The following is a 57,671-nucleotide window of genomic DNA, read 5'->3' as shown; positions in this document are numbered from 1 at the left end:
AATCCGTCTAATGTCGTTGTTAACCCCTTAACCGGACAAGTTAAGCTGATTGATTTCAGTATTTCTAGTATCTTGACGCGAGAAACTCCCACTTTAACCAATCCTTCGGTTTTAGAAGGGACGCTGGCGTATATGTCTCCCGAACAAACGGGAAGAATGAATCGAACCCTAGACTATCGCACGGATTTTTATTCGCTAGGGGTGACGTTTTATGAAATCTTAACCCACCAACTCCCGTTTACGGCAACCGATCCAATGGAATTAGTCCATTGTCATATTGCCAAACAGCCGGTTCCCCCGCATTTAGTCAACCCAGACGTTCCTAAAGTTATCTCTGAAATTGTGATGAAGCTGTTGGCAAAAGCAGCCGAAGACCGATATCAAAGTGCCTATGGATTGAAAGCCGATTTAGAAAATTGTCTCAATCAACTGCAAGTTACAGGTTATATTGCGGATTTTGCGTTAGGCAGCCAAGATATTGCCGATAAATTTCAAATTCCCCAAAAACTTTACGGGCGCGAACGCGAAGTTGAAACCCTGTTAGAAGCCTTTGAACGCGTCAGCCAAGGGACAACCGAAATTATGCTGGTGGCGGGTTATTCTGGGGTTGGGAAATCGGCGTTAGTGCAAGAAATTTATAAGCCCATTACTCGCAAATACGGTTATTTTGTCAGCGGGAAGTTCGATCAACTGCAACGCAGCATTCCGTATTCAGCAATTGTCAGCGCCTTCTCAGAATTGGTGCGCCTGTTGCTGACTGAAACCGAAGCACAACTAGAGGCTTGGCGGCAAAAACTGACTCACGCCCTCGGTCCGAATGGACAAATTATTATTGATGTTATTCCCGAAGTGGAGTGGATTATTGGTCCTCAGTCGCCCGTGGCAGAACTGGGACCTACAGAAACGCAAAATCGCTTTAATCAAGTTTTTCAAAATTTTATTCGCGTTTTTTGTCAACCGGAACATCCCCTGGCGATCTTTTTAGACGATCTCCAGTGGGCGGACTCTGCAACGTTGAAGTTAATTGATTTAATTGTCACCGATCCCCAGATTAAGCATCTGTTTTTAATTGGGGCTTATCGCGATAATGAGGTGAGTTCAACCCATCCTTTAACGATCGTGATTGATTCGTTAGTGCAGGAGAATGTTACGGTTAATCAGATTAATTTAGTGCCGTTAAAGCTAGAAAAAGTGACGCAATTGATCGCAGATACCCTCCATAGCGATCGCGAAGGCATTAAACCCCTAGCTGAGTTAACCCTTCGCAAGACAGAGGGAAACCCGTTTTTTGTCAATGAGTTCTTAAAAACACTTTACCAAGAGAACCTGTTAACCTTTACAACCCCCCAGTCAGGGGGAATTGGGCGATGGCAGTGGGATATTGCTCAAATTGAGGCGATCGCCATTACCGATAATGTGGTTGACTTAATGATCCGCAAACTCCGCAAACTCCCGGAAGCAACGCAACAAGTGCTGCGGTTAGTGGCCTGTTTGGGGAATCAATTTGACTTAAACACGCTTTCTTTGATCTACGAAAAAGAATCCTTTGAAACCTTTCAAGACCTGTTACCCGCAATTCAAATTGGCTTAATTCAAGCCACTTCAGAATTAGAAGCAACGGAAGCCGAAGCCATTAATTCGCCTTTATTAATTCTCAATTATAAGTTTTTGCACGACCGCGTTCAGCAGGCCGCCTACACCTTAATTGATGACGATCGCAAAAAAGTTGTCCACCTGAGAATTGGACGCTTGTTGCTAGCAAGTACCCCAGTTGAATACCGTTCAGAACGGATTTTTGAATTAATCGATCACCTGAATATTGGGCGCAGCTTAATTCAAGATAAAGGGGAATTATTAGAACTCGCAACGCTGAACTTAGAAGCCGCTAAAAAAGCCAAAGATGCCACAGCTTATGTCGCGGCGCGCGAATACCTAACGGCCGCAATGGAAGGCTTGGGGCCAGAGATTTGGCAAGAGTCCTATGACTTAGCCTTAGCCTTGCATAAGGAACGAGCAGAAATCGAGCATCTCAATAGTAACTTTGAAGAATCCGAACAATTTATTCAAATCACCTTAGAGCAAGTTCACTCTCTTTTAGAGAAAACAGAAATCTATAACCTGCTTCTTATTCAGTATACATTACAAGGGAAAAGCGAAGAAGCGATCGCCGCCGCCAAAACCGCCTTATCTTTACTCGGTTTAGAGATACCCGAAACCGATATCGGAGCCGCCATTGGCACTGAATTGGCTGAGGCAAAAAGCAACCTGGGAGACTTGCCCATTTCTGAACTTTATCACAAGCCTGAAATGGCAAGTCCAGAAAACAAAATTGCGCTGAAACTGCTCAACAACCTCCTCCCCTCAGCTTATTTTAGAAGCGCGGAACTGTGGACATTAGTAGCACTGAAAGCCGTAAATCTTTCCCTCAAGTATGGAGATGCACCCGAATCAGCACCTTGCTATGGAACCTACGGTATTCTCCTCACCTCCATCTTTGGCGATTATAAATCGGCTTACGAATTTGGTGTCGTCTCGCTAAAATTGAGCGAAAAATGGCGTAGGCTAGATTTAAAATGTAAAGTCTGTAGTACCCTAGCTAATGCCCTCAACTTCTGGTTCAAACCCCTCAAAGAATCCAACTATCTGAACAATGAAGGCTACCAAGCGGGGTTAGATTCTGGCGACTTGCAATTCGCTGGATACATCCTTAATTACAAAGCCACTAACTTCTTCTTTCAAGGAAGAAACCTATCTCAAATCCTTTCAGAGTTACCAGGGTATCTGCAATTCACCCAGAAGTCAAAAAATCAAATGGCAACAGATACCATTCAAGGATTAGAGTTCATTTTACTCAATCTTCGCAAACTGACCGAGCATAAACTCGCCTTCTCTACAGAAACCTTGGATGATGCAGTCTTTCAAAGCAACTGCGAACAAAATCAAAACTTTTATTCCCTCTGTATTTACCAGATTCTTAAACTGCAAATTCTCTATCTTTATGGCGAATTCCAAGAGGCGCTAAAGTTGGTTGAAACCATCGAAAAGAACCTGCAATTCGTTACGGGAATCTTTGTATCCACTGAATTTAATTTTTATAACTCTCTGCTACTAGCAGCCCTCTATCCAACAGCTACCGCCGAGGAACAACAGCGCTATCTCGAAAAAATTGAAAGCAATCAAAAATCGCTGAAAATCTGGGCTGAAAACAGTGCAGAGAATTTTCTGCATAAGTTGCTTTTTGTAGAAGCAGAAGTGGCGCGTGCTTTAGGTCAATTTGAAACCGCTCTTGACCTTTATGAGCAAGCAATTTCCACCGCTAGAGAAAATGACTTTATTCAACATGAATCTCTGATTAATGAAAGAGTAGCTTTATTTTGGGTAGAGCGAAACAAACCCAAATATGTTAAAGTCCATATTCGCGATGCTTATTTTGGCTATCAACGTTGGGGAGCAATTCGCAAAACAGAAGAGTTAGAAACGCAGTATCCTCAGTTTTGTAGTCCGTCGCGTTCTCCCATTCGCTTACCCGGTCAAGATATCGTCTCAGTCATCCATACTTCTACCGGAAGTCGCTCTGAGGTGCTAGATTTAGGGACGGTCATGAAAGCCTCTCAAGCGATATCCAGCGAAATTGTTCTCGATAAGTTGCTCTCATCTTTGATGAGAATCTTGATTGAAAATGCGGGAGCGCAAAAGGGATTTTTGTTATTACCTAAAGAGGAAGGATTGCAGATTGCGGCTCAAGCTTCTGTTACTCAAGAGCAAGTGGTTATTCGGGATTCTGCTTTAAAAGAAGCAGGGGAAGATTTGCCCATTGCCATTATTCATTATGTTGAAAGAACCCTGACCGATGTTGTATTGGGTCATGCGGCTAATGATGGGCGTTTTAGTAGCGATTCCTATGTGGTCAATCAGCAACTTAAGTCGATTTTATGTACGCCAATTGTTAACCACGGTCAACTGATTGGAATACTTTATTTAGAAAATAATTTAATTGTAGGAGCGTTTACGCCAGAGCGCTTAGAAGTCTTGCGCCTGCTTTCTTCCCAAACCGCAATCTCTCTAGAAAATGCCCTGCTATACGCTTCAATGGAGCAGAAAGTGCAGCAAAGAACGCAGGAGTTAAATGATAAAAACGAACGCTTATCAAAAGCATTGCAGGAATTAAGAAAGACACAAGCTCAACTGATTCAGACTGAGAAAATGTCCGGTTTAGGACAAATGGTTGCGGGTATTGCTCACGAAATTAATAACCCCATCAGCTTTATCTATGGCAATATTGAACACGCGAATAATTATATTCAAGATATCTTCAATTTGCTGCGCGCTTATCAGCAAGAAGTTCCTCAACCTTCTGCTCAAATTCAAACGATTATCGATCGAATTGATTTAGATTTCCTGATTGAAGACTTGCAAAATCTCTTAGAATCAATGCAAGTTGGAGCAGAACGCATTCGCAATATTATTTTATCTTTGCGAAACTTCTCTCGCTTGGATGAAGCTTCTATGAAGCCTGTTGATATTCATTCGGGAATTGATAGCACTGTGATGCTGTTACAGCCTCGTCTGAGAGCAGAAGGCGATCGCACTGAGATTGAAATCCGTAGAGAGTACAGCGAATTACCAAAAATTACCTGTTATGCCTCTCAACTCAATCAGGTTTTTATGAATATTCTAACGAATGCCATTGATGCAATTGATGAGGTTAGAAAACAAGCGAGCGATCGCTCTTTCGATCCCATCATCACAATTCGTACAGAAGCGCTTGACGATCGCCATATAAAGATTCAAATTATTGATAATGGCCCAGGGATGCCTGAAGACGTTCAGAAACGAATTTTCGATCCTTTCTTTACTACAAAACCTGTGGGTTCGGGAACCGGCTTAGGTCTATCGATTAGCTATTCAATTATTGTAGATTCTCATGGAGGTCAACTGAGCTGCGTCTCATTACCCGGACAAGGCTCAGAATTTATTATTCAAATTCCCAAACAACCTCAACTTTTAAATGGCGTGCAAACTAAAAATTCTCATTAATTATTAATAAATTTTATTCAGACTGATAGTTGAGTTGACCATAGATTCAACTCAAGTCTGTGTTAAACTTATTGTCTCAATAGACAGGTACTACAGATAGCGTTTCTTCTTGATTTTGAGAAGATTTCGCGCTATATGTAGTAAATTTTCCTGGATTCCCAACACTACAGATCGCTGACAAACTTTCACTATGGTTCGAGAACTCGAAAAAGCCATTTCTACAGGTGAATTTCCTGAAGCCGCACCTGTTGCTAATCCCGTGTTTTACCGCACGTACAGCCGCCGCATTGGAGACAAGCGCGAAACCTGGCAAGAAGTGTGCGATCGCACTGTCTCCGGTTTAACCAAACTCGGCAAACTCACCCCCCCAGAATCCGCCCTCCTCTACCGGATGCAAAGCCAGCTTAAAGCCCTCTCCTCTGGGCGCTGGCTGTGGGTTGGCGGCACCGAATGGGTAGAACAGCAACAGAACTTCTCTGGGGCTTACAACTGCTCCTCCACCAATATTAGCGACTGGCGAGCCTTTGGCTTACTGATGGATTTAGCGATGATGGGATGCGGCACAGGTGCAGTTCTCGAACCGCGTTATATTAATCAGCTTCCTGCTATTCGCAACCGCCTAAACCTCAGCGTACAAGATACCGTTGGCGTTACCCCCGCCCTGCAACGCCGCGAAGAAACGGAAGTAAAAGTTACAGGCAATACGGTCATTATTCATGTCGGCGACTCCCGTAAAGGTTGGGTAAATTCCTATCAAACTTTACTGGAACTTTCCAGCGACGAACGCTTTAACGGCGAAGTTAACGTTAAAGTCGATCTCAGCGATATTCGACCCGCAGGCGAACCCTTAAAAGGCTTTGGCGGCGTTGCCAACCCTGTTAAATTGCCCGAACTCTATCAGCGGTGTACGGCACTTTTAAATAAAGCCGTTGGTCGTCAATTAACCTCTGTTGAATGCTGTTTATTAATTGATGAAGCAGCTGTCACGATTGTAGCCGGTAATATTAGAAGATCGGCCGGGATGCGTCAATTTAACTCCCATGATGAATTAGGGGCAACTGCAAAAGATAATTTATGGCAGCAGGATGAGAACGGCAACTGGCGAATTGACCCAGAACGCGATTCTCTGCGGATGGCAAATCATACCCGTGTTTTCCATCAAAAACCAACCCTAGAAGAATCGATTAATGCTGTGAGAAAGCAGTATTATTCGGGAGAAGGGGCGATTCAATGGGCAGGGGAAGCGGTTGCTCGTTCTAATGTCGATTTATTCACAACTCCTCAACAGGAAAAAGAGTTTTTGCAAGCCTATTCTAAAGGAGAGGCAAAGCAGTGGATTCAACAGCATTATCCTGACATTGATGAAAAAGAGTTAGACCATCGTTTAAGCCGTTTGGGTCTAAATCCTTGCGTCACAGCCGATACTTGGGTTCATACAGAATTTGGCCCGCGCCAAGTTCAAGAACTGATTGGCATTCAGCATGGAACCTATGTCAATGGCGAACTTTTTTCCACAACATCTGACGGGTTCTTTTTGACAGGAATGAAGCCGATTGTCAAACTAACCACTAAAGAAGGATATTCGCTGCGTCTGACAGATAATCATCAGGTCTTGCGCGTGACGGCGCAAACCCAAAAGAAACAGTATAGTGAGTGGGTTGAAGTCAAAGACCTAAAAGCAGGCGATCGCATCCTCATTCACAACCATCGAGGGTTACAGCCGTGGTCAGGTTGCGGCAGTGTTGAAGAAGGATGGCTACTCGGTAGCTTAGTGGGGGATGGATCTTTTGCCCAAACTCAATACCATCCCCAAGCAATCCTTCGTTTTTGGGGTGACTCACAGAGCGAAATGCTAGAGTATGCTGTAGCAACGCTGCAAAAAACTGTTGCTCATGGTACCAACTTGGCAGGGCATTACCACACACTTCATAATCTTAGCCAAGTAGCATCTTCTGGTTTGGCAACCTTAGCTGAAAAATATGGATTAAAGCGAGGTTGTAAAGAAATTACTCCCCAAATTGAACAAGCCAGCTATGCGTTTTATCAAGGCTTTTTAAGGGGCTTGTTTGATGCAGATGGTAGCGTCCAAGGCAATCAGCAAAAAGGTATTAGTGTCCGTTTATCCCAGAGTAACTTAACATTACTCAAAGCTGCTCAACGGATGTTACTACGCTTAGGAATTGCCGCAAAGATTTACGAAGAACGACGAACGGAAGGTAATCGTTTTCTGCCGAATAGCGAACGTCAACCCACTGAATATTTTTGCAAAGCTCAACATGAGTTGGTCATTGCCAATGACAATCTCTACTACTTTGAAAAAGTCATTGGTTTCTTGCAGCCAGACAAGCAGAAAAAACTGCAAGTTGCATTGAATGGATATCAACGCTGTTTGAATCGCGAACGATTCACCGCCGAGGTTAAATTCATTGAATCTGATGGGTTTGAAGCTGTATATGATTGTACTGTCCCCGGCCCTTCCCGTTTTGATGCTAATGGTCTTGTGGCTCACAACTGCGGAGAAATTTTAGGCGCAGATTTTCACTGTGTTGACGGCAATACTCTGCTCATTACCCGCGATGGACTGCACCCCATTCGGGATGTAGTCGGGCAAACGGTAGAAGTTTGGAATGGTAAACGCTGGAGTCAAGTTGTTCCAATTCTAACAGGGCAAAATCGTCAACTGTACCGTGTTTCTTTTGGCGATGGTACTTACTTAGATGTTACGGAAAAACACCGTTTCTTTGTCAAAGATCGTTTTGGCAAAGATTATGAGGAATTGACCACAGCAGAATTAAGCGAACGGCTGAAAGCGAGCAAATATAAACTGCATACAGAACCGTTCCAAATTGTTTACACTGATGGCAAATTTGTCGAACCCACTTGGGCTTATACTTTAGGGCAACTGGTGGGAGATGGTTCTCTCTGTAAATCGCATGGTAAGCCCCAGTTACAACTGAGGTTGTATGGGGTAAAACGTCACCAAGAATTAACGATTGCAGGGCGTACTTCTGGTGAAAAGCGCTATTACACTGAGTCCAAGGAAGTTCCCTGTTTGCTCTATACCGGATTTCAAACCCATTTCGATCCAGAGCAAGTCCGTTTACTCAAAAATACGGCTCCTGCCTTTAGTGAAATTGCCACTTGGGATCGGGAATCTATTTTGCATTTTGTAGCTGGGTTGGCTGATGCAGATGGTTCGAGAGTTGAAAGTGGTGGGATTCGGATTTATCTGTCCGATTACGAGCGCGCCTATCGAGTCTATTTGTTGTTGGCTAAATGTGGGATTCGTTCTTCTATTAATTTGCAAGCCAAGGCTGGACAGATTACAAATCTAGGAATGCGTAACCGGGATTTGTGGTATTTACAAATTACTGATTGTGCGGCTATTCCTTGTCAACGGCTGGATACTTCCGGAGGACATTTACCCCAGGCGAAAGGAAAGTATCAAATTGTGCAATCTGTGGAAGCTCTACCGGGTAGGCATGAAACCTTCTGCTTTAATGAGCCGGAGTTCCATAAAGGGGTGTTTGGTGGAACCTTAACAGGTCAATGTAATTTGGCTGAGATTCACCTCAATCAAATCGATCCGAAAAACTTGCAAGAACAGGAAGATGCGTTTACAGCCGGGGCGCTTTCGGTTGCCATTTTACTCAATCATCAATTTACCGAACCGCGCTATCAATATAGCCGTTCCATCGATCCGATTGTGGGGGTTTCCTTTACCGGGTTGTTTGACTTCTTTGTACAGGCGTTTGGGGTGGAATGGTTGCGTTGGTGGGAAGAAGGCCGCCCGGAAACCGAGCAAGGTTTAGCCTTTAAACAGCAGGAAGCGGACTATTTGAACCGCTGGCGCGAGATTGTGCATCGGGTGGTGTGGGATTATTGCGACAACCATCAGCTAAAACGCCCCAACCGCTGCACGACGGTACAGCCTAGCGGTACCAAGTCGCTGTTAACGGGTGCTTCCCCAGGATGGCATCCCCCCAAAGCCCAACGCTTTATCCGCCGCGTCACCTTCCGTAAAAACGATCCGGTAGCTCTCGCCTGTATCGATTACGGTTACAATGTGGTTCCCTCGCAATCGGATAAGGACGAAAATGGCAACTTGCTAAACGATCCCTTCGATCCCAGATGTTCGGAATGGTTGGTAGAGATTCCAGTATCGGTACTTTGGGCAGACTTACCAGGGGCGGATGAAATTGACATTAGCAAGTTCTCAGCTTTAGCCCAAATGGACTTTTATATGCAAGTCCAAAAACACTATACGCGCCACAACACTAGCGCCACCATTGAGTTACGGGAAAATGAGGTGGAAGGTTTAGGCCAGCGCATCTATCAGGCCATTGAAGAGGATGAAGGCTACATTTCTGCGGCCTTACTCGCCCGGTTTGATGACTTGCAAACCTTCCCCCGTCTGCCGTTTGAACCGATTAGCAAACAGCAGTACGAACAACTGTTAGAAGAGGTTCAGCAGCGGCGAACAACGATGAATTTCCATACAGCGTTAAGTCGCTATGACTTGGGCGAAATGGTGGAAGCAGGACCTGCTGGATGCGATTCTGATAAGTGTATGTTGCCCGAACAACAGCCTAATTAATCGATTGTGTTGAATTAACATCCTCCCCAGATTGGGGAGGATTTTTGTAGAGAGGTTGAATGCTATAGCGTTTTTTGATTGGATGAGATACGGCACGATCCCCCTAAATCCCCCTTAGTAAGGGAGACTTTGAAGAAAGTGTACTTCACGAACCTGAAAAATGCTGTATGTCTGTAAGCGATCGCACTTTATGCCAAATTCTGCTGGATACGCAAACCATTGCAGTAGTGGGACATTCGGATAAACCCACCAGGGTTAGCTACCAAATTGCCCAGTTTTTGCGCCAAGCGGGTTATCGGGTGATTCCAGTCAATCCCCAAATTCGCGAGATTGAGGGAGCAACCTGTTATGCGTCTTTGCGGGAGATTCCAGAGAGGGTAGATTTAGTCAATGTGTTTCGCCGCAGCGAATTTTTAGCGGAGATTATAGAAGAGGCGATCGCAATTAACGCCGCTACCGTTTGGGCGCAGTTAGGCATCCAAGACGAAGCCGCCGCCCAAACCGCCCGCAAAGCCGGAGTCAACGCCATTATGAACGCTTGCATTAAAATCGAGTATCAGCGCCTAGGGGTGCAGAAACGTTAGAATCCCAAACAGAGAGCGTAAGGAAATTAACCGCGTGTTTTTAGACGAACTCAGCCCAATTTTTCGAGAACTCACCAAAGAACCCGTCGCCTTTTTCGGGGGATTTTTCTCTGGCGTCCTGCGCCTGAACCTGTACGAAGATCCCGTCAAAAGTTGGTTAGACCAACAGGTGGAATCTGCAACCACCGTGCCGTTCCCAAGCGATTACACCAACGGGAATGGGCCGCAGTCGATTTCTATCGAATAGGGATCGAGGCAAAAGGCACGATGAGTGTGTACTTTTGCCCAATATTCTCAATTTACGGATAGAAACTCAGTTGCGGTAAACCGAGGGTTTCCTCCCAACCCATCATCAGGTTTAAGCATTGAATGGCTTGTCCGGCTTGACCTTTCACGAGGTTATCAATCGCTGACATCACAATCACGCGATCCGTACGCGGATCGACCTCAATCCCGATATAGCAGAGATTGGTTCCACAGGCCCATTTGGTTTGGGGATAGGTGCTACCGGGGAGAATTCTCACCCAAGGGGACGTGCGATAGAAGGCGGTATAGATGGTAATCAGATCCTCGCGCACTAGCCCTGGATCGCGCAAGTTGGCGTAGACGGTGGCGAGAATTCCCCGTACCATCGGAACCAGGTGGGGGGTGAACTGAACCATCACCTCATGTCCGGCAAGGTCGCTACAGACCTGTTCAATTTCGGGCGTATGGCGGTGACGGGCGACCCCGTAGGCGGCGAAAGAGTTATCGGCCTCGGCGAGAAGCAAATGGGTTTTGGCGGCGCGTCCGCCTCCAGAGGTGCCGGATTTGGCATCGACAATGGCGGTTTCTGGAACGATTAACCCCTGCTTGAGTAGCGGGGAAAGGGCCAGAAGACTGGCGGTCGGGTAGCAACCCGGACAGCCGACGAGGTTGGCTGTGGCAATGCGATCGCGATACAGTTCGGGCAAGCCATAAACGGCAGTATCCGCCACATCTCGATCGTTGCGATCGCCCCCATACCACGCCTTATAAGTCTCTAAGTTACTAAAGCGGTAATCGGCGGATAAGTCTAGAACCTTGCAACCCTTTTCTAGAAGTTTGGGGGCCATATTATAGGCTAACCCGTTGGGGAGAGAGAGAAACACCACCTGACAGCGAGAGGCGATCGCATCGAGATCGATGGGTTCAATGGTTAAATTGACGCGATGACCCAAATGCGGATACAGATCGCTAAAAGATTTTCCGGCACTACTATCCCCTCCCAGATAGGCAATTTCAATCTGAGGATGATCCATCAGGAGTCGGACGAGTTGTACGCCGCCATAACCTGATGCGCCAATAATCCCAACTGGAACTCGTCCTTGTGTGTCGCCCATCTTGCTTGACCTTTAAAACAAATCTCTGAAGAAATATGGTTAACGTTTGCTGCATTTTAGTACCAAAATTGGGAATGGGGAATTGAAATGCCATAATCGAAAATTCAAAACGAGTGCTAACTGAACTGCTTCTCGATTGGCACCGATCCATTTCAGCCTTTAGCGGCTTTCCCACTGGGTACGACTCACACAAGATACACGATAGACCATGACGACCGATGGATTGTTTAATTCAATTGATGAAGCCCTGGCTGATTTAAAAGCCGGACGGGTGATTGTGGTGGTCGATGATGAGAACCGCGAAAATGAAGGGGATCTCATCTGCGCCGCCCAGTTTGCAACGCCCGATACGATTAACTTTATGGCGGTGGAAGCGCGGGGTTTAATTTGTTTGGCCTTAACAGGCGATCGCCTCGATGAATTAGACTTACCGTTGATGGTCAGCAATAACACCGATAGCAACCAAACCGCGTTTACGGTGAGTATTGACGCTTCGCCGCAATTGGGCGTCAGTACCGGGATTTCGGCTGAGGATCGGGCAAAAACGATTCAGGTGGCGATTAACCCGGCGACGCGACCCACCGATTTACGGCGTCCTGGGCATATTTTCCCGTTGCGATCGCGCGCAGGGGGCGTCCTCAAGCGGGCCGGCCATACGGAAGCGGCCGTAGACCTCGCCTGTTTAGCGGGATTGTACCCCGGTGGGGTGATTTGCGAGATTCAAAACCCCGATGGGTCGATGGCGCGTTTACCGCAATTGTTGGAATACGCCAAACATCACAATCTGAAGATTATTAGTATTGCCGATTTAATTAGCTACCGCCTGCAACACGAACGGTTTGTGCGTCGGGAGACGGTTGCTAATTTGCCCTCCCAGTTCGGTCATTTTCAGATTTACGCCTACCGGAATCTGTTGGATAACTCGGATCACATTGCCATTGTCAAGGGCGATCCAGCCGCATTTAAAGACCAGGTGGTGATGGTGCGCGTCCATTCGGAATGCTTGACGGGGGATGCATTGGGTTCTTTGCGCTGCGACTGTCGGATGCAACTTCAGGCGGCGATGAAGATGATCGAACACGCGGGCCACGGGGTAGTGGTCTATCTGCGTCAAGAAGGACGGGGTATCGGTTTAATTAATAAGCTGAAAGCCTATTCTTTGCAAGATATGGGCTTGGATACGGTGGAAGCCAATGAAAAGTTAGGGTTTCCTGCCGATTTACGCAACTATGGGGTAGGGGCGCAAATTCTCAATGATTTAGGCGTCAAAAAGATTTGTCTGATTACCAATAATCCGCGTAAAATTGCGGGTTTGAAGGGTTACGGCTTGGAAATGGTCGATCGGGTACCGCTGTTAATTGAGGCGACGGATTACAATGCGGTGTATTTGGCGACGAAAGCCGAAAAACTCGGTCATCTCCTCTTGCAAACCTATCTACTGACGGTGGCGATTCGCTGGCAAGATGAGAATTTGGGGGTGACGGAGCGTTACAATCGCTTGGAGAAGTTGCGCCATCTGGTGCGGATGCAGGATTTGGTGTTACAAGAGGAAGCCAGACCTGTGGCGATCGCGCTGTTTAGTCGTCCTGCGATTATCATCCATTTAGGCTTAGACCAACCCCAGGCGGCGGCGACGGACTGGTATCAACATCCGGAACATCCTTACCTGAGTGCGATCGCTTCTATCCTAGATGAACTCGCTTCTTGGCCCCAAGTTCAACGCCTAGAATTTCTCGTTTCTTCTGGCCTCGATCCGCTAACGGGTTTACAGGTACAACTCGATCGTCAAACCTTCCCTCTCTCTCAGCAACCCTCTTCTATTGTCGGTACCCTAGAAACTCAAACGATCTACAGTTTTAACCGCGACTAACACAAGGGACTCAAGTCCCTTGCTGATAGCTCAAGTCCTCTAAAGAGGACTAGAATTTTATAGGCTCATGCAATATTTTCTAGGCGAGAAATCTTGCTACTTTATAACTCGTTTTCGGATTAGTCAGTTTTAACTGACTTTAGCTATTAGACAGGGGTTTTAACCCCTGGCTTGCTCGATGCGATCGCACCAAGCCGCAGCCAGAAACCCGGTTTCTTTAAAAGATTATCGTTTCGTTTTTCACCCCCTCGCAGCCAGAAACCCGGTTTCTTTGCAAGCGCTATACAATAACGCAATAATTTCCTGCTATCCACATCTACTCATGCGTTGTCCCATCCGGCATAATAGCCCCAGTCAAGTTTGCACCCTCTAAAATAGCGCCCTCTAATCTTGCTCCTTTTAAGTTAGCTTTTTCTAAATTAGCTTTCGACAAATTTGCACCCCGCAAATCTGTTGAAGTTAAGTTAGCACTATTTAAGTTAGTTTCATATAAATTTGCTCCACAAAGGTTTGCATAACTTAGGTTTGCACCACTAAAGTTCAATTTGTGGAGGTTGACACCTACAAAATTAACATTATTCAGAATTGCTCCTTTAAAGCTTGCGCCTTCTAATTTTGCATTTGTTAAGTTTGCATATTCCAAATTCGCTGCGGCAAAATTCGCATACTCTAAGCTAGCTTGCATAAAGTTTACTGAAGTAAGATTTGCTGCCGTCAAGTTAGCTTTAAGTAAACTGCTTTCGCTTAAGTTGGCCGATCTTAAGTTGGCTTGTAATAATTTTGCATAATTAAGATTTACTTTACTTAAATTAGCTCCTTGTAGTTCTGCTTGAGTCAAATCAGAACTTTCCAAGTTTGCCTTGATTAAGTTGGCATTCTTTAATATTGCGCCAGTTAGTTTAATTCCATAAAGACTCCATCCTGATAAGTTGATATTACTCAATTGGGCATTGGGAGAAAGCACAAAATAACGATTGCTAATAAAAGTTGCAGGAAATTTAGTCTTTGTATTGCAAATTGCGCCGTCTATTTTCACATCTTTCAAATCAGCATTTTCTAGATTTGCGTCTAGTAATCTGGCATCACTTAAATTAGCCTTATTCAATTTAACTTGAGATAGTGTAGTTCCAGTTAAGCAAGCTTTAGTCAGATTAGCTTCACTCATATCTGATTTATCTAGCTTAACTTCTTGATTAAAATAAGATTCAGTTAAATTTGCTTGTCTGAAGTTAGCGCGAGTTAAATTAGTACCTTCAAATCTTGCCCTATTCAGATCTGCGCTTGTTAAGTTAGCTCCACTCAAATTACTATAATAAAATTGATTTTGACAAAAAATTGCACGACCAAAATTTGCTTCAGTTAAATTACAGCGTGAAAAGTTAACTTTATTTAAGGTTGCTCCTTCTAGATTGGCATGACTGAGGTTACAATTAGACAAGTCACAATCTGATAATATAATTTCTCTCAAATTCAGACCACTAAAATCTCTTTCTCCTGCTTTGTAGCGTTCTAATAACTCTTCAGCAGTGATAGCGAGAGGTTGAGAGGCTTCGGGTTCTAAGTTATCGCTGTTTGAAGATAAATTATCCGCTTGGGGAGTATCTTGGGAGGAATTTTCAACCCGTTCGATGAATTGTTGAATGACTTGGGCGTCTTCGGTTAAAGTGGGTTGAGAATTGGGTAAAGTTGAGGATTCGGGATAGTATCGATCTACAAAGGCTTGCAAACCCGAACTGTAACCTTGTCCGACAGCTTGAAAGCGCCATTCTCCGTTTTTGAGATAGAGACGACCGAATTCTAAAGCGGTTTCTTGGGTTAAAGGCTCCTGAAGATTGTAACGTGCCAGTTCGCTGCCCGTATCGACATCTTCTAGGCGAATAAACGCAGTTTTGATATCGCCGAAACTTTGCTTTCTTTCCTCAGCGTCGTGGATGGTGACAATAAAGACAATTTCTTGAATAGCTGGATCGAGTTTGGCGAAATTGAGATAGAGTGTTTCATCATCGCCGAGAATTTTTCCGGTGCTGGTTCCATTGGCGTGTCGGAGAGAACCATCGGGCGATCGCACATTATTATAAAACACAAAATACTGCTCGTTTGGGAGTTTTCCATCTTCCCCCAACATAAACGCCGAGACATCCATCTCGTACTGGCTCGGCACATTCCAACCTAGCGCGATCGCAATTTTCTGTAAACCCGGAGACGCTTGAATGAGATTAAACCGTTCGCCTGCTACCAGTTGCACTCCCATGCATCTCTACCCCCCTGGAACCGTAACTGCTAGGGTACCAGAATTGCCCGATCGCGAATACGGGAACATTTCGGAAAAAGATTCGACTTTAAAGGGTTAAGACTGCGCTCAACTTTTCCGTTAGTCCATATAACAGCGAGCGTTTACGATGAAAAGAAGAGTCAAAACAGTTTATCAGGCGATCGCAGCTACCATTGGGATTAGTCTTCTGTGGCTGGGCGCGCCAGTCAAGGCTTACCCTGAATTGCAATACGAACACCTACAACTCAATACCAGCTTAGAACGCTGCGCCAGCTACGCCCAGACCGTCTTAGAAAGAAAAGGGTTTAGAACCTTACCTCCGCAGTTTAGCTCGGCGACAGGCTATCTACCGGGTATTAAAGCCGTCATCGATTGTACCCCTCTCGATCCCAAATTCACCCAAGCGACTATTATTGTGGCAGGCGAGAGCGATCGCACCTCCGAAGAAATTCTCAGCACCGTCAACCTCCTCTACAAAGCCATGAACGGAGAGGAGACAGTCGCCCTCAACTTTCGTAGATTTCGCGAAACTGTCCCTCGCCGCTTATTCTAGAATTTAGGTTTGCTGACCGTTCGCGATCGCAAAATTGGCAAAAATCAACTGATTAATCTGATCCCAACCGTACACCTGTTGGCGAAACGCCTTCCACTGTTCGTACACCTCCCGGAAGGTACCATCCTTAGCCGCACTCTCCTCGTATAATTCAAACGTGGCTTTTTGCGCGGCTTGCATAATTTCCGGCGAATAAGCTGCTAACTGGGTGCCACTATCCACCAACCGCTTCAAGGCTTCCCCATTCTTAGCATCATACTGGGCCAGCATACTCATATTCGCCTCATAGGTAGCCGTCTTAAACACCTGTTGGTATTCCTTGGGGAGTTTATCCCAAGCGCTGCGGTTGACTTGCACTTCTAGGGTCGCTCCGGGTTCCCACCAGCCGGGATAATAGTAGTATTGCGCCGCCTTATTTAAACCCAGCTTTTCATCATCATACGGCCCCACCCATTCTGCCGCATCAATCGCCCCCCGTTCCAAAGCTAAGAAGATTTCGCCACCGGGAAGCACTTGGACGTTCACCCCTAAGCGACTCATCACTTGTCCGCCTAAGCCAGGAATTCGCATCTTTAAGCCGTTTAAGTCAGAAACCGATTGAATTCTGCGTTTAAACCAGCCTCCCATCTGCGTTCCGGTATTTCCCGCCGGAAGACTCACCACATTAAAATCAGCATAAAGTTTATTGAGGGCGTCTAAGCCATTGCCATGATACAGCCAGGAGTTTTGCTGTTGAGCGGTTAAACCAAAGGGAACCGTCGTCCCAAACCCCAAAGCGGGATTTTTCCCGACAAAATAGTAACTAGCTGTATGGCTGCATTCAACCGTACCCTGCTGGACAGCATCGAGGACTTCTAACCCCGGTACAATTTCACCGGCTGCAAAGGGGGTGATGGTAAACCGTCCGTAAGTCATCTCGCTGACGCGCTGACAAATGGTTTCGGCCCCACCAAAAATGGTATCGAGAGACTTTGGCCAACTCGTCGCCATCCGCCAGCGGACTGTGGGTTGTTCGAGGTTTTGTCCGCTTTGGGTTGACTGTGCAGTACACGCACCTAGCGTAGCAGCACTTCCCGCCGCGATCGCACTATACGTTAGAAGTTTGCGACGTTTCATCTTTTTTTGCCTTCCTTCCAGACACTGCTCATTCTATGAGCTACAGTGGTTTGTTATCTTCAATACTTGTAGCCGAAAAATGCAGCTATCCCGGAATTGGCAACGGTTCTTTAGAAATAGCGATCGCACCTGTTGCTCTAGCAACCTAACCCATGAGTTAGGCGTCGGAGATGTCGAGTTTGATGTGCCGACCGAGGGCGATCGCATCGGCTGATAATTATACTGAGGTACATTTGTGCTAGTGATACATAAGTTGACTGTCCGATTTCATCGGGTCTGGGTTATCCCTGCCTTATTGGCAACGGTATTGTTCAATGCGGCGACTGCGGTTGCTCAACCGCGAATTTATAACCCCAAACCCTTACCCCCCAACAACGAGATTACCGATACCCTCTCGCGCGATGATATCCCCACCGGACAAGGAGGGTTTGCCAGAGACTATATCGTGGAACTCAACGAAGGCGATCAAGTTGTTTTCGATCTGACCTCCGAGCAATTTGATACCATCCTCACTCTGTTGGCGGCGGATGGCTCTACCATTGCAGAAAATGATGATGGCCCGGATGGGACAACCAATTCTCTCCTATTCGCTCGCATTACCCAGACTGGCACGTATATCGTCCGGGTTCGAGCTTTTGGAGAAACGCGCGGGGGCACCTTTAACTTAAAAATGACGCGCCTGCGCCCCGTCGATTAGCCTGAAATTAGGGTAAAAGGAAGGGCGTCTTCTGTCTTTTTACCCTTTTTTGAAAAAAGACTTGTCAAAACCTAGTAGAAGTGTTAGCTTAGTTAAGCGCTAAAAAACGCGCCTGCCGGGATAGCTCAGTCGGTAGAGCAGAGGACTGAAAATCCTCGTGTCGCCGGTTCAAGTCCGGCTCCTGGCACTCAGACCCTTGAAACCTCGTTCAGGGTTTTGCTTGATTACTCAGGAGCCAAAGGGAGCTTAACAGTAACGGTGGTTTGCTCTGCGGGCACGCTCTCAATCGATAGACTGCCACCGTGGAGTTCGGCGAGGCGCTTGGCAATGGCTAACCCCAATCCCGATCCTTGCTGTTCGTAGAGTTTGCGATCGAACTGCATGTGAGCGCCAATTTGCATCAGTTGTTCGGGTTTCATGCCGCGTCCTTTGTCGCTGACTGACAAGGTGAATATCCCCTGGCTGACTTGACACGCGACTTTCACAGGCGTTCCGGGAACTGAGAATTTAAAGGCATTATCCACTAACTCATCGACGATTTTCATCAAGCGGGTGGGAGAAATCTGAAGATAGGCGTCTTCGAGTTCTAACTCTAAGTCGGGTTGGCGGTGTACCTGTTGGGCTTGGTAAACGGCTTTCTCGGTGACGAGAGCCTCAGCACAAGGGGTAGAATGAGCCTGTAGCGCCTTGATTTGTTCGGGAGAGGCTGCAATCAGTTCTAATTCGGCATAGAGCAGAAAGTTCTGAATCAGCCGATAGAGGCGCTTTCCAGAGATGTTGATCAGTTCGATCATTTCGCGAGTATCTGCATCTTCTGGCTGGTCAAAGTGCATTAACAGCAGCTCTGAAGAGGCTAAGATGCCATTGAGGGGCGTTCTTAACTCGTGGGGAAGAGAGAGAATGATGCTTTGTCGCAGTTCTTCGAGTTTTTCCGATTGCTGGCGATCGCGGGTAGCTTGTTTTGCGAGACGAGTGGCGATCGCACTCAGCAGTTCCCCTGGCGTGCAAGGCTTGGTTAAATAATCGTCTGCACCCAGTTCCATCCCCTTACGGGTGTTACTTTTCTCGACAAAAGCCGTTAGGAAAATAAAGGGAATGCTCGCCGTTATGGGTTCGTGTCGCAAGGCTTCTAAAACGCGATAGCCATCTAACTCTGGCATGGAAATATCGCAAATAATTAAGTCGGGGATATGGGTTTGAGCGGCGGTAATGCCTTTAATCCCATTTTCCACAGCGATGACTTGAAAATTTTGGGCGTGGAGCAGTTCTGTAATATTTTCGCGGATTTCAAATTCGTCTTCGATGACTAAAATTTTTTGCATAAACTTTTACCAGAGTGAAGAGTGATGGCAACGGGGGAAGAGATTGGAGTTATTGAGGCGGAGTTGAATTTAAGCGCTGCAATAGTTTGAGATTTTCTGGGTTGAGAAAATCTTGCAGATTGGACAGTTGGTTGATAATGGCAATTTCGCGATCGCACTCTTGTTGCAAAATGGTTAAATAGCGCTGGCGAGCTTGGGGGGTAGGCGCTAATTTCAGCATTTGGATCGCCATTGTGATGTTCGATAAGGGATCGCGTAACTCTTGGGAAATTTTGTGCAATAGGTCTTCCTGGCTGTGACTAATTTGTTGGAGTTCTCGCACTCTTTGCTGTAAGCCTCTGGCTTTACTGTGTGCTTGTTGGTGATGTTGGGTGTAGGCGGCGTGTTTTTTAAGGCGGATGGCGATCGCACTCAGCAGTTCTGTCACCGTACAGGGTTTCGTAATATAATCGTCCGCCCCCAATTCCATTGCTAAACGCTGATCGTCGCGTTCGGTTTTCGCCGTTAGGAAAATAAAGGGAATCATTTCAGTCAGCGGATCTTTTTGTAATTCAGTCAAGACGGTATAGCCATCGAGATCGGGCATCATAATGTCACAAATAATTAAGTCTGGTAAATTTTCCTGGGCTTTTTGCAGTCCTTCTTGACCGTTGATGGCCGCAATCGCTTCAAACTTGTTAACCTCTAGGATTTCTAACAGATTTTCTCGTACCAGTTCTTCGTCTTCAATCACTAGAATTTTAAGCTTGGCAGAGTCGATCATGATGCTTCCTCACCTAGGCGTTGAGTCGTTCTGAGATTTTGCAACGGTTGCATTAACCTATCTCACAGCTTAACTCCTCTTTAGAGAACTCAGAAAGGAGTTTTTGAACGAATTTAGGCATTTTTCAGGTTAACTGAGCATCGTGCAAGATTTCAGAGGGATTCCTCTTTTGACTTTAATAGAATTACTGCTAACTGAGAGGAAGAACAACCGTAAAGCTCGTCCCTTCTCCCAACTCGCTTTGCACCTCAATTTGACCTCCATATAACTCTACCGAACGCTTAACAATTGCCAGTCCTAAACCCGTTCCGGTAATGGTACCGACGTTGGTGGCGCGATAAAAAGACTCAAACAAGCGTTGGCGATCGCTTAAAGGAATACCAATTCCTGCATCCTTAACTTGTAAGCAGATTTGGCAATCTTGACAGCGAACCCCTAAGTAAACCTCGCTGTTTTCAGGAGAATACTTGACGGCATTAGAAAGCAAATTTTCTAGAATATAGCGCAAAATTTTAGAATCTACCTCAACGAAATTACACGCTTCTTGTAAATCAAGGAGAATGGGGTGCTGATAGCGGTCGGCAACTTGAATATCTTCAATTAATTCTTGGCAAAAACTCTTCAAATCTAGCGGACTATTCTCAATTCGCATATTTTGCGATTCCACCTGACCAATTAATAGCACATTATCCAACATTTCAATCATGCGTTTAATAGAAGTTTGAATGCGATTAATGTGGGTTGTCTTTTTCTCAATTGTCCACTGGTCTTGATACATTTTAAGCAGATCGGAAGAGAACAAAATGGTAGACATGGGGGTTCTAAATTCATGGGAAACCATTGATACAAAGCGCGATTTTAGTTCGCTAAGTTCTTTTTCTTTCGCGAGTGCCTTGCGAATTTCTGTTTCTGCTTTACAGCGTGCTAAGGCAATTTCAAGGGTCGTATATAAATCCTTTTCTTGAAACGGTTTTACAATATAACCAAAGGGATAAATATCTTTAGCTCTTTGCAGCGTATTCTTATCTGTATGAGCCGTTAGGAAGACAATGGGCAGATTTAAGTGCTTGGTAATTTCTTCGGCTGCTTGAATGCCATCAATAGAACCTTGAAGCATGATGTCCATTAAAATCAAGTCTGGACTTTCAGCTTTTGCTTTTTCAATGGCTTGTTCTCCGGTAGGAACCACTCCAATCACTTTATAGCCTAACTTTTTGAGGCTATTTTTGATGTCCATTCCGACAATTACTTCATCTTCAACGACTAATATCCTAACGCACATAATTGTTCTACCTTGTTAATAAAACGAATAAAAAATGAAGTTCCTTCCTGAGTGGATTCAATCTCAATTTCTCCGTGAATCTGCTCAGTCAAACCAGCAACTAGCTGCAAACCTAAAGAGTCTACTTCTTGAATATCAAAATCTGAAGGCAACCCAATTCCATTGTCACCAATCCTTAAAATTACTTGGCTATCATTGCCTTGTAATAAGTCAATGTAAATTTCTCCTTGAGTTCTGCCGACGAAGCCATATTTAATAGAATTCGAGATGAGTTCGTTGATAATTAACCCGCAAGGAATTGCCGTATCGACATCAAGCTGAATAGATTGAACATTGAGTTTGAGTTGAATGCAGCCCATCGAAATATCATAAGAACGGAAAAGATTTTTAGTTAAATCCTGAATATATTCCGCAGCATCAATTTTAGATAGCCCAGAAGACTGGTAGAGCTTTTCATGAATTAATGCCATTGACTGAACTCGGTTGTAGCTTTCTGTAAATATCGCTAAAGTTTCTTCATCCTTAATATATTCTGATTGGAGTCTGAGCAAGCTGGAAATAACTTGCAAATTATTCTTGACTCGATGATGAATCTCCTTAAGTAAAACCTCTTTTTCTTGAAGAGAAGACTTTATTTCATTTTCGACTTGCTTGCGCTGGGTAATATCGCGGTACATCCACAAATTACCGCTATATTCTCCTAAAACATAGATCGGTACATAATCTCGCTCTAAGATTCGCCCATCCCGCATTTCGATTTCTTCATTGCTGATAATCTTTCTGTTTTGATTCGCACGGTTATGACTGCGAATAAACTCTTCAGGGCGAGCAAACAGGTGTTGATAAGTTTCAGCAAGGTCTGAAAAATCAGCGCCAATTAACGCACCTGGAGCAATTGGAATATTAAAGATATCGCAAAACTTCTGATTAATCATCACCACTCGTTTGCCCTCATCTTTAACCAGAACTCCAAGTTGAAGATTTTCAATCAAAGTAGAGAGACGAGAAGTTGTAAATTGTAAATCTTCTTCCGCTTGTTTGCGCTCGGTAATATCCGATTGAATGCCAATAAAGTGAGTCAGTTTGCCTAAACTGTCATAAATTGGAGAAAGATTCAATTCATTCCAAAAGTAACTTCCATCTTTACGGTAATTACGCAAGGTGACTGTACAGGCTGTTCCTTGGCGAATAGCATTGCGTAAGATTTCCAAACTGGGCTGTTTTTTATCTTTACCTTGCAGAAATCGACAGTTTTTACCTAAGACATCGGCTTGGGTATATCCCGTCATATTTTCAAAAGCTTTATTAACATAAATGACGGGGTTATTAGGATGCGTGGCATCCGAGATGATAATCCCATTATTGCTCGCCGCGATCGCTCTATCTCTCAGCACCAGCCTCTCTTCCGTCTGCTTGCGTTCGGTAATATCGCGACAGACACATACCAAAGCATTATTCTCCACCAACGTTAGCGATAATTCTTCAGCAAACATCGTTCCATCGCGCCGTTTGGCAACTGCTTCTCCCTGCCATTTGCCCGTCTGGAAAACAATTGGTAAAGCCTCTTGACAGATGCGCTCAATTTCGTCTGAACAGTATAAAATTGTCCAACTCTGACCGATGAGTTCCTCAGTTCTTTCGTAGCCAAAGATTTTGGCGTGGGATTGATTAAGATAGATATAATCCCCCGCCAAACTCACGATCGCAATCCCATCTCCCGCCGCTTCTACGGCTGCAAACTGTCGTTTCAGCGTTTCTTCAGCTTGCTTCTGTTGGGTGATATCGCGACAGACCCCAATTAAACCGAGGAGTTCGCCCTGTGCTGAAACATAGGGGGCTTTAGTAGACAAAAAAGTATAGCGATTGCCATTCGCTTCCCCTTGCTCTTCACCCGTCCACGGTTTTCCACCCTCCATGACTGCTCGATCGAGTTGCCAAATATATTGAGCGCTTTCAAAAGAGAAAAAGTCTTCATCCTTTTTCCCCAAAATCTCTGCCACAGTCCGTCCTAAGAACTGAGCGCCCATCGAATTGATAAATAAATAACGGCCTTGATAATCTTTCAAAAAGATCGCATCGTTGCTATTTTCCACAATGGTACGGAGCTTAAACTCGCTATCGCGCAATGCGGTTTCCGAGCGTTTGCGTTCCGTAATATCCATCACAACACCGCTCATTGCGACTAGCTCTCCCGTGGAGATATGGAGCGTATCTCCTTTTCCGGCAACCCAACGGATAGAACCATCCGGCAGGACAACGCGATATTCTATATCGATGGGAATTCCTTGTTCGCGGCTATTGTCAATGGCGCGATCGAATAGCGGTTGGTCTTCAGGATGGATGCGATCGCGATAGTCTTCATAGGTTCTAGCAGGATCGCCGGACGCAAAACCAAAAATTAAATCGGTTTGCTTGGAACAGATTACGCGATCGCTCTTAAAATTCCAGTCCCAAGTTCCCATCTGAGCGGCTTTTAGGGCAATTCCCAGGCGAAACTCTGTATTTAAAAGCGCGGCTTCTGCCTGTTTGCGATCGCTAGTCTCAATAAACAACCCATCCCAGACAATATCCCCATTGGCTTGTTTCTGGGGGCGAGCAATCCCTTGCAGCCACTTTAAACGACCCGAAGGCGTCTGAATTCGTCCCTCCCACTGCCACGGTTGTAAGGTTTGGGCCGAAATTGCTGTAGATTGTTCTAATATCACCCGGTCATCGGGATAAATCATCTCAAGGCTGGTTTGAATATCCGCACACATCTGTTCGGGTTCGAGTTCCCAGATTTGCCGACAACTTGGACTTGCGTAGGAAAGCCCCTGAGAACCATCGGGATGCATCACAAACTGATAAATCATGCCCGGTACGTTCGCGACAAGGTTGTGGAATTTAGCCTCGCTTTCTTGCAACGCCGCTTCAATCCGCTTGCGATCGGTGATATCGGTGGAAATACCACAAACTGCATAAATGTTTCCTTGCTCGTCTTTTAGGGGAAATTTCACCGTCACATAGGTATGCAGTCCATCCGCGTGGGGGGCGACTTCTTCAGCTTGGATGGCGCTTCCCGTTTCTAGAACTTGGCGGTTGTTGTCAGCAAATAAATCCGCAATCTCTGGCGGCCAACATTCATTGAGATGGCGACCGATGAGTTCTTTTTTGGGGCGTTTTAAAAGCTTCTCAAGCTGATAATTGACAAGGATGTAGCGGTTTTGCAGATCGTAGACATAAATAAAGGTCGGGGAGTTATCGAGAATGGCTTGGAGTTGAACTTGGCTGTGCTGCAATGCCTTTTCTGTGCGCTGGCGTTCGGCATTTTCTTGGCTGAGTTGTTGCACGACGCACTGTAACATTTGCGTCCGTTCTTGAACTTTCAGTTCCAAGGCGTCATTGAGTTTTTGCAAGGTGGCTTCAGCTTTTTGGCGTTCTTGCAGTTCAATTTGCAACTGTTGGTAGAGTTCGGCTTGGTGAATGGCGATCGCGCAACGATCGGCGATCGCTTTGATAAAGGCAATCTCGTCAGTTGTCCACTCTCGTTCGCGATCGCATTGATGCAGGCTAATCCCGCCAATGTAATCGCTCTGATAGATCAAAGGCACAATTACAATCGCCCGAATGTTAGACCCTCGCACTGCTTCGCGAACTTCCGGGGCAACGCAATGGTCAATTCCGGAAAAAAAGAGGGCGTTCCCTTGTGCTAACTCGGCGCGATAGTAGCGATCGAACTCGCAGCACAGGCCAATTAAACTTGTCCCTTCTGAGGTGGCTTCAGAAACATAGCGAATGGCGAATTGCTCAGTCGCATCGGGCCGGAAAATTAAGCAACGGCTAACGTTCAGAACTTCGTGCAGTTGATTGACGGTGGTTTGCAGGATTTCGTCTAAAACGAGCGTCCCCCGCATGGCTTGAACGATTTGGTTAATCAGTTCGGCTTGTTTGGCTTGTCGTTTCACCTCAATCAGCGCTTTGTGCAGTTGTTCGGTACGCTGTTGCATTTGATGTTCGAGTTCTAAGTTGCGCTGTTGTAAGAGTTGAGCGCGTTTGGAGGGTTGCTGAAGGCGTTTGAGCCATTGATAGAGCGTTGCGGGTTTTAGCGATCGCAGTAAGTTCATAGGGGGGGGATAACTCCTAAGCGTTCGACGCGAACGTTAGAAACATCGCTCGCGGAATTCGGCGCGATCTCTCTGTAGGGGTCGATCGCCTCAAATCTGATCGAGTTGTTGGATTTCTTCTAGGACAATGAGTTCTTAATCAAGAACCTGGCGGGCTGGGCGTATATTCTTTGTAACACGATCTTTTTGAGGATCTCTAGGGGATGATTACGCGACTCTCTAGGAAAATTTTCAGTATTAATACGGTTAGCACGCTCGGTTTTTCCCCTCTAAACAGAGCGAATCCCGGCGTGCAAGCGGCCAATCCCTAGGAAATATTGACTTCCCCGTTTACTCCGCTCTTGTTTCAGCATACGCAAGCCTTACGCTTGACAATTTGAGCTTAATGGAGTATGTGCCTAATAAATCTTCTCTAAATTCTGAAAATCTCGTTCGACTTCAGCCCATAAAGACCGATTGTGCGGGTCTGTTTTCAAGGCTTTTTTGAGGTAACTGCGGCTTTTTCCACCTGTTTTTCTTTCACCAGTTGGCGTCCCCAGCGCTGATAGGCGATCGCTTGCCATTGTCGCACCTCCGGATCTTGGGGAATGCGGTGAGCCAATGCCTCAACCAGGGCGATCGCTCTGGGAAACTTGCGCTGCTTCAGCAATCGCTGTAATTGTTGATAAGAGATATCCTTTAACTGCTGCTCCGTCTCCGATAGCGGCGTCACAAACTCAATTCTAGGAGACTTGCGCGTCACCTTCACCGGAGTGGGGGTTCTAGCAGGCGTTGGCGCGGGTGCGGGTTCTGCTGGCGCGGCTTGTTCCTCCTCGCTTTCCACAGGCGCAACGCTTAACAACTGCTTGTAAGCTGCCGTTAGCTCAATGAACTTGTCCTTCGCTTGGCGATCGCCAGAATTCATATCAGGATGGTACCGCCGCGCCAAACGCCGGTAAGCCGTTTTCACCCTTGCCAAAGAAGCGCCTTCAGGCAGTTCTAGAAGACGATAGCAATCTGCAATGTTCATCAACTATGAAAAATGGCAGAATTACTTAGATTCTGCCATCACTCTAACTTAATTCAAACCGTGGAATCCAGGAGATCCTGACAAGCCAGACCAAAGACAGCGGGGGGAAAGCGGTTTTCCCCGATCCCCTATCTCTAAGCCGGTCTTTCTTCAATCACCCGGTCGATCAGGCCATACTCTTTGGCTTCCGCTGCTGACATAAAGTAGTCGCGATCGGTATCCTTTTGGATCTTGTCAACACTTTGACCCGTATGTTTAGCCATCAACTCATTAAGCTGTTGGCGGGTTTTGAGAATCTGCTTGGCTTCAATCTCAATATCCGTCGCTTGTCGGCGTCCCACCCCCCCTAAAGGTTGGTGAATCATAATCCGAGAATGGGGCAGCGCTAACCGCTTACCCGGCGTTCCGGCTGTCAGCAGAAACGCCCCCATCGAAGCCGCCAAACCCACACAAATCGTAATCACGTCCGATTTAATGTGCTGCATGGTATCGTAAATCGCCATACCTGCCGTCACCGATCCACCCGGAGAATTAATGTAAAGGTAAATCGGCTTACCTGGATCGTCAGAATCCAGATAGAGCATCACCGCCACAATATTATTCGCCAAAGAGTCCGTCACCTCTTGACCGAGAAAGATAATTCTTTCTTGGCTGAGGCGAGTGTAAATATCGATCCACCGTTCGTAGGGACTCCCTGGCAGGCGATAAGGAACGCTAGGAACACCAATAGGCATAAGAACTCTACTCTTCTTGAATACGAAAAAACAGGTTAACGCTCCTCTCCAATGGCGAGGATTGTTGGTTCATCGACCATCCTTAAAGCTCAAGGAAGCCCATTCAGCCTCTTAGCTAAACGCTGCGGGTAAAGGCTTCGGCAAGTCTTTGGTACTTTCGAGAACGCGGTCAATTAAGCCGTATTCCACGGCGTCGTAGGGACTCATGTAAAGCATCCGATCGGTGTCTTTGGCAATTTTATCGGGCGGTTGTCCCGTATTTCTCGATAAAATTTCCAGCATCGTTGCTTTATTATCCAGCACTTCCTTCGCGCGGATTTGAATATCGGTCGCTTGACCTCTTGCGCCCGTGCGCGATTGGTTGAGAACGATAGTGGCATGAGGTAAACTCGCGCGGCATCCTTTTGTCCCGGCTGAGAGGATCATCGCCGCCGTTCCCATTGCTTGACCGATGCAAATGGTATGAACGGGGGGTTTGATATAGCTGAGGGTATCGCAGATCGCAAAGGCTTCCGTTTCAAAGCCAATCGCTTCGCCGCCATACCAGGACGTTCCGGTGGAGTTGATATAAAAGGAAATCGGTTTTTCGGGGTTGTCAAATTCCAAATACAGCAGTTGAGCGATGATCAGTTCGGTGACATCTACGCCCACTCTACGTTTGGTGTCGTCGTCAGAAAATAGGGGTAAACCTAGATAGACAATGCGCTCTTTGAGGAGCAAGGAGGGTAGGTCTGGGGGTGGCGTGCGATAGTAAGCATCTCCATAGTAAGGAGATTGAGCCGCCCGAATCGGTGTGTCCATAAGGTACTTCTGCAACAAAACGATGGCGCTACTTTTATACATGGTAGCGCGTGCCTGTCGCAGCCCGTTGAGCAATCTGGGCGGGAAACCGCGCCGGATGAGGATCGGTTTTGCCAGACAAAGCACAAGGGAACTCAGCAGGTAGGCAAAGACTGATTTATCCTTGAAATAGAGCCGCATTGATGCGAGAGCGGGAATTCCGGAGTTCAAGATCGAGTTGGTGTGGTATTTAGTATCTCAAGAGCTGGGTTGAGTAGGAGATTGTTTTATGCGAGTCGGTTTGCAAATAGATTTAAATGATTCCCATATCGATCGGCGATCGCCTTCTTCGCAACGCCAATTAGCCATTTCGGTGTCGGCGATCGCGGCAGAAGCCCTAGAACAATCGGTTCCGCTCAATCTCTGCTTAATCCTCGATCATAGCGGTTCGATGAGCGGTCGCCCCCTAGAGACGGTGAAGCAAGCCGCCGCCCAGTTAATCGACCGACTTAAAAAGGGCGATCGCCTTTCGGTCGTTGCCTTCGATCATCGCGCCCAAACCATTGTCCCTAACTCGATCGTTGAAGATCCAGAACGGATTAAACGCCAAATTAATCGCCTGCAAGCCGATGGCGGCACTGCCATTGATGAAGGGTTGCGTTTGGGAATTGAGGAACTGGCGAAAGGACGCAAAGATACGGTTTCCTATGCGTTTTTGCTCACCGATGGCGAAAACGAGCATGGCTCGAACGAACGCTGCTATAAATTTGCCACCCTCGCCACAGAATATAAGCTGGCATTGAATACCCTGGGTTTTGGCTCCCACTGGAACCAAGATGTGTTAGAACGGATTGCGGATGCAGGTCGAGGGGCGATGGCTTATATCGAACGTCCGGATCAAGCGTCTGAGGAATTTAACCGCTTGCTTTCCCGCGTGCAGTCGGTGGGCTTAACGAATGCGTATCTGCGTTTGGCGTTGATGCCGAATGTTCGCCTTGCGGAGTTAAAACCCGTGGCACAGGTGGCTCCCGATACGATTGAGTTACCCGTAGAAGCTGAGGGACAGGAAACGATCGTGCGTTTGGGGGATCTTATGCGCGATCGCCCTCGCATTGTCCTAGCCAATTTATATATCGGACAACTGCCACCCGGACAACAAGCGATCGCATCAGTCCAGGTCATTTATGACGATCCGCTGGTTCAGCAAGAAGGGTTGCGTTCGGAAACCCTGACGGTAGAAGCGAATGTCATGGAAGATTACCACCCCGCCGTGAATTCCCAGGTACAGCCGCATATCCTCGCCTTAGCTAAATATCGCCAAACTCAACTAGCTGAGGCGAAATTGCAACAAGGCGATCGCATGGGGGCGGCCACCTTACTGCAAACCGCCGCCAAAACCGCCTTGCAAATGGGCGATCGCGGGGCTGCTACCGTACTCCAAGATAATGCCACGCGCCTGCAATCGGGCGAAGACCTCAGCGATGCCGATCGCAAGAAAACGCGCATCGTTTCTAAAACAATTCTGCATTAATCTCCAATATGCCACCACGGGGCATAGGAAAAGATTGCAAAACTGGCTAAATTCACCACAGACCCAAAACTGTGATGAATTAAAGGGTGTAGGAATGAAATCAATCGCTTTGATCGGTGCTGCGGTAGTCGCTTTGGTTAGCCCAGGAGTTGCGATCGCCCAAAGTCCCCCTGAACTTGCTTCTCCCAATGCCAACATGCCCTATTTAGGCGTCAACGGTACATTTACCCTTGATACCAGCGTTCCTGCCTCTCGCCACGATCCGCGCAACCCGGCTCGAATTGTCTTCAACGAAATGAGACAGTTCTCTTTCTATCGCGATCTTGAAGGCCGAGAAGCGATCGCCCAAAACTGCGAATATGTCTATCGCGGAGCCGCCCCCGATCCGTTCTACTATCCCCGCTACCAAAGCTCCATTTGGGATCAATTTGAACTCGCTTCTGACGATCCGGCTTGTAGCGGCTTTCGATATGTTATTCTTCGCGCTCCCCACGGAGAACCCATCCACATGCATTTTCGCTATGGTGGAGAAGATTCTAGCTTTCAAGCCCTCCTAAATATGAGTACCGGGGCCTCCGATGAAAATCGCATCAACCCTTGGTGGAGTTTGTACTGTGCAGAAGGCGTCACGGGATGTGACTAGCCGCGCGCATTTTCGGAGAGCGTTATGCAATATCTCAAATCGATGGTCTGGGTTCCCATTATCCTCCTAGGGCTGATAGGCACCGCCCTTGCCCATGAAGCTGGCTTAGAAGCTCGCATTCGGGCACAAAATACCAGCGGTCAAACCACGACTTACAACTTAGACAACCTGCCGCCCGAAGCTCAGATCCAGTCTGTGGAAGTGGTGGGAATGTTTAGTACCGGCGAACCGATGGCGAATGCTCAAGTGAGTATTTACGCCCCAGGGGAACCCGCAACGCCCTGGAGAACGGGTCAGAGCGATCGCCAAGGGCGCTACAGCTTTACTCCCGATCTCTCAAAGCGCGGACGTTGGACGGTCAGATTTGAATCGATGGGTCATAGCAGCATCATCAATATCCCAGTCCGCTAACTGCAAGCGACAAGGGGCTAGCCCCCTTGTCCTCCAACTCTTCCACCGATCAAAATTTTTAACCACACTCGCCAAAACGATTTAATATCCTAACGCTTCTGTCTGGTGGAACTAACCCAAACCTTGCTATATTTATATTTATGCTGGTGTAGCTCAGTGGTAGAGCAGCTGATTTGTAATCAGCCGGTCGCAGGTTCAAATCCCGTCACCAGCTTTTTAGTTCAGGCGATCGCTCAAAGAAGTCTCCGCAGAGATGTTGCCGCTAGAGCAAAAAGCCGAGGGACTGTTGAAGTGATTGGTGAGTTTTGGCGGTTCTGTCAAGATCCAGCGTAAGGAGGTATTGAAGGAAAATTTCAGTGTTACGATGTTTTAGTAGTTTTTTCTGTCAACCAGGTTTCTAGCTCAACAGAGGGTGGAAATCATGCTAGAAAGTTTAATCCTATACTTTGTGTGTAAAACCAAGGGTCGCATTACAAAGACCCAGTTGGTGAAGTTTTTGTATCTAGCCGATCTTTACTCAGTTAAGTGGACGGGAAAACAGCTCACTGACCTAGATTGGCGCTATTTCAATCATGGTCCTTGGAATCAGGAGATTGATGCTGCTTTAGAGGGCATGGAAGATTTATCTTTTCAGCAGGATGGCAATATTGTTTTAGTTACTGTGAAAGATGAATCACTCTTTTCGACTGATTTTGAATTCTCAGAAGGGCTGCAACTGATGTTAGAAAATATCAGAAAAGAATGGGCTGGCTCTGGGGCTGAAAAATTTCAGGAATTAATGAACTATGTTTACTCGACGGCTCCAATGGTGGAAGCAAAGAGTAAGCACGTACCAGAAGAACAAGCTCCGCTCAACCTTCAGCTAGAGCGAGAGAAATTGCTTGAAGAACTAGGGGTGTAAGGTTTGGCTGGTCAACGTCCTCGCCAGGGTTGGGTTTATATGATTAACCCATACCGGGTATCGCTTAGATGTAGTAGCGGTCACTTACATATTTACGACTTAGATACCCCAGGGGAAATTGAGTGTAAAACCCTTTCTTGTACGCTCACGATTAACTCTAGTCGCGTTTTTAGGGGATCTCACCCTTACGTCATTTGGACAAGCGATAAATTTCAGGATCAGTCTGGATATATTCAGACCTTTACGGCAATTCCGTTGACCTCCCAAACTACTTTTTCAGGTTTGCCAACTACCTATCCTATTAACAATACTGCAAGAAACGGCTTGGACAAAAAATCTTATGCCTTAGTACATCAGATATGTACGGTAGACGGTAATTGCTTTAAAGATTCTTCTGGTAACTGGTTGCAACGGGAGGGGCAATTAGATAGCAAGGATAAAGACGAGATCGCCAAGCGTTTGAAATTTATTCTGGGTTTTGATAGCTCTCCCGATGAAGATTGGTTTAAGCAAAATGCAAGCCCGGAGCTTGTGCAAAAGATTTATGGTTATCTGTCTGACGCTGAGAAAAGCGCACTGCTAGAAAGCTTAGTAGACAATTTCGAGTAAGTGAGGGGATTATTAAATGCTTGTTTACCCTAAATACGAAATTTATCAAAATACTGGAGAAGATTGAGTGCGAGAAATCCTAGAACATGGGTAATTTATGAAACTCAAAAATATTTTTCGTCTAGCGTGTGAACTTGCACCATAGATTATGGTCAAGCCAAACCAATAAGCAAGCACTCAAAAACGGGTTTGAGCGATCGCCCGGATCGACAATATCAATACAATATCCTCATGCTCGCGGGTAATGCGATTTAATTTGGCATCGATGTGGCGATCGTTCATACATTGCTCTGGTTGAGTTCCTGCTCAAGCGACTCATCCCAAAAAGTAGCTTCTATCTTGTTTCCATCAGGATCGCGCACAAAGCAGCCATAATACGGCTTACTATATTCGGGTCTGCCACCGGGGGCACCTTCGTCTTGACCTCCTGCGGCTAATGCTGCCTCATAGAAGGCATGGACCGCTTCTTTGGTAGGAGCGATAAAACCAATGTGAGCGCCATTACCCACGGTTGCAGGTTGCCCATCGAACGGGATTCCCACCCAAAATTCGGGATACTGCTTGCCATAGGCGATCGCTCCCGGATGCTCCATCAACCGCTTGCAGCCCAACGTCGATAACACAGCGTCATAGAAGGCGATCGCTCTTTCAAAATTATTGGTGCCAATGGAGACATGCGAGAGAATGCTGGGATTGTTATCCATATCTGAACCCCTTATCAGTTAAAATCCGGTACGTTAGCGATGAACTTCGCGCAATCAACGCTCCAGGAAGCGGCGATCGCTATCCTTACTCAACCTGCTAGGGAAGAAAAAACAGAGCAATGAAGGCGATCGCAATCAGAATTAAACCAAGTCCGATTAAGCTTGAATTGGAAGAAAAACGTCGCCACATGGCTGAGATATCGCAAAATTAGAATAATGATTATTGAACTATTCTGGACTCGTTGCGGTCAGATTTTCCCGTTCCCAGGCGATTGTTTGCTGCAATGCTTCCTCTTCAGCGATCGGTTCAACATAGCCTAACTCTTCTCGAAACCGAGTGGTATCGATCGCCAGGTGATAGCGCCACTGCAAATTCATTTGTAAATCAGAGGGAAGTCGATCTTTGGGACGAGTCACTATCTCGCCATGCCAATCTACTAAATTTCCTAACCTCTGGATTCGCTCCACTAAGGTTGGGGTAGAGGCTTCACCCAGGTTGTAGATGCGTCCGGTGGCGCGATCGTCGGTGACAGCTAGAGCGATCGCTCCTGCAATATTCTCTATATAGCCATGAGAGAAACGCCAACGGGCTTGTTCGTCCTCTAACAAAATGGGTTGGCGATCGAACATTTGCTGAAGATACGGTAAAAACCGATGTTGGCGATCGCCAGGACCATATATGGCGGGCAACCGGAGAATTGTGCTAGGGAGTTCTGGCTGGTTCATCAACACCTGTTCCACCAGAATCTTGTCGTAATTCTGCTTAAAATCGAAGTCTAACCCCTCCAAATCTCGATAGGGATATCGCGTTTCCCGCAGCGGCGCATCTTCAGCCAAGGGGACTGGATCGGGAGGATGCTTCCCTTGTCCCTGCAAACCTTCATAGTTGCGGTAGACATCTCCACTACTGATAGCGACGATCCGCTGAGTGCAACCGCTGAACGCCTGAACAACAGCCTGTGCTTGCGCCTCTGTAAACGGAATGATGTCGAGAACAACATCAGGGGCAAATCGTTCAAACTCAGCTTTAAAGTTGGGCAACTGATGGCGCGTGCCATAGAAATGTAGGCTAGAATCCAATTCACTTGCAGTCGTATCCCCTCGATGGAAAAGGGCAATTTGATGTCCCTGTTTCATCAATTGACGAATGACAGGCAAGCCAATAAAACCTGTTGCACCAATAGCCAGAATTTTCATGACTGAGAATCAAGGGGAACAATTTGGCTGACATGACCTGCGGCAATTTGCCAACGGTTGTTTCGCTGTAACCAGACGCGAGTGAATCGATAGACTTCAGAAAACTCTTGAGCGTTAATCATCCCTTCGATTTCTGCTTTTAAGGTGACAACAACACAATCATCGCTAAAAGGATGGATTTGGCGATCGCTAATATCCAACTTGGTAAATCGGAAGATTCCAGAGCGATGTGCTTCGAGATCGGATTCTTTGTTGCTCACAAAACCCGTGTGCATTGTCCAGACTAAATCATCAGCAATGAGAGCGTCTAATACTGCAAGATCGCTATTGAGCATTGCTTGTCGTAACGTCTCTTCTAGGTCTTCGATCGAGTCATTTTCCATTTGATACTTAGCCTCAATCTGAATTCAACCTGATTCTCGATAATCCAGAGGGTAAGGGAAAGGCGATCGCGCTCTCCTCACACCCAACGAATGGTAACTCAAGTGCGTCAGAGAATTATATGTTCCACTGAATTCATCAAACTCTACAGTTTTGATGGCGTATTGAGCGCCATTGTAAATAAGGCTGCTGCGATGAATGCGGCGAGCGTCCGAATATGGTTCCAAAACGTCCAGTTTGTCAGGTATCTCGCCCAGAGATTGGTTCCCTCTGGACTGTTGGGATTAGCAACAGCCAGCGCATCATTGAGCGGAACATTAAACACCATTGTCACCCCGAAACAACCGAGCAAGTAAAACAAAGCACTGACAAACAAATAAGCAGCGCCAGGTTGTTGCCACCGAAGGAGCGAGGAAACCATTAAAACGAGACAAACAACAGTCGTACCCAAAAATGCAGTCATAAACCAGGGATTAATCGCCGTAACATTAATAGATTGCATGGTGGCAATTCCCTGGGCGGGTGGTTGTTGCGCCAGAGCTTTCATGACAAAGGTTGAGAAGGCAAAGAATACTCCTGCGATTAATCCACATCCAAGGGCTGCAATCAGTTTCAGGACATAGAGGTATTCAATCCCTACCATAAATCAGTATTAACTCCCTTATGCAGCAACTAGCTCAGTAATTTTTTGGCGAGCATTAGCGATCGACTCTGCTAGCGTGTTCTCGCCATACTCATCATTTTCGACGTGAATAAAGGTAATATCCGTGATGCCCATAAACCCGAAAACAGTTATAAGGTAAGGATCGAGGTGGTTCATGGTTTCGTAGCGTCCACCCGGTTGCAAGCCAGAATCTCCCAGTGCTTCAATGATATACATTTTCTTACCGAGAACGAGTGGTTTATACACTTTGCCAGCATCACTGGATTCAATATTAACAGTGCGCCCAATGCGGACAATCTGATCGATATACGCCTTAAATCCACTGGGAACGCTGAAGTTATACATGGGAACGCCAATGACATAAATATCCGCCGCCAGAAATTCATCTACCAATTGATCGCTGAGGCGAAGTGCTTTCTGAAGTTGGGGCGTATGCTGTTCGGGGGGTGAAAAGGCTGCTGCAATCCAGTCTTCATCAAGATGGGGAATGGGATTGCGACCTACATCTCGATAGGCGATCGTATCATTGGGATGGTGCTGTTGCCACTGTTCGACAAACTCGCGAGTCATACGACGAGAATGGGAACGTTCCCCACGCGGACTTGCATCAATCTGTAGTAAGTGCGCCATTGTTCCTCAAGATATTTTCTTTCTTAGGTAGATGCGAGATCTTTTCGCTATCTTATTTTTGCGGCACGATCGCATTCTTGAGATCGGTTACAAGTCGTGACCGGACAAGGATCTATCCAAAGATAGATAAATTTTGCGATCGCCTGATTGGGTGAAGTGGATAGAAGGTAAAATATTCATCCCGCTCTGAGCGCCTTGTAGAATATGAAAGTAGAAGTTGTCCCACCCGATCCGGCGTGGCAGGAAGAGTTTCAAAAGAGTCTAAGCAACTCGCACTGGCGATGGGAGAAAACATCGTTGCCATTCATCATATCGGTAGCACTGCAATTCCAGGCATTTACGCCAAACCTGTCATTGATTTTCTAATTGAAGTGAAAAGCATTACCAAAACCGATGCACGCAACGGAGCAATGGCAGCCATTGGATACGAAGCAATGGGCGAATTTGGACTTTCGGGTCGGCGTTACTTCCGTAAGCATCGTTCCCCGGAGATTAGAACCCACAACGTTCATACCTATGAGGTGGGTTCGCCTGAAATCTCTCGTCATTTAGCTTTTCGTGACTACATGATTGCTCATCCTGATGTTGCCCAGCAATACAGTGAATTGAAACGGCACTTAGCAAAGCAATATCCTGGGGATATTGAAAGCTACATGGATGGCAAAGATGAATTTGTCAAGAGCGTGGAGGAAAAAGCACTAATTTGGCAAGCAATGGCTTAACTTACACCTTTTCCCTTGCTGATTAAACAAGTTTGGGAAGCACTACCCTAAACCCACACCAGCGTTTATTGGCAAGATGAAGCAGCAATTCCTCTAGCTTGCCATTTTAGGGAGCGAATACCTGGATCGGGAAAGCGAGTTAAGGAAAGACGATACCCATTAGCCCGTTGCGCTAGTAGCTTTGCTCCAATATGATTCAGCTCCACAGGGAGTATCAACTCCGGTGGAGAGGCATAGGGGATTGGATAAAAGATATCGGTTTCTCCCACTCCCAGTAAAGCGGAGAAATCTCCAGATTGCGTGAGTAATGCGTCCTCACCTTTCCCACAAACAATACCAGCCTGAAGACTTTGCAAGGTGGCAACTTCAGTTTCTAATTCTGCAACTTCAGCTTGTGTGGCAGCGAGTCTAGCTTCGAGTGCCTTAAGTTCTGTATTCTCTGTAGAAGGATTGCATGAGGTTAGACTTGCCAAACAAAAAGCAGCAAGCAGCAATCGGCGTAAAGAAGGATTAAACATTGTTTCAAAATCAGGAAATAAAAAATGGAAACTACGCAAACCGAACAAACCTCACTCATGCCTGCTCAACCTCAAAAAGAACATCAATGGCTTCAGAAATTCGTCGGTGAGTGGACTTATGAAAGTGAAGTGATGATGGAACCCGATCGACCTCCCGTAAAATCAACAGGAACAGAAACTGTTCGCTCGCTGGGTGGACTCTGGGTATTGGCAGAAGGACAGGGAGAAATGCCTGGATTTGGTCCTGCAACCACCCTGATGACACTTGGCTACGATCCTCAAAAACAGTGTTATGTCGGCACTTGGGTCGGCTCGATCCTGACGCACCTTTGGCAATACGAGGGGGAATTAGATGCAGGGGAAACTGTGCTAACACTCAATGCCGATGGACCTGTCATAACGGGTGAGGAGAAAATCGGGAAGTACAAAGATGCGATCGAGTTCAAGAGCAACGATCATCGGGTACTGACTGCCCATATGTTGACTGATGACGGGCAGTGGCAGCACTTCATGACTACTCATTATTGGCGTCAGCAATAAGATGTCTTTAAGGAGAAAACAGCCTTAATGCCCTTTACTGCGGAGGCTGACGGGGAACCTGGGGACGCGCAGGGGTGCCTAAGCAGATGTATCCTGATGGCAGAGAACGGAAGACGCTACTCCGCGCCCCAACCACTGAATTCGCGCCAATTTCGACACCTGGCCCGACAAAACAATCTGTAGCGACCCATACCCCATTGCCAATGGTAATGGGTGCTGTTTTCAGGGTAAAGTTGACGCTGTGGATATCGTGGCTTCCCGTGCAGAGATAGCACTTTTGGGAAATGACGGCGTGTTTGCCAATGGAGATAGAGTCCAAGCTATATAAAACCACATCATCGCCAATCCAACTGTAATCGCCGATTGCAATTTTCCAGGGAAAGGTAAATCGCGCTGTTGGACGAATGACGACGCCTTTACCCACTTTTGCCCCAAATAGTCGTAAGATGGCGGCGCGAATGCCACTCAGATGATGCGGTGTTAGGGGAAAGATCGTCGCCTGTACTAACCACCAAAATAAAACAAACCCGCTAGAACGTCCGCGCTGAAACCAAGCTTGGTCATATTGTCTTAAATCTACCCAAGGTTCGGCTTCTAACGGATGCGGTTCTGGTGGGGTTTGGGGGATATCGGCAGTCATGGGTTCAGGGTTAACGGCGCAAGTACAGGACGTGGCACAAGAGAGAGGCTTGTACCACAGGGAGAGAGGATTAAGAAGAGGTATCGGGTTGTGGCATGGCGGGAGGGGTGACGACGGCTGACTCGGAGACATTGAGTTTTCCGCCAAATTTACGTAACTCGTATAGCTTGACGCCGATTTGATATTCGTATTGACTCAGCAAGCGCGAGTAGATGTAGCCGGGGATGCCATCAAGGAAGCCGAGGCGGAGGAAATAGACGAGGATAAATCGCAGGGTGGGTTTAAAGGGCAGGCGTACCCAAATTTTCTTTAAGAAGCGCTTGCGCTGAACGGCATTGCCAAATAAGTCTGCGCCAATGGTGTCGCTGTCGTTTTTGCCTTGGAGGATATTGTAATAGACGCGGGCTTCCCAGTTGGAGTAGCGGTTGTGGCGGGCTAACCATTCGTAGATGTCGCGGAAGTCTTCGTGCAGCATATCGTTTTTGAGATAGCTGGCTTGTCCTTCAAGGATGACGTGTTCGTGAACTTCGTTATCTCCGGTGTTGCGGATGCCTTCGGTGCCGAGGTTCTCGTAGCGTCCCGATTTATGTTTAAATAGGCGCATATTCCAATCGGGGTAGCGTCCGCCGTGGCGTATCCAGCGACCGAGGAAGAAGACGCGACGGTTGAGGTAGTGACCGTTATATTCGGGGTTTTGGATGGCGATCGCAATTTCGTCCCACAATTCGGGGGTAATGCGTTCGTCGCAATCCACAATTAACACCCATTCGTTGCGGAAGGGCAAGTTTTCTAAGGCCCAGTTTTTCTTTTTCGGCCAGTGACCGTTAAAGTGAAACTGGACGACTTGAGCGCCAAAGCTTTTAGCAATCTCTTCAGAGCGATCGCTACTTTGCGAATCCACCACAAAGACTTCATCCGCTCTCGCTACACTCTGCAAACAAGCGGGAAGATTAGCTTCTTCGTTTTTGGCAGGAATTAAAACAGAAACTGGAAGTTTAGAGGTTGCGGGACTCATGGTGATTTACCCAGTATGCAAACAACAAGCGAACAAATTAATAGACACTACAGAGTGCGATCGTTTCTAGGGTGCAATGCGCTAGCTTAAGGCGTCAGGATGCAAACAACCTCCAGATGACAAAATCGAATTGCAACACAGGGTCAGCGCGAGCAGCGGTCAGTCAACTATACTAGCGGCGGGGTGAGATTCGGGACGTTTAAGCAAACCCGGAATTGCGACGCTCAAGTAACCGATTTGACCGTAAGCATATACTAAGTTATCGAATCGTTGGGCAGGATCGCTAAAGTATTTAACCGATTTATAAAGACCTCGCAGCAAACGTTCGCCTCCCCGACGCAATTGTCCGGCCCCCGTTCGGCCTGCGAGTTCTTCGCGGTAACATTCGCTAATCCCTTGCCACCAACTGCGGCTGAGGAACCATTGACGGTTTACGCGTTCTGGAGCAACATTATGGGCAACGAGGGCTTCTGGAAGATAGAGGACTTGCCAGCCTAGTTTTAAGGCTAACTCAGTCATCATTAATTCTTCATTAGACAGTAACTTTTTACCCACCCGTCCGAGGTTGGGATCGAAGCCGCCAATTTGTTCGAGGAAAGAACGGCGAATGGAATAGTTCAGCCCCCGTGGGGTTAAACCGGGGTTTTCGATTGAAACGGGTCGATCTCCCAAGTCATACGCGCCTAAATTTCCGGCTAAACTACCTGATAGCCAAGGGGGGGCTGTGATGCCTTCGGGCCAAATGAGGGTGACTTTGCCCCCGGCGATCGCTAATTTTTCCTCGGCTTGGTAGGCTGCATATAAGATGCTTAACCATTGGGGCGTTGCGATCGCATCATCATCTAAATAGGCAAGGATTTCCCCTTGGGCGTGGTTTGCCCCGGTATTGCGGGCAATAGATAGCCCCGTCACGGGTTCGTAAACAGACTTGAGGCGGGGATGGGAGGCGCGTTCGGCAATTACTTCCGCCGTGCGATCGCTTGAGGCATTGTCCACGACAATGACCTCAAAATGGGGGAACTCTTGCGCCAATAAACTATCAATCGCCGCCCCAAGATAGCTATCTCGGTTATGGGTGCAGATAATCGCGGAAATTTGGGGAGTATTCATAGATTCGCGGTTAGGTCTAAAGAACGCTTGCACCCTTTAACGACAGTAGATTCAGCAGGGCTGTTGGGGATGGCTTGCAACACCAGACAACTCAAGCTTCAATTGCAAGTTTGCCTCAATCTGCTTTGGTTTTTTGCTCGTCTTGGAGATGGCCGTGCAAAATGACGAGCGTTTCTGCCAACTGCGACAGGCGGGTTTCTAGGTATTGCTTGCGGGCTAGGAGTTGGCGGAGTTTTTGGTAACGCGCGATCGCTAAACTTACGCTAGGGACTTGTTCGGGCGGGCAGGGACGAAACCATAATTGTCCATCTTCTCCTAACCCGCAGAGGCGATAGCCTGCGCCTCGCGTTTCGTAGACCACCTGACCGCCTGCTTGTTGGGCGACGGCTTTATAGTCCATTAAGCGATCGCTTGCCGTTTTGCGGATTTCTGAGGTTTCAAACGATTGCGGGTCAGATTCGAGCCAACCATCGACAATCGGCCCTTCTAAATATAGATCTTGGACGCTGCGGACGGTCTGCTGTAGCTCGTCTTGCCAACCTTGAGCAATTTCTTGAATTTGAGTCAGCAAGCTAACGGCTAAGGCGGGGTTGGCCGCATTTTGGTGGGTGCTAAAGCTAGGGGTTTTCAGTTTGGGAAGGCTTGGGGTTTTACCCGATTCTTCCCGCTTGGGCCATGCTTTTTTGTCTGGAGTTGCAGGAAGCAACTGAAAGGAGTAGGTTGGCGACGCCGAGGCGGTACGATTGTTATCGCTTGAGATACGATCTAATGTTGCCTCGATTCGCTTCAGTTCAGGTTTCATCGGACTGCCCAGATTGAGTGCCTATTTAGTTGTTACCTTAAAATTCCCCAAAGGTCTAGACAACAATCGCAATGGGACAAATTATTTTAGTGACGGGCCCGGCTCGGTCGGGTAAAAGCGAGTGGGCTGAGTCTTTAGCTCAACAAACCGGAAAATCTGTCGTTTATGTGGCAACTGCCACCCTAGATCCCCAGGATCGCGAATGGCAACAGCGCATTGCGGCCCATCAGCAGCGCCGCCCCGCAAGTTGGCAAACTCTGGAGGTGAGTGCGGAGTTGGCCGCAACGCTGAGGGTAACGCCAGCTTCCGATTGTCTGTTGGTGGATTCTTTGGGAACTTGGCTGGCGAATTTTTTACCCGAAGAGGAAAGCCAATGGCAGGCGATCCAAGCGGAGTTACTGGAAAGCTTGGCTCAAACGGAGGCGGATTCGATCTGGGTGGCGGAGGAAACGGGCTGGGGGGTGGTTCCAGCTTATCCAATGGGGCGGTTGTTTCGCGATCGCCTGGGGAATTTGGTGCGCCGCCTGAGCGCGATCGCCCATCGGGTCGATTTAGTTACGGGGGGATATGTTCTCAATCTGTCGCAGTTGGGAACGCCCTTGGGCGATCGCCTTTAGGGAGATGGGGGGATGGGGGAAGAAAGCCTATTTTTTGGTGACTTTAAACTTCTTGCTTTGTACTCTGCTACCCACTTGAAACACCACTACTGAGTAGCTACGGAACTCAGCACTTAGCACTCCTTTCCTCTCTCGGAACTCGGAACTTACTTAGCACTTTGCTATATCTTGGCTCTGAACCCGCCATTCGATAGACGATTTTCTATCGGTTTGTTTGATAACTTAACAATAATTAAACCTTTCTTCTCGGCTGGATTGAGGGCGGCAAAAGCTAGGATATAACTATCAAATGCTTTTGAGTCTTAGCTTTCTATTATTAAGACTTTCGGATTTTAATGACTAAAAGTTTGAACTCAGAAACAGATTGTGACCTAACTTCATAATTAAAGCCCTATCCCCAGTGGATAGGTCAACCAGACACCAGGAAATTGCACGGAGTTGTAGGCGGATTATGGCATCAGAAACGCAAGTTAAACAATATTTAGCCTATTGGTTTCAGCTTGGAAAAAAGGTGATTGTTAGCCACACCAACCAAGCCCTGTTGCCCCGCCCGATTTTTGAGGGAAATGGCTACAGCGAAGCGTTTGAACAATGCTGGCAGACGATTACCTCTCCCCAGTCAGGAGACTGCTTTTTAGATGGCACGAACGAAACCATTACCGAACTGCTCAAGCCCGAATGGGAATTGGTGGTATGCAGCCGGTGTACCCTCCCCATCCCCTCGCGGATGGTGGGAATGCCGCCTGAAAGCTGTCCCTGTAGCGATTTGCCAAGCTGGCCGAATAATGAAGTTCCTTTACCACGATCGGCTGTTGATAACCAAACGCAACTCAGCCAAATTCGCGATCGCTTAGTGTTTCGTCTCAAAACCGGACAAGCTGAGGAAGAAACGCTACCCGCTTGCCCGATTGGAGAAATCCCCTTATGTGGTTGCCCAGAAGCTGCTGTGCCAGACGATGCCAATGACTCACTGCCCAAAGAACACCGCCCCACAAAACCTGCCCAAGGCTACCCCAATTGGAATAGGGTCAGGTAGCCCCAAATTCGCTTAAGGATCTGCGGCGTTAGGAAGTCGCGCGAATTTCGTCTAATTTGTTTTTGACATTTTGGATATCTTGCCACATCAACCATTTTGGGCTGCCGGTTTCTCGCGAAGGGTTACGCAGGAGATAAGCCGGGTGAAAAATCGGCATACATAAGCGTCCTTCCCATTCCATCCACTCGCCGCGAATTTTGGTAATCCCGCGTTTTTCGCCCAGCAAACCTTGCAGGGAGGTAGCCCCAGTTAAGAGGATAATTTTGGGGTCTACCAGACGAATTTGTTCGAGCAAGTAGGGTTTGCAAGCAGCAATTTCGGCGGCGGTGGGTTTGCGGTTTTCCGGAGGACGACACTTGACGATGTTGCAGATATAGACATCGCGACTAGTATCGAGTTCGACGGAGGCGAGAATCTTTTCTAAAAGTTGACCGGATTTGCCCACAAAAGGTAAGCCCTGTTCGTCTTCATTTTGTCCGGGCCCTTCGCCGATAATCATGATGGGCGCTTGGGGATTTCCCCGTTCGACAACGGCGTGGGTGCGGGTGTTGCCTAAGCCGCACCGAAAACAGCGATCGCAGTGGGGAAACAGTTCTTGGGTACTGCGATAAGTTCCAGGCGGGATGGGAATTTTGGCACTTGTGGGAATCAGTTCGGGTTGAAATCCCGGTGCAGATGCCGGTTCGCTAAACGAAACCGGATCGAATAGGTTCAGTTGCTCGTCGCTGGCCATGAGGATCTACATAGATGACAATTGCTCGATTCTTGCAAGAATCGCTTCGCGTATTGAGGTTTCTCAATAGGCGCGGGGACTGAATGTGAGCAAGGCTTGCGGTTGAAATTTTAACATTCCCTTGATTTCCGGGGATTTCGTTCAAAATCAGCCAATATGGAAATCAAGACTAGGCGAATTCTATTTTAAGCAATCATGTCATCTGGCGTTCTCTTTCGCGATCGCGCTGAAGCGGGTCAACAACTCGCGAGTGTCATTGCAGCCGAATTTCCCCCCAACACCGAGCAAGCTTTACCGATTGTGTATGCTTTGCCTAGGGGGGGTTTGCCGATTGCCGAGCCGATTGCTCAACAGTTACGCTGTCCGTTAAGCGCGATCGTGGCAAAAAAAATTACGCGACCCAAAAACCCAGAATTAGCGATCGGTGCAGTGACGGCGGATGGTCAAGTGCTGTGGGCAGGTCGGAAACTGGCTCATATTTTAACTCGCATGACGCCCCATCGCTTAACTCTGCGCGATCTCTGGCGGCTGAAGGCGCAAAAGAAAGCGCAAGATCAATGGGTTCAACTGGCCCCTTGGTGTCCCTCACAGACAGCAACCGGCGCGATCGCTCTAATTGTAGATGATGGCATTGCCACCGGAATGACAATGGCTGTTGCGGTGAAGGCCGTGCGAACCCAAAACCCCGCCCAAATCTGGATTTGTACGCCTGTAGCGCCTCAAAGTTTAATGCCTGATTTGCAGGCTTGGAGCGATCGCGTTATCGTTTTGGCTACTCCCGATCCGTTCTATAGCGTCAGTCGATTTTATCGGTATTTTCCCCAGGTAGAGATGGCAGAGGCGCTCGCCTGCCTACAGCAGCAAGAAAAATGGCGATACACTGGGTAAGATCCAGACGTAATCAATTGAGCAATTCCGTTATGCGATGGTGGCGTTTTTGGTGGCAGACTTTTCTGCAATCAACCTTAGATCATCCCGTGCAATGCGTGGATTTGGTTCTCTCAATTTCTGCCGTGGGTTGGCTAGCGGTTTGGTTGATCGAACAGCAATGGCCCTATTTAGTGTTGGGTTCGAGTTATGCTGTGGGGTTAGCAACCACAACGCTTGTCCGAGAAGCGATCGCGCCTTCTCCCCATGCTCAAGTGGTGCGAGCCAGCGCCCTGTTATTATTAATCATCAGCATTTGTAGCTTTGTGGATGTGGCCCATTACCTGTAGCTATGAGCGATCTTCATCTAGCGGTTAATGGTACCCTGATGCGGGGGTTAGAACTCAATGGCAATCTGCTAGCGGTTGGGGCTATATTTGTCCGCGAGGCTTGGACAGAACCTTGCTATCGGTTGTGGAGTATTGGCGATCGCTATCCGGCGATGATCCGCACCCAAACTGGAGGAAGCGCGATCGCTCTAGAGGTGTGGCAGGTTTCCCCTACAGGCTTAAGCGAAATTCTCCTCAAAGAACCTCCAGGTTTAACGATTGGCAAAATTCGCCTCCAAGACGGTGAAGAAGTCCTCGGTGTTTTAGGCGAACCCTTCCTTTGTGAAGGACAATTAGAAATTACCCAATTTGGGGGTTGGCGCAGCTATATTTCTCAGCAGCAAAAATAAGAAGGAATTCTTGGAGTCAAGATCTGCTATTGCATTAGTCTGCTTTTTCATCCGTCTCAAGTTAGTAAAATTGGCAATTGTTTGCAACAGTTATCGGTTAAGAGAGCGCTACAACCAGGGCGATCGCTAAATTCGCCTCCCCCTTACCCTAACTGCCTTTGAGCGGGCAAACTTGCAACTCAAATTATCCTAACCCTAACAAATAAATACTTTTGATAGAGTACGTTCGCTCTAATCTGCGATGAAGTAGTAAATATAATTCCCTGCTCGTCAGACTTCTCCATCGGAAACCCAGAGTTGATTCAAAACCAAAGGACTTTTCAATGTTTCATCACGTCAAAGAATTACAATTTAACGTGCGCGTATCCGGCGCAGACCCTCGGTTTGCTGGCTTACTGCTCGAACAATTTGGCGGCCCCAACGGCGAACTTGCAGCCGCCATGCAGTATTTTGTTCAAGCCTTTTCAGCCCGTCAGCCCTATCCCGATAAATACGATATGCTGATGGATATTGCCACCGAAGAATTAAGTCACTTAGAAATAGTTGGAGCCACCATTACTTTACTCTTAGATGGCGTAAACGGCGAATTGAAAAATGCCGCCGATAGCAACATGATTACCAACTTCTTCAGCGGCAACATGGAGAAGGAACAGATGATTCACCAAGCGCTAACCAACCCTCAATTTTTAGTGCTTTCCGGTGGCGGCCCCAGACTCACCGATAGCCAAGGAACCCCCTGGTCGGGTTCTTATGTGAATGCCAATGGCGACCTTAGCGTAGACTTACGTTCAGATATTGCGGCTGAATCTCGCGCCAAACTTGTTTACGAACAATTAATGCAATTCACCGACGATCCTTATGTAAAAGAAACCCTCGGTTTCCTGATGACGCGGGAAGTTTCCCACTTCAAGATGTTTGAAGCTGCCTTAGACACTATTCAGCCGAACTTCCCTCCCGGCGTCCTTCAAGGCGACCCCCGTTATACCCACATCTACATGAATATGTCTAACGGTGCCAGCGTGCGCGGCCCTTGGAACCAAGGTCAAGGAACTTGGGAAAATGGCGAAAGCTGGGAATATGTCGAGAACCCCAAAGAACACGTCATCGAAACCCAAGGCTTAGTCAACCAACCCGTAAAAGGCACCCAGCGCACCCCAGAACAAGCTAAAGAAATGGGTCGCAAACTCGGAAAGCAACGCAGCGAAGAAATTAAAGCCGCTATTGGGAAAGGTCCTAACCAATGGTCTAGCTATCCTCAATCAACGCCAACAGGCCCTAACAAAGTTCAAGACCGTTAGATTTGCCTAACCCCAAATGATTAACCCGGTTTCTCCTCAAGAAACCGGGTTTCTATTTTTGCAGCTATCGGTGAGAACTGTTGCCATTGGTGTCACTTTCACCCGTATAAGGCTGACCTTCAATTAATTCTGCCATTGCATGGGTTAAGGCTTTGGGGTCCATAAAGACGACTTTGGAGTTTGGACTTTCCCCTAACTTTTGGTTGGCTTCTACATAGCGTTGCGCCACCAAGAACTTCAGAAATTCGCGGCTATTGGGGTCTAACTTCAAGGCTTGAGCGAGAATTTCCATTGATTCTGCACTCCCTTGAGCATCCAGAATTGCAGCCCGCTTGCGAATTTCGGCCGCCCGTTCCAACTCCATTGAATCAATCACCGTTTTGGCTGGCGTAATGTCTCGCACTTCTACCCGCGTAATTTTGACTCCCCAAGTTCCGGTTCCTTCATCAAGTTGGCGCAACAGCGACTGGTTGATTTCTTTACGCGAAGCAAAGGTTTCATCGAGGTTCATTTGACCAATATCAGAACGCAACATGGTCAAAATCAGGTTTCTAATCCCCATTTCTACGTTATCAATCGCATAGTAGGCGCGTCGCAAGTCAAGGATTTGCCAGTAAACCACCGCGTCAGCTTTGAGCGATACGCTATCTTTGGTAATCGCTTGTTGCGGGGGAACCTCTAGCACCCGTTCGCTCATCAAGGCTTCAATTACAATGGTTTCGATGAACGGCACAATAAAGTTAAGACCGGGTTTGAGACGGCGATGGTAACGCCCTAATCGTTCAACCAGAGCTTCGTGGGCTTCTTTGATCACGCGAATTGAACCGACCAAACCAATGGCAGAAATTAACGCCAGAATCGCCAGAAAAGCTTGCAGCATGGGGAAAGGCTGAGTGGAGTTATCTTAACTCTAGTGTATTGGCGGGCGCGTGGGTAGAGGCGATCGCAGCTTGGATAGAGAAGTCAGTCAACATGGCATCTAGAAAAAGAAAATCGCCTAAGAGCAAAACTGTTGAAGTAGATGGCATCCGCTTTGAAACCTTAGTGCCAGAGTGCGAGATCATCATTCCTACAAAACACGGTGAGAAAACTCCTGTACAATTCGGAATTAGAGTTACGAATTGCACGGAAATTTCCTACCGCTTTATATTCTTTGGCTTGATGCCAGAACTTCAAGATGCCAAGGGGACAGTAATACATCGCACTTGGAGTGGTGTAAATGGTGTTAAAATCCCGCAAGAAGATGATTTTTTATTAGCAATACCAAATGAGAGTTTGACTTTCTTTGTTGATGGCGATTTTTACTGCTATCAAGACAAGTTTGGGCTTGGAGGTAATGCAGATTTCGGTGGTGTTTGGAAATTTGTTGGCGATCTTAGTCCAGGTCGATACTGCGTTCGATTCACTTATGAAAATCGAGAGACTGTAAGAAAAATCTATCACGGAGCCACTATAAAAGGACTTTGGAGAGGAAAAGCATCTACACCTTGGGAGGAGTTTCGCCTGGTTTATTAATAAATTGAAATTAAATCCTAATGGCTCTCTAAGATTTCGTTTTACACCCAGACTGCTATTTCTTCGGAAATAAGCTAGTAGGTTGGGTTGACGCTAGGAAACCCAACATCTACAAATGTTTAATGGCTTTCAGGAGGGTTTGACCCATCCTATCAATAATTAACTCCCTCTACATCACACTCAGCCCTTAACAACTTAGCTCAATCTCCTGACAAGAGAGTGTTGGGGAAAGCGATCGCTATTACTGAGCTGCTAAAATTAGAGCGATCGCCGCCACAGGCCCCCCTCCTGGCGGCCCCTGGTGTTCGCTACCCCCAGACACATACACCATCGGATCTTGTACCACTGAGGCCACCACAGCCCCCACAACCGCCCTAGCCATGCGCGTATGATTGATATCCGAGTCATCCAGCATCGTGTGGCGGCGATTGAGAATTGAACCCGCAGGATCGGCTTCTGCTTTGGCAAAAATATTCACAATTTGAGTTATCGGCTGTTGCGTACCTTGAATCGCTTGCTGGATGGCGGTGGTATCTAAAGCGTGTTGCATAACGCTGTGATGGATAACATAATTGCTAGCAGACTGGGGGGAATTTCCTAACACTATAATTTCGCAGTTTTGCAACTCCACCCCCGCCGAAGTGGAAGCCACAGAAGAATAGAGAGAATAGTTAGCACAAATATCGCTTTCAGCAATGCGTTCCAGGGGAATTTCTCCCAACGCTACTGCAACCCCCAAAGCCGAAGCCCCTCGCGAATAAGCCATTGACTGATAGCTATTGTGCGTTTTCAAATTTTGCTGGCTACCAGTACGCGAAGCCGCAATTAACGGACATTTAATCTGGACAAAATGCACGTTTTGGGGTTCTAAACCCGCTGAATTCATCGCTTGTCTAACCGATTCTGCTACTACTTGAACCATCGTCAGCGTCCCAATTTCTTCAGGGAGAAAATCGCGAGTCCGGCTAGTCCCCAAAACCAAACCCCAATGCAAGTTATCGGTAGGTTGAGTTTCTTCGCGAGTAAAAATAGTAAGATGCGGACTCAAAACCCCTTCAGTTCCTCCTGACATCACGTAAATCACACTTTTAGCAAACTCTGGACTCACTTTCGCTTGCAGATAATGCTTTAAGGTTTGAGTCGTAAACCCCCGCGTAAAATCATTCACGCACCCATTCCCTTCAGTCTTCCCCAAAATTGCCACAATCTGCGATAAGTTTAATTTTCCCTCTCGAACCAATCGTTCTAAACCCAAAAGATCGTCAGGAGAACTTTGAGAAACCTTGAAAACTTTAATTTTCATAATTGTTGCTATTTTTTACTGTAGAAGTATCTCGAATGAATAGCGTTCTATCACCTCTTGCATTAAACAAGGTACTCATTCTTTTGCCTCAACTGGAATGAATTGTATGGGTCATAGTCAAAAAAAGATTGAGTTAATAAATTGGCAAGAAACCCGGTTTCTCAGGTCTTACTCAGCTTCACCAATCAGAGTAAATGCGGCCCAGTAAGTTGGGTGAGAATATTCCTGTTTTGTGGCGAGCATTGCCTGACGTAACGCTTGGGCTTTATCCGGGCTATTTTGCCAATTTTGATAAAATTCCTGCATTAAAAAGGCAGTAGCATTATCGTCTACTTTCCATAGGGTCACTAAGACGCTGGATGTTCCGGCGGAAATGAGAGAACGGGACAATCCCACTATTCCATCGCCAGTGATTTTCCCCTGTGCTGTGTCGCAAGCGGAAAGCACAACTAATTCAGCGTTGAGATTTAAATCGATAATTTCTTCCGCTTTAAGGAGTCCGTCTCCAATTCCTTGTCCAGTATTAGTAAGGGAGTCTGGGGCGAGGGCTATCCAACTGCCGATGCCTCGCTCTGGATCGAAGGCACCGTGAGTGGCAAGATGGATGATGCGAGATTGAGGCATCTTTTGCACGACAACGGATTCCGTGGCTTGATTGCCGATTAGCGGGGTTGTATTGAGGAGTTTGGCGATTTCTTGGGCTTCGATTTCTGCACCAGGAAGGGGAGATAATTGTCGGGGCGGTTCTCCAAAGTTTAGAGAGATTTTAGGCATGGTTGGGTTGCCAACGACGAGGGCTTCTTGGATGGAGGGGGAAAGCTTTTGTCGCTGCTGGTGGGTTAAGTCGAGGACTTGAATGGAGGGGGAAGTGAGGATGGTGTGTTTTTCAATGAGATAGGTTCCATTTTCGTCTTGCAAGGCGGGGAAGGGGGCGAGGAAGAGGGAACTTTGGGGGATAAAAATGACTCGGTTGTTGGGGTCTTTGGGTAAGAGGTCGGCTATAGGTTCGATTAAGAGTTGATGTAGTTGTTGTAACTGGCGGTTTTGTTGTTGTCCTTGGGACAGCGCCAGTGTCTGGGCTATGGCGTTATTGAACCGAATAGGAGCGAGCGAACGGCGAACTTCTGGGAGATTTCCGACACCTCGCGAAGAAATTAAGGTTTGTCGGCAGGCGTCGTTTTCAAAGCAACGGGCTTGTCCTACAATTTGGTTTAAGGATGTGTTTTGCTGTTGCCACAGGGGTTTGAGGTTGGTGCGGCGGAAGGTAATTTCTCCGGTGGGTTGGATGACCCAAATATAGAGTTCTGATTCTTCAGGCTGTCGTTTTCCGTTGACGTTGAATTCGTCATAAACGAGGGAGTATTCAACTAGTGTGGCGTTTTGTTCTTTGGCGATGCGTTGAATTTGTTGGAGGGTGAGGGGGGTAATTTGCTGCTCTTGGGTGCCGTTGAAGCGTTGGGCTAAGAGTTCAACAAAGGCTCTGGCTCGCGCGCGATCGGATATTTCTAAGGCTTCGTTATATTTATTTTGGGCGATTAGAACCTTTTGCAGGAGACGGTAGGTGATGGTTTGGGTTTCAAAGATGGCGATTTTCTCATCATCTTTCAATCCAGAGCGTAGGGCTTCAAGGACTTTGATGGCGTCGAATAGATATTTTTCTGCTTCGGTATATTGATTTTGATTGAAGTAAAGTAAGCCGAGGTTGTTGAGGGTTTCGCCTTGCCCTGCAATGTCGTTTGCTTGTTGGCGCAGGGGGAGAGCTTGTTGATAGAATTCTAGGGCTTTCTGCTTATCTCCCTGATTGAAATATAATTCCCCAAGATGATTAAGAACGCGAGCTTCTCCAGCTTTATTCCCAATTTCTCGCATTCGCTCTAAGGCTCTTTGTAAAAATACCAGCGCCCGCTTGCGGTTGCCGATTCGGAGGTAAGTTACTCCAACGGTATCGAGGTTTTCAGCCTCTTGGAAAATCCAATTAGCATCAAACTGAGCATCTGGGCCATCTAGTCTTGTACAAGCCAAAGCTAGTCTAGCTAACTTTAATGCTTCAGTATAGTTTCCTAGCTTGATATGAATTGAAGTTAAGTTATTAAAAATTTGATGAGTGGTTTTACACCAAGCCATTTTGTAAGCGGGTCTTGCCGCAGGATTATGGAAAAAATCTGCGGTTTTGATGTCTAGTTCATCAATACCATCGGGGTAAAATTTCCAGATTTCTTTAAATCGCTCAGACGGCAATTTTTCTAAAACCTGAATTGCTTTTTGATATTGACCTATCTGCTTGTAAACAATACCTATACCCGTTAAGGTATCATTTCCTGCTGGGCGATCGCCAAAATTTTTATGAATTACTAAAGCTTGCTGATAAAAGCTCAAAGCTTGGGCATATTGACCCAAACTGGAAAAAGTATTTCCGAGTTGATAGAGTACCTTACCCTCTCGAAGGCGATCGCCATTTTTCTGATAAGTGCTTAAAGCCTCTTGAAAGGTCGCGATCGCTAACTGAAACTGACCCTGAAAATACTGCTGCTGTCCTCGCTCATAAAGCTTTTCACCATCATCTGAAAAATGACAAATAGTTGCTGACGAAACAGGGCATATTTTTGGATCGCTGGGTTTATTCTTGAGATCGAGGAAGGTGAGTTTTGTTAAGTAGGTTAATGGACTGAAGTCATCGATTTCATTGCCCCCAAGGTAAAGGGAAGTAAGATTTTTGAGAGATGATAAAGGTCTTAAGTCACTAATTCCTCGATCTGAAAGATCGAGTCCGCTGAGACTGGAGAGGACTTGATTTGCTTCCGCGCAGTTATACGTAGTAGCCTTCTCTAACAGAAGCGTAACGGTATAGCTTGTCGCTTCTGTAAGTCTATCCCGATTAAGGCACCACTCAGTAAAGCTGTTAAAACTATCGTTTTGCTTGCTCTGCATCGCTTCTACTGGAAACTCATATTTTCCTCCCAATAATGAGATAAAAACAGCTCCCGTAATAGTCATTTTTAAGAAATGGCTATTTTTGTTGTTTCCAAAATTGCTAAACACTTTATTATTCCTATATTAAATTTTTCAAGTATCAATGACTTATCAGCAACCCTGCTTAGATATACTTTGATCGGGCATAGTGGCTCCGCACAAATTAGCCTCGGTAAGATTTGCTCCACTTAAATTAGCTTTGCTGAGGTTTGCATCGGTGAGATTTGCCCTTCTCAGATTTGCATTGCTGAGATTAGCTTCAAATAGAAGAACGCCTTCTAAATCAGCACCTTCTAAATTAGCTCTACTTAGATTAGCTCCCAATAGATTGGCATAAAAAAGATCGGCATCACTTAAATCAGCACCGCTTAAGTTAGTATTTTGTAAGTAGACACCCACTAGGTCTGCACCTCTAAAATCTAGCCCAGCTAAGTTACAATCGCGGCAATAGCCCCTTGCTCGTAAAAGCCTTAACCCCGCATTTGGGTCGCTCAGTTCAGCAAAATTACTAAAATTAGGCGCTTGTTCTGCCTCTGCCACCAACATCAGAAAACCCGAACCAACCACAGCGCACATTAGGGCAACGCATCCCCTAATTAATCCAGCTAATTTAGGAAAATTGCTCTGATTTACAAATCGTTGATTCATCGTGCAACCCTCTAAATATAGTGCTATCGATTCGTTTTATTCGCCCGATTGGGATCGCCTGAACCCAGTTGCTTCACTGACTAGTGCTACCATTTCATCAAAATCTCCTTTTCGCCGTAAGAAAAGATCGATGATTATATATTTCCTAGACTCAACAAATATAGTAAAGGTCATAGCCCCATTAGCACGCATTATTTGCAGATTAGTAATATCAGAAAAAGGAATAGTCACGATTTGGGAAGACCACAAAGATTTGGGCATAATAATTCCATTGGCTGTAATTAGGACGCGATGCTGTTGAGTGAATAGACTCACCCCTATAGCAAGCATCAACACCGTCACAGCAAGGCTAAAAAAGCCAAGAACCCAGAAAAAAATTGTAGATTGGTCGGGAGAGAGTTCTGCTAAGGTACTAAATCGACGCTTGAGGATTAACCCCTGACTATTATTTAGAGCTTCATGAAAACAAATAAAAGCTCCCAATCCAAACACAAAAAGAGTTGACAATATAATCCAGAGCGGAGCTTTGTATTGGTACTCTCTGATAACAGCGCCCTGTGGGTTGATAGGTCGCTCGCCCATTTATCATTGCACTCCTATTTGAACCCTAAAAACTAACGAATACTAGGACGAACTCTGGATGGAACTAAAGGTTCTCCGGCAACATCCGCTAACCCCACATCACTTAATAACCTTGCCCAAGAGTCCGCCAAATCCGCATTATTAGGGCTATCGCGCCGCAGTTGTGCTAAACTCGCCAGCAAATCGTGCCAAAATCCTTCTTTGGCGTAGATAGATGGCACCTCTTGCACAGACGCTTCCCGCGCCCGCATCTCAACATCCGGACGGTTGACGCGCTGGATATTACCATTTACAAAATTGTCTGTATTTTCCTCACCGTTTTCAGCTTTGCAGACAAGGGCAAACGTCCAGCGATAATTCTTCTGTGCTTGCAATCCCTTGACATCCGCACGTCTCGGCAGGCTTAGACTCATCACCCCAGCAGTTTTGGGCAATTGAACCCTAGTCTGATACGCCACAGAATCATCAATCGTATCCACCAGAATAAACTCTGCTTCTTGCGCCCTAGTTTCAGGCACATAGACAAAGAATGTCGGATAAGCAGAAATGGTGAGTGCCGTTTGCCTATCTTTTACTGGAATCACCGCAGTCAGTGGTTTTTGGCCCACGACACAAGTATCTCGCACGCTTCCTGGAGAGGTTTGCGGATTGTCATTTGGGTTCAGGGGTGGAACAACTGGGCGACGAGGGGGCGGTTGAGGACTTTGCGACAGTCTTGGATTAGTCTGTTGTTTCTCACTCAGGCGCAGAATCGCTTGTTTTTGCCTCGACGGTAAGTTTTCTATTTCGCGATTTGGCCTCCACATTTGGGCCAGTACCAACTGAGGCAAACCTACCCCAGATAAATACAGAAACGATGCTAAACCAACCACAGTCATGCCAAGGTGTTTCGGTAGCCAGTACACTGTCGGTCTATCCTCTCCTACAGCGAGCAAATATCAAGAGAAACTGACAAAAATCATTGCCTAGCAAACCATAGCTTGCTGACAGACCTGATTTCTCATTCTTTCTCAAAATATTCAATAAGTTAACCCTGGGAACTAAAAACTGGGGGTAAAGTTTACAGATTTTTAACAAAAAGGGTCATTTCAGTAGCCAAAATACCGATTTGCTGAGTACATTTCCTCACTCAATCAAATCAATACAACAATCCTGTAGGGGTGGATTTTCAGAGTTCTCTGTCAAATTGAGATCCCCCCAGCCCTCCTTAAAAAAGGGGAGAATTTTCTCAAAGCCTCTCGTGAAATTGCAGGCGTAGCATCGTCTGGCTTCTACCTTTTTAAGGAAATTTTGGAGGGTGCTAGGGGATTGAAAACAGAATTTATAGCGGCTTTTATATCAAAATTATCGATTTTTTCACTGACTTAGCCGCTAAAGTGCATATTTTTAATCATTAGGAATTGCGACGAATAACCCGATAGACTTCTACTGGATTAGCTCTCCCTTTCAATATCAACTCTCCCCAAGATTCCACCTGAAAATCCTCTTGAAGATACTCCAGCGTTTCACGCGCAATCAATATCCGACACAAATCCGGCTGACGTTTTTTCTCACAACTTTCTAACCGAGATGCAACATTCACGCTGTCGCCAATTACGCCATACTCTAAACGATGTTTTCCGCCTAAACTTCCTACTGTCACAGAACCTGTGAAAATCCCAATTCGCATCCCCACTTCTGGCAATCCTTGCTGTTGCCATTTTTGGTTAAATTGCTGTAAGCAAGCGCCCATTACTAAAGCACAATTCACAGCATTTTGAGCATCTTGAGCAATTTCTTCAGGGGTAGTGCGCGCCACAGGAACGCCAAATACGGCCATGATTCCATCGCCTGTAAACTTATTTACAATTCCGTTATGATTTAACACTTCTTCTGTCATTGCGCTGAGGTAAGGATTTAACCAAGCCATCAATTCTTCAGGTAACTTTTTCTCAGCTAAAGTGCTAAAATTTTTCAGGTCGCTAAATAAAATAGTTGCTGTCAGCGTTTGTGCGGGTAACATTCCCGACTGAACTAGGCGATCGCGCGAGTTCCAGAGTGCATTAGCAATCTCTGGTGAGGTTTGCTGACCTAATAGCTTCATCACCATTTGTTGCTGTTGCCAAGATAACTGAACTTTATTAAGAATTCCTGCTGTAGTTGCGAGCATAAATGCTAAAGCTGGCGTAGCAACTGGCACCCATCCTGCTTGAGTAAATAATCCATAACTCATGCCAATTAAAACACCCAGAAGGGCAATAATACTACCCCCTAAAGCTAAAGGATGTTGGATGTAAAAAACGACAATTACTCCCCCTGTTGCCCAAGCCAAAATCCATAAATATTCTCCCCATTCTGACCAAAACCATAACAAAGGCTGCTCCTCTAAAACCGCACTGATAATTTGGCTGGTCATGTGCGCGTGAACCAAAACTCCAGGCATTTGCTTGCCATGTTCTGCCGCACTATAAGGGGTAAAAAATAAATCTTTAAGTGTAGGTGCTGTTGCCCCAATTAATACAATTTTATCCCGTACCCATTCTGGCTCGAAATCTCCCTGAAGTACCTGAGTAATGCTGATTTTCCGCGCAATACTCCCAGAAGTACGATAATTCAGCAGAATTTGATACCCTCGCGAATCAATCGCTTGATAACCTCCCGAATTCTTTTGTAACTTGGCAAATACTTTTTGCCCTAGCTGATACTCATTTGCCTCAGTCAACTGCTCATAAATTCCCTGATTTCCTAAATAGATGAGTGCTAGCTGAAGCGAGAATGAAGTCAGAGTTGTTTCATCATTGGAAGCAAACATCAAATTGCGGCGAACTCTGCCATCCGGATCGATGGGCAAATCATTGAACCCAACCTGGGTTTCCGGTATGCTAGGGGGTGCAGCTACGCGATCGCGCTGATTAATATTCCCGATACTAGTAACAGCAATGACATTGGGTTGCTGCAATTGTGCCACTAACTCCTCATAACCGGGGGGGTTGGGGCGATCGCGCACCAAATCTAAACCAATGGCTTGAGGTTGATGCTGTTGTAGTTGTTGCAACAGTTGTGCTAAAACCCGATCCGAGGGCGGCCATTGCTGCAATTGAGCAATATCTACCTCATTAATCTCAACAACTAACAGCCGATCGTCTACTCCAGAATCGGGACGCGATCGCATCATCCAATCAAACACAACCACTTCTAGAGATTGCATCCCCCCAAAATGGCGTATTCCCAGTACCCAGGTAGTAACGGTAATTGCGGCGAGAACTATTCCTTTCATACCTACTTCGAGAGTGAAATTCTTGAGTGCTTCTCCCGTTCCCAGGATATGACTACAGGAGTTGAGGTAGTTTGAGCAATCTAGAAAAAGTTAAGCTCAAATATACACTCACACAGCACTCGATTTCAGGATACTGTAGATATTTACACTCGGAGACCCTTAAGTCTAACGGCTGTTATTCTCCAGATGACCTAACGTTACTGCTAATGGGCTTAGAGATTGATTCAAAACAGAGATAACTTCCTCTGCGGTTGTTGTCCAGCCGATGATTCCCCCTTGGGCGCGTAGCATTTCAATGGTGGCTATTTTAAACTCTGGAAAGTAACTGTCGGTTGCGTCTTCAATTAAAAGACATTCAAAACCGCGATCGTTGGCTTCTCGCATGGTGGTTTGAACGCAGACTTCGGTTGTTACGCCTGTAAAGAGTAAATGAGTAATTCCTTTTCTGTGTAATTGTAACTCTAAATCTGTACGACAGAATGCACCTTTACCGGATTTTGTCAAGACAATTTCTCCCGATAAAGGGGTCAATTCTGGAATAATTTGATTGCCGGGTTCGCCATCAATTAAAATTCGACCCATTGGGCCAGCATCGCCAATTTTTAAGCTACTTTTCCCTCGATGTAGTTTAGCAGGAGGACAATCGGATAAATCCGGTTTGTGACATTCTAGGGTATGAATAATTGGGAGATTGAGTTGGCGGAAGGTTTCTAGCAGTTGCTTAACTGTTGGGACAATGGCTTGTAGGCGAGTTACGTCATTTCCTAACGCATCTCCAAAACCACCCAGTTCTAGAAAGTCGCGCTGCATATCAATAATAACTAAAGCGCAGCATTGCAAATCTTCTGGAAGTTCGTATTCGTAAGGTTGGGCCGCAATGGTAGTCATAGGAATGGGGGGAAGAAGGGAATTGGGAGTTAGGAGTTGGGGGTTGGGGAAGAAGGGAATTGGGAATTAGGAGTTAGGAGTTGGGGAAGAGGAGAAGGGGAAAACTTAATAACTATCAACT

The 57,671-nt window shown here is 46.6% G+C and carries 50 protein-coding genes, 2 tRNA genes and 1 pseudogene (1 of these 53 running past the window's edge); 24 read left to right on the top strand and 29 right to left on the bottom strand.

Translation table 11 applies throughout. From position 1 onward, the window contains the following. The 4 genes from QQ055_RS00990 to QQ055_RS00975 form a co-directional block, all read left to right on the top strand. Nucleotides 1-5,037, top strand: partial view of a trifunctional serine/threonine-protein kinase/ATP-binding protein/sensor histidine kinase gene (locus tag QQ055_RS00990; protein ID WP_349775300.1) — the 3' portion only. The gene continues 390 nt to the left of window position 1, outside the view; 5,037 of the gene's 5,427 nt are visible here — the last part of the coding sequence; the start codon falls outside the window, past its left edge; its stop codon occupies nt 5,035-5,037. A gap of 190 nt (nt 5,038-5,227) precedes the next feature. Then, nucleotides 5,228-9,634: a ribonucleoside-triphosphate reductase, adenosylcobalamin-dependent gene (gene nrdJ / locus QQ055_RS00985; protein ID WP_284474379.1), complete on the top strand. Its 4,407-nt coding sequence runs from the start codon at nt 5,228-5,230 to the stop codon at nt 9,632-9,634. Nucleotides 9,635-9,801: 167 nt separating this feature from the next. Then, the gene (locus tag QQ055_RS00980; protein WP_284474378.1) at nt 9,802-10,218 is read left to right on the top strand and encodes a CoA-binding protein; all 417 of its coding nucleotides are present in this window, start codon (nt 9,802-9,804) and stop codon (nt 10,216-10,218) included. Between the two features lie 34 nt (nt 10,219-10,252). Then, on the top strand, nt 10,253-10,465 hold the full coding sequence (locus QQ055_RS00975; protein WP_069968013.1) for a ssl0294 family protein: 213 nt from the start codon (nt 10,253-10,255) through the stop codon (nt 10,463-10,465). Between the two features lie 52 nt (nt 10,466-10,517). Here QQ055_RS00975 and argC read toward each other — a convergent pair whose 3' ends face one another. Then, on the bottom strand, nt 10,518-11,579 hold the full coding sequence (gene argC, locus QQ055_RS00970; protein ID WP_284474377.1) for an N-acetyl-gamma-glutamyl-phosphate reductase: 1,062 nt from the start codon (nt 11,577-11,579) through the stop codon (nt 10,518-10,520). A 208-nt stretch (nt 11,580-11,787) separates the two neighbouring features. Here argC and ribBA point away from each other — a divergent pair, with 208 nt between their 5' ends. Next, nucleotides 11,788-13,449, top strand: coding sequence for a bifunctional 3,4-dihydroxy-2-butanone-4-phosphate synthase/GTP cyclohydrolase II (gene ribBA / locus QQ055_RS00965; protein WP_284474376.1), 1,662 nt, complete (start codon nt 11,788-11,790; stop codon nt 13,447-13,449). Between the two features lie 316 nt (nt 13,450-13,765). On the opposite strand, the gene QQ055_RS00960 is transcribed toward ribBA, so the two are convergent. Further along, nucleotides 13,766-15,700, bottom strand: coding sequence for a pentapeptide repeat-containing protein (locus QQ055_RS00960; protein ID WP_284474375.1), 1,935 nt, complete (start codon nt 15,698-15,700; stop codon nt 13,766-13,768). 148 nt (nt 15,701-15,848) lie between these two features. On the opposite strand from QQ055_RS00960, the gene QQ055_RS00955 reads away from it, so the two are divergent. Continuing rightward, nucleotides 15,849-16,274 (top strand): hypothetical protein, encoded by a 426-nt coding sequence (locus QQ055_RS00955; protein WP_284474374.1) that lies wholly within the window; start codon nt 15,849-15,851, stop codon nt 16,272-16,274. 3 nt (nt 16,275-16,277) lie between these two features. On the opposite strand, the gene QQ055_RS00950 is transcribed toward QQ055_RS00955, so the two are convergent. Then, the gene (locus QQ055_RS00950) at nt 16,278-17,390 is read right to left on the bottom strand and encodes a TRAP transporter substrate-binding protein (RefSeq protein WP_069968008.1); all 1,113 of its coding nucleotides are present in this window, start codon (nt 17,388-17,390) and stop codon (nt 16,278-16,280) included. Between the two features lie 79 nt (nt 17,391-17,469). Between QQ055_RS00950 and QQ055_RS00945 the strand changes: the two genes are divergently transcribed. The 3 genes from QQ055_RS00945 (at nt 17,470) to QQ055_RS00935 (ending at nt 18,274) form a co-directional block, all read left to right on the top strand. Further along, a complete protein-coding gene (locus QQ055_RS00945) occupies nt 17,470-17,604 on the top strand; it encodes a hypothetical protein (RefSeq protein WP_284474373.1) in 135 nt (44 codons plus the stop codon). A gap of 39 nt (nt 17,605-17,643) precedes the next feature. Beyond that, a complete protein-coding gene (locus QQ055_RS00940) occupies nt 17,644-18,087 on the top strand; it encodes a PPC domain-containing protein (protein ID WP_432805987.1) in 444 nt (147 codons plus the stop codon). Between the two features lie 114 nt (nt 18,088-18,201). Beyond that, nucleotides 18,202-18,274, top strand: a tRNA-Phe gene (locus tag QQ055_RS00935). Nucleotides 18,275-18,311: 37 nt separating this feature from the next. Here QQ055_RS00935 and QQ055_RS00930 read toward each other — a convergent pair. From QQ055_RS00930 to QQ055_RS00900, 7 genes and pseudogenes are all read right to left on the bottom strand, one after another. After that, nucleotides 18,312-19,409, bottom strand: coding sequence for a hybrid sensor histidine kinase/response regulator (locus QQ055_RS00930; RefSeq protein WP_284474372.1), 1,098 nt, complete (start codon nt 19,407-19,409; stop codon nt 18,312-18,314). Nucleotides 19,410-19,458: 49 nt separating this feature from the next. Then, nucleotides 19,459-20,172, bottom strand: coding sequence for an ATP-binding response regulator (locus QQ055_RS00925; protein ID WP_069968005.1), 714 nt, complete (start codon nt 20,170-20,172; stop codon nt 19,459-19,461). A 190-nt stretch (nt 20,173-20,362) separates the two neighbouring features. Beyond that, complete coding sequence (locus tag QQ055_RS00920; RefSeq protein ID WP_349775299.1) at nt 20,363-21,454, bottom strand: hybrid sensor histidine kinase/response regulator; 1,092 nt, start codon at nt 21,452-21,454, stop codon at nt 20,363-20,365. Beyond that, nucleotides 21,436-25,557 carry a PAS domain S-box protein gene (locus tag QQ055_RS00915; RefSeq protein WP_284474369.1) on the bottom strand — a complete coding sequence of 1,374 codons (4,122 nt, stop codon included), beginning with the start codon at nt 25,555-25,557 and terminating at the stop codon, nt 21,436-21,438. Before QQ055_RS00915 ends, QQ055_RS00920 begins: the two co-directional genes overlap by 19 nt. A 398-nt stretch (nt 25,558-25,955) precedes the next feature. Next, nucleotides 25,956-26,566 (bottom strand): annotated as a pseudogene (locus QQ055_RS00910) (J domain-containing protein). Between the two features lie 134 nt (nt 26,567-26,700). Then, entirely contained in the window at nt 26,701-27,300 is a 600-nt protein-coding gene (locus QQ055_RS00905) for an ATP-dependent Clp protease proteolytic subunit (RefSeq protein WP_284474368.1), read from the bottom strand. Nucleotides 27,301-27,411: 111 nt separating this feature from the next. Continuing rightward, the gene (locus QQ055_RS00900; RefSeq protein ID WP_069968038.1) at nt 27,412-28,101 is read right to left on the bottom strand and encodes an ATP-dependent Clp protease proteolytic subunit; all 690 of its coding nucleotides are present in this window, start codon (nt 28,099-28,101) and stop codon (nt 27,412-27,414) included. Between the two features lie 268 nt (nt 28,102-28,369). Between QQ055_RS00900 and QQ055_RS00895 the strand changes: the two genes are divergently transcribed. From QQ055_RS00895 to QQ055_RS00870, 6 genes are all read left to right on the top strand, one after another. Continuing rightward, nucleotides 28,370-29,611 carry a vWA domain-containing protein gene (locus QQ055_RS00895; protein ID WP_284474367.1) on the top strand — a complete coding sequence of 414 codons (1,242 nt, stop codon included), beginning with the start codon at nt 28,370-28,372 and terminating at the stop codon, nt 29,609-29,611. Nucleotides 29,612-29,705: 94 nt separating this feature from the next. Continuing rightward, entirely contained in the window at nt 29,706-30,254 is a 549-nt protein-coding gene (locus QQ055_RS00890; protein ID WP_284474366.1) for a hypothetical protein, read from the top strand. Between the two features lie 24 nt (nt 30,255-30,278). Beyond that, nucleotides 30,279-30,665 (top strand): carboxypeptidase-like regulatory domain-containing protein, encoded by a 387-nt coding sequence (locus QQ055_RS00885; RefSeq protein WP_284474365.1) that lies wholly within the window; start codon nt 30,279-30,281, stop codon nt 30,663-30,665. Nucleotides 30,666-30,807: 142 nt separating this feature from the next. Then, nucleotides 30,808-30,879 (top strand) — tRNA-Thr (locus QQ055_RS00880). 207 nt (nt 30,880-31,086) lie between these two features. Beyond that, nucleotides 31,087-31,566, top strand: a complete 480-nt coding sequence (locus tag QQ055_RS00875) for a type II toxin-antitoxin system antitoxin SocA domain-containing protein (protein ID WP_284474364.1) — start codon at nt 31,087-31,089, stop codon at nt 31,564-31,566. Nucleotides 31,567-31,569: 3 nt separating this feature from the next. After that, the gene (locus tag QQ055_RS00870; RefSeq protein ID WP_284474363.1) at nt 31,570-32,175 is read left to right on the top strand and encodes a type II toxin-antitoxin system PemK/MazF family toxin; all 606 of its coding nucleotides are present in this window, start codon (nt 31,570-31,572) and stop codon (nt 32,173-32,175) included. 278 nt (nt 32,176-32,453) lie between these two features. Here QQ055_RS00870 and QQ055_RS00865 read toward each other — a convergent pair whose 3' ends face one another. The 5 genes from QQ055_RS00865 to QQ055_RS00845 all read right to left on the bottom strand — a co-directional run bounded on the left by QQ055_RS00865 (nt 32,454) and on the right by QQ055_RS00845 (nt 35,751). Next, on the bottom strand, nt 32,454-32,879 hold the full coding sequence (locus tag QQ055_RS00865; protein WP_284474362.1) for a VOC family protein: 426 nt from the start codon (nt 32,877-32,879) through the stop codon (nt 32,454-32,456). Nucleotides 32,880-33,107: 228 nt separating this feature from the next. Next, a complete protein-coding gene (locus QQ055_RS00860; protein WP_284474361.1) occupies nt 33,108-34,076 on the bottom strand; it encodes an NAD-dependent epimerase/dehydratase family protein in 969 nt (322 codons plus the stop codon). Then, nucleotides 34,073-34,459, bottom strand: a complete 387-nt coding sequence (locus tag QQ055_RS00855) for a nuclear transport factor 2 family protein (protein WP_284474360.1) — start codon at nt 34,457-34,459, stop codon at nt 34,073-34,075. The genes QQ055_RS00860 and QQ055_RS00855 overlap by 4 nt, the downstream gene beginning before the upstream one ends. Before the next feature lie 143 nt (nt 34,460-34,602). Next, nucleotides 34,603-35,100, bottom strand: a complete 498-nt coding sequence (locus QQ055_RS00850) for an anthrone oxygenase family protein (RefSeq protein WP_284474359.1) — start codon at nt 35,098-35,100, stop codon at nt 34,603-34,605. A gap of 18 nt (nt 35,101-35,118) precedes the next feature. Further along, nucleotides 35,119-35,751: an FMN-dependent NADH-azoreductase gene (locus tag QQ055_RS00845; protein ID WP_286004073.1), complete on the bottom strand. Its 633-nt coding sequence runs from the start codon at nt 35,749-35,751 to the stop codon at nt 35,119-35,121. Nucleotides 35,752-36,032: 281 nt separating this feature from the next. Here QQ055_RS00845 and QQ055_RS00840 point away from each other — a divergent pair, with 281 nt between their 5' ends. Further along, complete coding sequence (locus QQ055_RS00840) at nt 36,033-36,473, top strand: GrpB family protein (RefSeq protein WP_286004072.1); 441 nt, start codon at nt 36,033-36,035, stop codon at nt 36,471-36,473. A 65-nt stretch (nt 36,474-36,538) separates the two neighbouring features. Here the strand turns inward: QQ055_RS00840 and QQ055_RS00835 are convergent, their stop codons facing one another. After that, on the bottom strand, nt 36,539-36,991 hold the full coding sequence (locus tag QQ055_RS00835) for a hypothetical protein (RefSeq protein ID WP_286004071.1): 453 nt from the start codon (nt 36,989-36,991) through the stop codon (nt 36,539-36,541). A gap of 24 nt (nt 36,992-37,015) precedes the next feature. Here QQ055_RS00835 and QQ055_RS00830 point away from each other — a divergent pair, with 24 nt between their 5' ends. Next, nucleotides 37,016-37,531 carry a DUF1579 domain-containing protein gene (locus QQ055_RS00830; RefSeq protein WP_284474355.1) on the top strand — a complete coding sequence of 172 codons (516 nt, stop codon included), beginning with the start codon at nt 37,016-37,018 and terminating at the stop codon, nt 37,529-37,531. A 34-nt stretch (nt 37,532-37,565) separates the two neighbouring features. Here the strand turns inward: QQ055_RS00830 and hpsU are convergent, their stop codons facing one another. The 4 genes from hpsU to QQ055_RS00810 form a co-directional block, all read right to left on the bottom strand. After that, nucleotides 37,566-38,171, bottom strand: a complete 606-nt coding sequence (gene hpsU / locus QQ055_RS00825; RefSeq protein WP_284474354.1) for a hormogonium polysaccharide biosynthesis acetyltransferase HpsU — start codon at nt 38,169-38,171, stop codon at nt 37,566-37,568. Between the two features lie 70 nt (nt 38,172-38,241). Beyond that, on the bottom strand, nt 38,242-39,186 hold the full coding sequence (locus QQ055_RS00820) for a glycosyltransferase family 2 protein (RefSeq protein WP_069967988.1): 945 nt from the start codon (nt 39,184-39,186) through the stop codon (nt 38,242-38,244). Nucleotides 39,187-39,345: 159 nt separating this feature from the next. Beyond that, nucleotides 39,346-40,296, bottom strand: coding sequence for a glycosyltransferase family 2 protein (locus tag QQ055_RS00815; protein ID WP_083263415.1), 951 nt, complete (start codon nt 40,294-40,296; stop codon nt 39,346-39,348). Between the two features lie 115 nt (nt 40,297-40,411). Beyond that, complete coding sequence (locus QQ055_RS00810) at nt 40,412-41,098, bottom strand: hypothetical protein (RefSeq protein WP_069967986.1); 687 nt, start codon at nt 41,096-41,098, stop codon at nt 40,412-40,414. A 71-nt stretch (nt 41,099-41,169) separates the two neighbouring features. Here QQ055_RS00810 and cobU point away from each other — a divergent pair, with 71 nt between their 5' ends. Both cobU and QQ055_RS00800 read left to right on the top strand, forming a co-directional pair. Beyond that, nucleotides 41,170-41,715 carry a bifunctional adenosylcobinamide kinase/adenosylcobinamide-phosphate guanylyltransferase gene (gene cobU, locus QQ055_RS00805; RefSeq protein ID WP_069967985.1) on the top strand — a complete coding sequence of 182 codons (546 nt, stop codon included), beginning with the start codon at nt 41,170-41,172 and terminating at the stop codon, nt 41,713-41,715. Between the two features lie 451 nt (nt 41,716-42,166). Continuing rightward, nucleotides 42,167-42,751, top strand: a complete 585-nt coding sequence (locus tag QQ055_RS00800) for a hypothetical protein (protein WP_283360841.1) — start codon at nt 42,167-42,169, stop codon at nt 42,749-42,751. A gap of 28 nt (nt 42,752-42,779) precedes the next feature. On the opposite strand, the gene QQ055_RS00795 is transcribed toward QQ055_RS00800, so the two are convergent. Beyond that, nucleotides 42,780-43,484, bottom strand: coding sequence for a uracil-DNA glycosylase (locus QQ055_RS00795; RefSeq protein WP_286004070.1), 705 nt, complete (start codon nt 43,482-43,484; stop codon nt 42,780-42,782). A 195-nt stretch (nt 43,485-43,679) separates the two neighbouring features. Here QQ055_RS00795 and QQ055_RS00790 point away from each other — a divergent pair, with 195 nt between their 5' ends. From QQ055_RS00790 to QQ055_RS00775, 4 genes are all read left to right on the top strand, one after another. Beyond that, on the top strand, nt 43,680-44,372 hold the full coding sequence (locus QQ055_RS00790; protein ID WP_286004069.1) for a phosphoribosyltransferase: 693 nt from the start codon (nt 43,680-43,682) through the stop codon (nt 44,370-44,372). Nucleotides 44,373-44,404: 32 nt separating this feature from the next. Further along, the gene (locus QQ055_RS00785; protein ID WP_069967981.1) at nt 44,405-44,701 is read left to right on the top strand and encodes a hypothetical protein; all 297 of its coding nucleotides are present in this window, start codon (nt 44,405-44,407) and stop codon (nt 44,699-44,701) included. A 2-nt stretch (nt 44,702-44,703) separates the two neighbouring features. Continuing rightward, nucleotides 44,704-45,090 (top strand): allophanate hydrolase-related protein, encoded by a 387-nt coding sequence (locus QQ055_RS00780; RefSeq protein ID WP_286004068.1) that lies wholly within the window; start codon nt 44,704-44,706, stop codon nt 45,088-45,090. Between the two features lie 323 nt (nt 45,091-45,413). Continuing rightward, nucleotides 45,414-46,388: a manganese catalase family protein gene (locus QQ055_RS00775; RefSeq protein WP_286004067.1), complete on the top strand. Its 975-nt coding sequence runs from the start codon at nt 45,414-45,416 to the stop codon at nt 46,386-46,388. Nucleotides 46,389-46,452: 64 nt separating this feature from the next. On the opposite strand, the gene QQ055_RS00770 is transcribed toward QQ055_RS00775, so the two are convergent. Continuing rightward, nucleotides 46,453-47,268 (bottom strand): SPFH domain-containing protein, encoded by an 816-nt coding sequence (locus QQ055_RS00770; protein WP_286004066.1) that lies wholly within the window; start codon nt 47,266-47,268, stop codon nt 46,453-46,455. 92 nt (nt 47,269-47,360) lie between these two features. Between QQ055_RS00770 and QQ055_RS00765 the strand changes: the two genes are divergently transcribed. After that, complete coding sequence (locus QQ055_RS00765; RefSeq protein ID WP_286004065.1) at nt 47,361-47,903, top strand: hypothetical protein; 543 nt, start codon at nt 47,361-47,363, stop codon at nt 47,901-47,903. Between the two features lie 241 nt (nt 47,904-48,144). Here the strand turns inward: QQ055_RS00765 and atzD are convergent, their stop codons facing one another. The 7 genes from atzD to QQ055_RS00730 all read right to left on the bottom strand — a co-directional run bounded on the left by atzD (nt 48,145) and on the right by QQ055_RS00730 (nt 57,550). Beyond that, the gene (atzD, locus tag QQ055_RS00760) at nt 48,145-49,206 is read right to left on the bottom strand and encodes a cyanuric acid amidohydrolase (RefSeq protein ID WP_286004064.1); all 1,062 of its coding nucleotides are present in this window, start codon (nt 49,204-49,206) and stop codon (nt 48,145-48,147) included. Between the two features lie 168 nt (nt 49,207-49,374). Then, a complete protein-coding gene (locus tag QQ055_RS00755; RefSeq protein ID WP_286004063.1) occupies nt 49,375-52,200 on the bottom strand; it encodes a CHAT domain-containing protein in 2,826 nt (941 codons plus the stop codon). Nucleotides 52,201-52,287: 87 nt separating this feature from the next. Next, nucleotides 52,288-52,824: a pentapeptide repeat-containing protein gene (locus QQ055_RS00750; protein WP_286004062.1), complete on the bottom strand. Its 537-nt coding sequence runs from the start codon at nt 52,822-52,824 to the stop codon at nt 52,288-52,290. 36 nt (nt 52,825-52,860) lie between these two features. Next, nucleotides 52,861-53,406, bottom strand: coding sequence for a hypothetical protein (locus QQ055_RS00745; RefSeq protein ID WP_286004061.1), 546 nt, complete (start codon nt 53,404-53,406; stop codon nt 52,861-52,863). A gap of 32 nt (nt 53,407-53,438) precedes the next feature. Next, nucleotides 53,439-54,311: a DUF928 domain-containing protein gene (locus QQ055_RS00740; protein WP_286004060.1), complete on the bottom strand. Its 873-nt coding sequence runs from the start codon at nt 54,309-54,311 to the stop codon at nt 53,439-53,441. A gap of 488 nt (nt 54,312-54,799) precedes the next feature. Further along, nucleotides 54,800-56,662 carry a CHASE2 domain-containing protein gene (locus QQ055_RS00735; RefSeq protein WP_286004059.1) on the bottom strand — a complete coding sequence of 621 codons (1,863 nt, stop codon included), beginning with the start codon at nt 56,660-56,662 and terminating at the stop codon, nt 54,800-54,802. Nucleotides 56,663-56,827: 165 nt separating this feature from the next. Then, a complete protein-coding gene (locus QQ055_RS00730) occupies nt 56,828-57,550 on the bottom strand; it encodes a cysteine hydrolase family protein (RefSeq protein WP_286004058.1) in 723 nt (240 codons plus the stop codon). Between the last annotated feature and the right edge of the window lie 121 nt (nt 57,551-57,671).

Source organism: Geitlerinema calcuttense NRMC-F 0142 (assembly GCF_030285425.1).
The sequence above is the reverse complement of the archived record's forward strand: the minus strand, read 5'-3'. Positions and strand labels throughout refer to the sequence as shown.

What these genes read in the sequence shown, in the direction of transcription:
- nrdJ (WP_284474379.1), top strand. Translation starts at nt 5,228, where the DNA reads ATGGTTCGAGAACTCGAAAAAGCCATTTCTACAGGTGAATTTCCTGAA.
- QQ055_RS00980 (WP_284474378.1), top strand. Translation starts at nt 9,802, where the DNA reads ATGTCTGTAAGCGATCGCACTTTATGCCAAATTCTGCTGGATACGCAA.
- argC (WP_284474377.1), bottom strand. Translation starts at nt 11,579, where the DNA reads ATGGGCGACACACAAGGACGAGTTCCAGTTGGGATTATTGGCGCATCA.
- ribBA (WP_284474376.1), top strand. Translation starts at nt 11,788, where the DNA reads ATGACGACCGATGGATTGTTTAATTCAATTGATGAAGCCCTGGCTGAT.
- QQ055_RS00960 (WP_284474375.1), bottom strand. Translation starts at nt 15,700, where the DNA reads ATGGGAGTGCAACTGGTAGCAGGCGAACGGTTTAATCTCATTCAAGCG.
- QQ055_RS00955 (WP_284474374.1), top strand. Translation starts at nt 15,849, where the DNA reads ATGAAAAGAAGAGTCAAAACAGTTTATCAGGCGATCGCAGCTACCATT.
- QQ055_RS00950 (WP_069968008.1), bottom strand. Translation starts at nt 17,390, where the DNA reads ATGAAACGTCGCAAACTTCTAACGTATAGTGCGATCGCGGCGGGAAGT.
- QQ055_RS00945 (WP_284474373.1), top strand. Translation starts at nt 17,470, where the DNA reads ATGCAGCTATCCCGGAATTGGCAACGGTTCTTTAGAAATAGCGATCGC.
- QQ055_RS00930 (WP_284474372.1), bottom strand. Translation starts at nt 19,409, where the DNA reads ATGCAAAAAATTTTAGTCATCGAAGACGAATTTGAAATCCGCGAAAAT.
- QQ055_RS00925 (WP_069968005.1), bottom strand. Translation starts at nt 20,172, where the DNA reads ATGATCGACTCTGCCAAGCTTAAAATTCTAGTGATTGAAGACGAAGAA.
- QQ055_RS00920 (WP_349775299.1), bottom strand. Translation starts at nt 21,454, where the DNA reads ATGTGCGTTAGGATATTAGTCGTTGAAGATGAAGTAATTGTCGGAATG.
- QQ055_RS00915 (WP_284474369.1), bottom strand. Translation starts at nt 25,557, where the DNA reads ATGAACTTACTGCGATCGCTAAAACCCGCAACGCTCTATCAATGGCTC.
- QQ055_RS00905 (WP_284474368.1), bottom strand. Translation starts at nt 27,300, where the DNA reads ATGCCTATTGGTGTTCCTAGCGTTCCTTATCGCCTGCCAGGGAGTCCC.
- QQ055_RS00900 (WP_069968038.1), bottom strand. Translation starts at nt 28,101, where the DNA reads ATGGACACACCGATTCGGGCGGCTCAATCTCCTTACTATGGAGATGCT.
- QQ055_RS00895 (WP_284474367.1), top strand. Translation starts at nt 28,370, where the DNA reads ATGCGAGTCGGTTTGCAAATAGATTTAAATGATTCCCATATCGATCGG.
- QQ055_RS00890 (WP_284474366.1), top strand. Translation starts at nt 29,706, where the DNA reads ATGAAATCAATCGCTTTGATCGGTGCTGCGGTAGTCGCTTTGGTTAGC.
- QQ055_RS00885 (WP_284474365.1), top strand. Translation starts at nt 30,279, where the DNA reads ATGCAATATCTCAAATCGATGGTCTGGGTTCCCATTATCCTCCTAGGG.
- QQ055_RS00875 (WP_284474364.1), top strand. Translation starts at nt 31,087, where the DNA reads ATGCTAGAAAGTTTAATCCTATACTTTGTGTGTAAAACCAAGGGTCGC.
- QQ055_RS00865 (WP_284474362.1), bottom strand. Translation starts at nt 32,879, where the DNA reads ATGGATAACAATCCCAGCATTCTCTCGCATGTCTCCATTGGCACCAAT.
- QQ055_RS00860 (WP_284474361.1), bottom strand. Translation starts at nt 34,076, where the DNA reads ATGAAAATTCTGGCTATTGGTGCAACAGGTTTTATTGGCTTGCCTGTC.
- QQ055_RS00855 (WP_284474360.1), bottom strand. Translation starts at nt 34,459, where the DNA reads ATGGAAAATGACTCGATCGAAGACCTAGAAGAGACGTTACGACAAGCA.
- QQ055_RS00850 (WP_284474359.1), bottom strand. Translation starts at nt 35,100, where the DNA reads ATGGTAGGGATTGAATACCTCTATGTCCTGAAACTGATTGCAGCCCTT.
- QQ055_RS00845 (WP_286004073.1), bottom strand. Translation starts at nt 35,751, where the DNA reads ATGGCGCACTTACTACAGATTGATGCAAGTCCGCGTGGGGAACGTTCC.
- QQ055_RS00840 (WP_286004072.1), top strand. Translation starts at nt 36,033, where the DNA reads ATGGGAGAAAACATCGTTGCCATTCATCATATCGGTAGCACTGCAATT.
- QQ055_RS00835 (WP_286004071.1), bottom strand. Translation starts at nt 36,991, where the DNA reads ATGTTTAATCCTTCTTTACGCCGATTGCTGCTTGCTGCTTTTTGTTTG.
- QQ055_RS00830 (WP_284474355.1), top strand. Translation starts at nt 37,016, where the DNA reads ATGGAAACTACGCAAACCGAACAAACCTCACTCATGCCTGCTCAACCT.
- hpsU (WP_284474354.1), bottom strand. Translation starts at nt 38,171, where the DNA reads ATGACTGCCGATATCCCCCAAACCCCACCAGAACCGCATCCGTTAGAA.
- QQ055_RS00820 (WP_069967988.1), bottom strand. Translation starts at nt 39,186, where the DNA reads ATGAGTCCCGCAACCTCTAAACTTCCAGTTTCTGTTTTAATTCCTGCC.
- QQ055_RS00815 (WP_083263415.1), bottom strand. Translation starts at nt 40,296, where the DNA reads ATGAATACTCCCCAAATTTCCGCGATTATCTGCACCCATAACCGAGAT.
- QQ055_RS00810 (WP_069967986.1), bottom strand. Translation starts at nt 41,098, where the DNA reads ATGAAACCTGAACTGAAGCGAATCGAGGCAACATTAGATCGTATCTCA.
- cobU (WP_069967985.1), top strand. Translation starts at nt 41,170, where the DNA reads ATGGGACAAATTATTTTAGTGACGGGCCCGGCTCGGTCGGGTAAAAGC.
- QQ055_RS00800 (WP_283360841.1), top strand. Translation starts at nt 42,167, where the DNA reads ATGGCATCAGAAACGCAAGTTAAACAATATTTAGCCTATTGGTTTCAG.
- QQ055_RS00795 (WP_286004070.1), bottom strand. Translation starts at nt 43,484, where the DNA reads ATGGCCAGCGACGAGCAACTGAACCTATTCGATCCGGTTTCGTTTAGC.
- QQ055_RS00790 (WP_286004069.1), top strand. Translation starts at nt 43,680, where the DNA reads ATGTCATCTGGCGTTCTCTTTCGCGATCGCGCTGAAGCGGGTCAACAA.
- QQ055_RS00785 (WP_069967981.1), top strand. Translation starts at nt 44,405, where the DNA reads ATGCGATGGTGGCGTTTTTGGTGGCAGACTTTTCTGCAATCAACCTTA.
- QQ055_RS00780 (WP_286004068.1), top strand. Translation starts at nt 44,704, where the DNA reads ATGAGCGATCTTCATCTAGCGGTTAATGGTACCCTGATGCGGGGGTTA.
- QQ055_RS00775 (WP_286004067.1), top strand. Translation starts at nt 45,414, where the DNA reads ATGTTTCATCACGTCAAAGAATTACAATTTAACGTGCGCGTATCCGGC.
- QQ055_RS00770 (WP_286004066.1), bottom strand. Translation starts at nt 47,268, where the DNA reads ATGCTGCAAGCTTTTCTGGCGATTCTGGCGTTAATTTCTGCCATTGGT.
- QQ055_RS00765 (WP_286004065.1), top strand. Translation starts at nt 47,361, where the DNA reads ATGGCATCTAGAAAAAGAAAATCGCCTAAGAGCAAAACTGTTGAAGTA.
- atzD (WP_286004064.1), bottom strand. Translation starts at nt 49,206, where the DNA reads ATGAAAATTAAAGTTTTCAAGGTTTCTCAAAGTTCTCCTGACGATCTT.
- QQ055_RS00755 (WP_286004063.1), bottom strand. Translation starts at nt 52,200, where the DNA reads ATGACTATTACGGGAGCTGTTTTTATCTCATTATTGGGAGGAAAATAT.
- QQ055_RS00750 (WP_286004062.1), bottom strand. Translation starts at nt 52,824, where the DNA reads ATGAATCAACGATTTGTAAATCAGAGCAATTTTCCTAAATTAGCTGGA.
- QQ055_RS00745 (WP_286004061.1), bottom strand. Translation starts at nt 53,406, where the DNA reads ATGGGCGAGCGACCTATCAACCCACAGGGCGCTGTTATCAGAGAGTAC.
- QQ055_RS00735 (WP_286004059.1), bottom strand. Translation starts at nt 56,662, where the DNA reads ATGAAAGGAATAGTTCTCGCCGCAATTACCGTTACTACCTGGGTACTG.
- QQ055_RS00730 (WP_286004058.1), bottom strand. Translation starts at nt 57,550, where the DNA reads ATGACTACCATTGCGGCCCAACCTTACGAATACGAACTTCCAGAAGAT.